52 protein-coding genes, 1 rRNA gene and 1 pseudogene are annotated in these 55,919 nt (G+C 70.1%); 20 read left to right on the top strand and 34 right to left on the bottom strand.

The genetic code is table 11. The annotated features are described in order from the left end of the window. Nucleotides 1-90: 90 nt before the first annotated feature. Complete coding sequence (locus ACWGI6_RS02525) at nt 91-1,464, top strand: sporulation protein (protein ID WP_453265786.1); 1,374 nt, start codon at nt 91-93, stop codon at nt 1,462-1,464. 6 nt (nt 1,465-1,470) lie between these two features. Here the strand turns inward: ACWGI6_RS02525 and ACWGI6_RS02520 are convergent, their stop codons facing one another. After that, nucleotides 1,471-2,391 (bottom strand): phosphotransferase enzyme family protein, encoded by a 921-nt coding sequence (locus ACWGI6_RS02520; protein ID WP_453265785.1) that lies wholly within the window; start codon nt 2,389-2,391, stop codon nt 1,471-1,473. A gap of 187 nt (nt 2,392-2,578) precedes the next feature. On the opposite strand from ACWGI6_RS02520, the gene ACWGI6_RS02515 reads away from it, so the two are divergent. From ACWGI6_RS02515 to ACWGI6_RS02505, 3 genes are all read left to right on the top strand, one after another. Continuing rightward, nucleotides 2,579-3,262, top strand: a complete 684-nt coding sequence (locus tag ACWGI6_RS02515; RefSeq protein ID WP_453265784.1) for a hypothetical protein — start codon at nt 2,579-2,581, stop codon at nt 3,260-3,262. Continuing rightward, nucleotides 3,190-3,720, top strand: coding sequence for a DUF4291 domain-containing protein (locus ACWGI6_RS02510; protein WP_453265783.1), 531 nt, complete (start codon nt 3,190-3,192; stop codon nt 3,718-3,720). The genes ACWGI6_RS02515 and ACWGI6_RS02510 overlap by 73 nt, the downstream gene beginning before the upstream one ends. A gap of 214 nt (nt 3,721-3,934) precedes the next feature. After that, entirely contained in the window at nt 3,935-5,362 is a 1,428-nt protein-coding gene (locus tag ACWGI6_RS02505; protein ID WP_453265782.1) for an alkaline phosphatase family protein, read from the top strand. A gap of 113 nt (nt 5,363-5,475) precedes the next feature. Here the strand turns inward: ACWGI6_RS02505 and ccsB are convergent, their stop codons facing one another. The 7 genes from ccsB to hemL form a co-directional block, all read right to left on the bottom strand. Further along, a complete protein-coding gene (gene ccsB / locus ACWGI6_RS02500) occupies nt 5,476-6,570 on the bottom strand; it encodes a c-type cytochrome biogenesis protein CcsB (RefSeq protein ID WP_453265781.1) in 1,095 nt (364 codons plus the stop codon). Then, nucleotides 6,567-8,369: a cytochrome c biogenesis protein ResB gene (resB, locus tag ACWGI6_RS02495; RefSeq protein ID WP_453265780.1), complete on the bottom strand. Its 1,803-nt coding sequence runs from the start codon at nt 8,367-8,369 to the stop codon at nt 6,567-6,569. The genes ccsB and resB overlap by 4 nt, the downstream gene beginning before the upstream one ends. A 3-nt stretch (nt 8,370-8,372) precedes the next feature. Next, nucleotides 8,373-9,134, bottom strand: a complete 762-nt coding sequence (locus ACWGI6_RS02490) for a cytochrome c biogenesis CcdA family protein (protein ID WP_453265779.1) — start codon at nt 9,132-9,134, stop codon at nt 8,373-8,375. Nucleotides 9,135-9,138: 4 nt separating this feature from the next. Further along, complete coding sequence (locus ACWGI6_RS02485; protein WP_393906485.1) at nt 9,139-9,753, bottom strand: TlpA family protein disulfide reductase; 615 nt, start codon at nt 9,751-9,753, stop codon at nt 9,139-9,141. Between the two features lie 77 nt (nt 9,754-9,830). Continuing rightward, nucleotides 9,831-11,060: a hypothetical protein gene (locus tag ACWGI6_RS02480; protein WP_453265778.1), complete on the bottom strand. Its 1,230-nt coding sequence runs from the start codon at nt 11,058-11,060 to the stop codon at nt 9,831-9,833. Between the two features lie 146 nt (nt 11,061-11,206). Beyond that, complete coding sequence (locus ACWGI6_RS02475) at nt 11,207-11,887, bottom strand: histidine phosphatase family protein (RefSeq protein WP_453265777.1); 681 nt, start codon at nt 11,885-11,887, stop codon at nt 11,207-11,209. 58 nt (nt 11,888-11,945) lie between these two features. Further along, entirely contained in the window at nt 11,946-13,271 is a 1,326-nt protein-coding gene (gene hemL / locus ACWGI6_RS02470; RefSeq protein ID WP_453265776.1) for a glutamate-1-semialdehyde 2,1-aminomutase, read from the bottom strand. Between the two features lie 306 nt (nt 13,272-13,577). On the opposite strand from hemL, the gene ACWGI6_RS02465 reads away from it, so the two are divergent. Continuing rightward, nucleotides 13,578-14,129 (top strand): hypothetical protein, encoded by a 552-nt coding sequence (locus tag ACWGI6_RS02465; protein ID WP_453265775.1) that lies wholly within the window; start codon nt 13,578-13,580, stop codon nt 14,127-14,129. A gap of 119 nt (nt 14,130-14,248) precedes the next feature. Here the strand turns inward: ACWGI6_RS02465 and ACWGI6_RS02460 are convergent, their stop codons facing one another. The 3 genes from ACWGI6_RS02460 to ACWGI6_RS02450 all read right to left on the bottom strand — a co-directional run bounded on the left by ACWGI6_RS02460 (nt 14,249) and on the right by ACWGI6_RS02450 (nt 16,702). After that, nucleotides 14,249-15,106: an SDR family NAD(P)-dependent oxidoreductase gene (locus ACWGI6_RS02460; protein WP_453265774.1), complete on the bottom strand. Its 858-nt coding sequence runs from the start codon at nt 15,104-15,106 to the stop codon at nt 14,249-14,251. Beyond that, nucleotides 15,103-15,714: a cupin domain-containing protein gene (locus ACWGI6_RS02455; RefSeq protein WP_453265773.1), complete on the bottom strand. Its 612-nt coding sequence runs from the start codon at nt 15,712-15,714 to the stop codon at nt 15,103-15,105. Before ACWGI6_RS02455 ends, ACWGI6_RS02460 begins: the two co-directional genes overlap by 4 nt. Before the next feature lie 301 nt (nt 15,715-16,015). Beyond that, entirely contained in the window at nt 16,016-16,702 is a 687-nt protein-coding gene (locus ACWGI6_RS02450) for a TIGR03086 family metal-binding protein (protein ID WP_453265772.1), read from the bottom strand. A 122-nt stretch (nt 16,703-16,824) separates the two neighbouring features. On the opposite strand from ACWGI6_RS02450, the gene ACWGI6_RS02445 reads away from it, so the two are divergent. After that, on the top strand, nt 16,825-17,631 hold the full coding sequence (locus tag ACWGI6_RS02445; RefSeq protein ID WP_453265771.1) for an AraC family transcriptional regulator: 807 nt from the start codon (nt 16,825-16,827) through the stop codon (nt 17,629-17,631). 21 nt (nt 17,632-17,652) lie between these two features. On the opposite strand, the gene ACWGI6_RS02440 is transcribed toward ACWGI6_RS02445, so the two are convergent. Beyond that, nucleotides 17,653-18,333: a TetR/AcrR family transcriptional regulator gene (locus ACWGI6_RS02440; RefSeq protein WP_453265770.1), complete on the bottom strand. Its 681-nt coding sequence runs from the start codon at nt 18,331-18,333 to the stop codon at nt 17,653-17,655. 133 nt (nt 18,334-18,466) lie between these two features. Between ACWGI6_RS02440 and ACWGI6_RS02435 the strand changes: the two genes are divergently transcribed. Then, entirely contained in the window at nt 18,467-20,065 is a 1,599-nt protein-coding gene (locus ACWGI6_RS02435) for an FAD-dependent monooxygenase (protein ID WP_453265769.1), read from the top strand. On the opposite strand, the gene ACWGI6_RS02430 is transcribed toward ACWGI6_RS02435, so the two are convergent. Beyond that, the gene (locus tag ACWGI6_RS02430) at nt 20,022-20,762 is read right to left on the bottom strand and encodes an AAA family ATPase (RefSeq protein ID WP_453265768.1); all 741 of its coding nucleotides are present in this window, start codon (nt 20,760-20,762) and stop codon (nt 20,022-20,024) included. The genes ACWGI6_RS02435 and ACWGI6_RS02430 overlap by 44 nt on opposite strands. A 112-nt stretch (nt 20,763-20,874) precedes the next feature. Between ACWGI6_RS02430 and ACWGI6_RS02425 the strand changes: the two genes are divergently transcribed. Next, nucleotides 20,875-21,210, top strand: a complete 336-nt coding sequence (locus ACWGI6_RS02425) for a YnfA family protein (RefSeq protein ID WP_453265767.1) — start codon at nt 20,875-20,877, stop codon at nt 21,208-21,210. Nucleotides 21,211-21,295: 85 nt separating this feature from the next. Continuing rightward, nucleotides 21,296-22,045 (top strand): SDR family oxidoreductase, encoded by a 750-nt coding sequence (locus tag ACWGI6_RS02420; RefSeq protein WP_453265766.1) that lies wholly within the window; start codon nt 21,296-21,298, stop codon nt 22,043-22,045. Nucleotides 22,046-22,115: 70 nt separating this feature from the next. On the opposite strand, the gene ACWGI6_RS02415 is transcribed toward ACWGI6_RS02420, so the two are convergent. Further along, nucleotides 22,116-23,309 (bottom strand): RtcB family protein, encoded by a 1,194-nt coding sequence (locus tag ACWGI6_RS02415; RefSeq protein ID WP_393906499.1) that lies wholly within the window; start codon nt 23,307-23,309, stop codon nt 22,116-22,118. A 162-nt stretch (nt 23,310-23,471) separates the two neighbouring features. On the opposite strand from ACWGI6_RS02415, the gene ACWGI6_RS02410 reads away from it, so the two are divergent. The 3 genes from ACWGI6_RS02410 to ACWGI6_RS02400 all read left to right on the top strand — a co-directional run bounded on the left by ACWGI6_RS02410 (nt 23,472) and on the right by ACWGI6_RS02400 (nt 26,921). Then, entirely contained in the window at nt 23,472-24,353 is an 882-nt protein-coding gene (locus tag ACWGI6_RS02410; protein ID WP_453265765.1) for a hypothetical protein, read from the top strand. 248 nt (nt 24,354-24,601) lie between these two features. Continuing rightward, on the top strand, nt 24,602-25,309 hold the full coding sequence (locus ACWGI6_RS02405) for a DUF3558 domain-containing protein (RefSeq protein WP_453265764.1): 708 nt from the start codon (nt 24,602-24,604) through the stop codon (nt 25,307-25,309). Nucleotides 25,310-25,679: 370 nt separating this feature from the next. Next, nucleotides 25,680-26,921, top strand: coding sequence for a DUF2637 domain-containing protein (locus tag ACWGI6_RS02400; RefSeq protein WP_453265763.1), 1,242 nt, complete (start codon nt 25,680-25,682; stop codon nt 26,919-26,921). Between the two features lie 179 nt (nt 26,922-27,100). Here ACWGI6_RS02400 and ACWGI6_RS02395 read toward each other — a convergent pair whose 3' ends face one another. The 4 genes from ACWGI6_RS02395 to lysS form a co-directional block, all read right to left on the bottom strand. Continuing rightward, a complete protein-coding gene (locus ACWGI6_RS02395; RefSeq protein ID WP_453265762.1) occupies nt 27,101-29,131 on the bottom strand; it encodes a hypothetical protein in 2,031 nt (676 codons plus the stop codon). Nucleotides 29,132-29,171: 40 nt separating this feature from the next. After that, the gene (locus ACWGI6_RS02390; protein ID WP_393906504.1) at nt 29,172-30,338 is read right to left on the bottom strand and encodes an ATP-grasp domain-containing protein; all 1,167 of its coding nucleotides are present in this window, start codon (nt 30,336-30,338) and stop codon (nt 29,172-29,174) included. A 400-nt stretch (nt 30,339-30,738) separates the two neighbouring features. After that, a complete protein-coding gene (locus tag ACWGI6_RS02385; RefSeq protein ID WP_453265761.1) occupies nt 30,739-30,954 on the bottom strand; it encodes a hypothetical protein in 216 nt (71 codons plus the stop codon). 124 nt (nt 30,955-31,078) lie between these two features. After that, nucleotides 31,079-32,803, bottom strand: a complete 1,725-nt coding sequence (gene lysS, locus ACWGI6_RS02380; RefSeq protein WP_453265760.1) for a lysine--tRNA ligase — start codon at nt 32,801-32,803, stop codon at nt 31,079-31,081. A gap of 174 nt (nt 32,804-32,977) precedes the next feature. Here lysS and argS point away from each other — a divergent pair, with 174 nt between their 5' ends. Together argS and bla are read left to right on the top strand one after the other, a co-directional pair. Continuing rightward, nucleotides 32,978-34,753: an arginine--tRNA ligase gene (gene argS / locus ACWGI6_RS02375; RefSeq protein ID WP_453265759.1), complete on the top strand. Its 1,776-nt coding sequence runs from the start codon at nt 32,978-32,980 to the stop codon at nt 34,751-34,753. A gap of 118 nt (nt 34,754-34,871) precedes the next feature. Then, a pseudogene (bla, locus tag ACWGI6_RS02370) lies at nt 34,872-35,808 on the top strand (class A beta-lactamase). A gap of 45 nt (nt 35,809-35,853) precedes the next feature. Here the strand turns inward: bla and ACWGI6_RS02365 are convergent. The 3 genes from ACWGI6_RS02365 to ACWGI6_RS02355 all read right to left on the bottom strand — a co-directional run bounded on the left by ACWGI6_RS02365 (nt 35,854) and on the right by ACWGI6_RS02355 (nt 38,115). Continuing rightward, entirely contained in the window at nt 35,854-35,988 is a 135-nt protein-coding gene (locus ACWGI6_RS02365) for a CsbD family protein (RefSeq protein WP_453265931.1), read from the bottom strand. 202 nt (nt 35,989-36,190) lie between these two features. Beyond that, nucleotides 36,191-37,180 (bottom strand): porphobilinogen synthase, encoded by a 990-nt coding sequence (hemB, locus tag ACWGI6_RS02360; protein ID WP_453265758.1) that lies wholly within the window; start codon nt 37,178-37,180, stop codon nt 36,191-36,193. 461 nt (nt 37,181-37,641) lie between these two features. Beyond that, on the bottom strand, nt 37,642-38,115 hold the full coding sequence (locus ACWGI6_RS02355) for an ATP-binding protein (protein ID WP_453265757.1): 474 nt from the start codon (nt 38,113-38,115) through the stop codon (nt 37,642-37,644). A gap of 158 nt (nt 38,116-38,273) precedes the next feature. Between ACWGI6_RS02355 and ACWGI6_RS02350 the strand changes: the two genes are divergently transcribed. Continuing rightward, nucleotides 38,274-39,107 carry a helix-turn-helix domain-containing protein gene (locus ACWGI6_RS02350; protein ID WP_453265756.1) on the top strand — a complete coding sequence of 278 codons (834 nt, stop codon included), beginning with the start codon at nt 38,274-38,276 and terminating at the stop codon, nt 39,105-39,107. Further along, nucleotides 39,104-39,319 (top strand): DUF397 domain-containing protein, encoded by a 216-nt coding sequence (locus ACWGI6_RS02345; RefSeq protein WP_453265755.1) that lies wholly within the window; start codon nt 39,104-39,106, stop codon nt 39,317-39,319. Before ACWGI6_RS02350 ends, ACWGI6_RS02345 begins: the two co-directional genes overlap by 4 nt. Before the next feature lie 55 nt (nt 39,320-39,374). On the opposite strand, the gene ACWGI6_RS02340 is transcribed toward ACWGI6_RS02345, so the two are convergent. From ACWGI6_RS02340 to ACWGI6_RS02325, 4 genes are read right to left on the bottom strand one after another with little or no spacing between them, the layout of a single operon-like run. Next, nucleotides 39,375-41,033 carry a uroporphyrinogen-III synthase gene (locus tag ACWGI6_RS02340; protein ID WP_453265754.1) on the bottom strand — a complete coding sequence of 553 codons (1,659 nt, stop codon included), beginning with the start codon at nt 41,031-41,033 and terminating at the stop codon, nt 39,375-39,377. Continuing rightward, nucleotides 41,030-42,046: a hydroxymethylbilane synthase gene (gene hemC, locus ACWGI6_RS02335; RefSeq protein ID WP_453265753.1), complete on the bottom strand. Its 1,017-nt coding sequence runs from the start codon at nt 42,044-42,046 to the stop codon at nt 41,030-41,032. Before hemC ends, ACWGI6_RS02340 begins: the two co-directional genes overlap by 4 nt. Further along, nucleotides 42,043-43,410 carry a glutamyl-tRNA reductase gene (locus ACWGI6_RS02330; protein WP_453265752.1) on the bottom strand — a complete coding sequence of 456 codons (1,368 nt, stop codon included), beginning with the start codon at nt 43,408-43,410 and terminating at the stop codon, nt 42,043-42,045. The genes hemC and ACWGI6_RS02330 overlap by 4 nt, the downstream gene beginning before the upstream one ends. After that, nucleotides 43,407-44,180, bottom strand: coding sequence for a redox-sensing transcriptional repressor Rex (locus ACWGI6_RS02325; RefSeq protein WP_453265751.1), 774 nt, complete (start codon nt 44,178-44,180; stop codon nt 43,407-43,409). The genes ACWGI6_RS02330 and ACWGI6_RS02325 overlap by 4 nt, the downstream gene beginning before the upstream one ends. Nucleotides 44,181-44,573: 393 nt before the next feature. Here ACWGI6_RS02325 and ACWGI6_RS02320 point away from each other — a divergent pair, with 393 nt between their 5' ends. The 4 genes from ACWGI6_RS02320 to ACWGI6_RS02305 all read left to right on the top strand — a co-directional run bounded on the left by ACWGI6_RS02320 (nt 44,574) and on the right by ACWGI6_RS02305 (nt 48,587). Then, nucleotides 44,574-44,852: a glutaredoxin family protein gene (locus ACWGI6_RS02320; RefSeq protein WP_086720225.1), complete on the top strand. Its 279-nt coding sequence runs from the start codon at nt 44,574-44,576 to the stop codon at nt 44,850-44,852. A gap of 142 nt (nt 44,853-44,994) precedes the next feature. After that, on the top strand, nt 44,995-45,978 hold the full coding sequence (locus ACWGI6_RS02315; protein ID WP_453265750.1) for an HAD family hydrolase: 984 nt from the start codon (nt 44,995-44,997) through the stop codon (nt 45,976-45,978). Between the two features lie 330 nt (nt 45,979-46,308). Further along, nucleotides 46,309-47,094: an ECF subfamily RNA polymerase sigma factor, BldN family gene (locus ACWGI6_RS02310; protein WP_393906516.1), complete on the top strand. Its 786-nt coding sequence runs from the start codon at nt 46,309-46,311 to the stop codon at nt 47,092-47,094. 278 nt (nt 47,095-47,372) lie between these two features. Then, nucleotides 47,373-48,587, top strand: a complete 1,215-nt coding sequence (locus ACWGI6_RS02305) for a DUF5667 domain-containing protein (RefSeq protein WP_453265749.1) — start codon at nt 47,373-47,375, stop codon at nt 48,585-48,587. Between the two features lie 43 nt (nt 48,588-48,630). Here the strand turns inward: ACWGI6_RS02305 and ACWGI6_RS02300 are convergent, their stop codons facing one another. The 9 genes from ACWGI6_RS02300 to rrf all read right to left on the bottom strand — a co-directional run bounded on the left by ACWGI6_RS02300 (nt 48,631) and on the right by rrf (nt 55,771). Next, nucleotides 48,631-49,626 carry a lysophospholipid acyltransferase family protein gene (locus tag ACWGI6_RS02300; RefSeq protein ID WP_453265748.1) on the bottom strand — a complete coding sequence of 332 codons (996 nt, stop codon included), beginning with the start codon at nt 49,624-49,626 and terminating at the stop codon, nt 48,631-48,633. Nucleotides 49,627-49,640: 14 nt separating this feature from the next. Beyond that, nucleotides 49,641-50,690 carry an NAD-dependent epimerase/dehydratase family protein gene (locus tag ACWGI6_RS02295; RefSeq protein WP_453265930.1) on the bottom strand — a complete coding sequence of 350 codons (1,050 nt, stop codon included), beginning with the start codon at nt 50,688-50,690 and terminating at the stop codon, nt 49,641-49,643. Nucleotides 50,691-50,887: 197 nt separating this feature from the next. Then, entirely contained in the window at nt 50,888-50,986 is a 99-nt protein-coding gene (locus ACWGI6_RS02290) for a 30S ribosomal protein bS22 (RefSeq protein ID WP_003948845.1), read from the bottom strand. Nucleotides 50,987-51,105: 119 nt separating this feature from the next. Beyond that, the gene (locus tag ACWGI6_RS02285) at nt 51,106-51,315 is read right to left on the bottom strand and encodes a helix-turn-helix domain-containing protein (RefSeq protein ID WP_006604741.1); all 210 of its coding nucleotides are present in this window, start codon (nt 51,313-51,315) and stop codon (nt 51,106-51,108) included. A 128-nt stretch (nt 51,316-51,443) separates the two neighbouring features. Continuing rightward, nucleotides 51,444-52,259, bottom strand: coding sequence for a phosphatase (locus ACWGI6_RS02280; RefSeq protein ID WP_453265747.1), 816 nt, complete (start codon nt 52,257-52,259; stop codon nt 51,444-51,446). 175 nt (nt 52,260-52,434) lie between these two features. Further along, nucleotides 52,435-53,610 carry an acetoin utilization protein AcuC gene (locus ACWGI6_RS02275; RefSeq protein WP_453265746.1) on the bottom strand — a complete coding sequence of 392 codons (1,176 nt, stop codon included), beginning with the start codon at nt 53,608-53,610 and terminating at the stop codon, nt 52,435-52,437. After that, nucleotides 53,579-54,817 (bottom strand): MFS transporter, encoded by a 1,239-nt coding sequence (locus ACWGI6_RS02270; protein WP_453265745.1) that lies wholly within the window; start codon nt 54,815-54,817, stop codon nt 53,579-53,581. The genes ACWGI6_RS02275 and ACWGI6_RS02270 overlap by 32 nt, the downstream gene beginning before the upstream one ends. Nucleotides 54,818-54,901: 84 nt before the next feature. Further along, a complete protein-coding gene (locus ACWGI6_RS02265) occupies nt 54,902-55,576 on the bottom strand; it encodes an HAD family hydrolase (protein WP_453265744.1) in 675 nt (224 codons plus the stop codon). Between the two features lie 78 nt (nt 55,577-55,654). Further along, nucleotides 55,655-55,771: ribosomal RNA gene (rrf, locus tag ACWGI6_RS02260) — 5S ribosomal RNA — on the bottom strand. Nucleotides 55,772-55,919 lie beyond the last annotated feature (148 nt).

Genomic DNA, 55,919 nt, shown 5'->3' with positions numbered 1-55,919 from the left:
GCTCAAGGGGGTTCGCGACGAACCCCCTCGGCCGCATCTGGTGTGACACGATGAACACTTGACGTGACGCCCGCGGGGTGTGCTCAGAACGTGAGCAGAGAACCGAACCGCAAGTTGGCCGCAGTCATGGCGGAGGCCGGAGCCTCGAACAAGGGACTGGCCAAACGAGTCCGGGAGGTCGCGCAGCGGCACGGCGAACACCTCGGGACAACCCACGTCGCCGTTCAGCGATGGTTGGACGGGAACGGAATCCAGCGGCAGACAGCCGGCTTCGTCGCCGAGGCACTGAGCGACAAGTTACGGCGGAGGGTCACGTCGCAAGATCTGGGATTCCCCGGTGCCGCGCCGGCCCCCACTCCCGCGGTCGGCATGGGCTACGCCGCCTCACTGGCCGAGACGCTGAATGTCCTTGACGGCCTTACGCACCAGCGTCCGGAGGACGGTCCGTCGGACGAGCCCCAGCTCCCGGACACGGACGTGCACTCCGCCGCCCTCTCCTGGCTTGTCTCCCGCCCGGACGGCGTACCTACCGATGCCCCCGCCACTCGCCGGGTCGGCATGCGTGACGTCGCCGCGATCCGGACCGCAGCGGGGTTCTTCATGCAGTTGGACTTCCAGTTCGGCGGCGGACACGCGCACAAGGCGTTCCGGCATTACTTCCGGGAAGACGTGCTGCCTCTGCTGGGAGCCAGCTACAGCGCCAAGGTGGGCGAGGCGCTGTTCCAGGCCGCAACGGAGATGTCACAGCTACTTGCCTGGACCGCATACGACAGCGGAAACCATGCCCTTGCCGACCGTTACATGCTCTCGACGCTGCGGCTGACCCAGGTGGCGGGCGACCGCATGATGGGCGCGCGCATCCTGGCCAATATGAGCCACCAGGCCAACTACCTGGGCCAGGTGCCCCGGGCTCTGACGCTGGCCCGCGCGTCGGTGGAAGGTGGCAAGGCCGCCTCCACGCCCCGTGCGATGGCGCTGTTCTCCGCCCATGAGGCGCGCGCCCTCTCGACAGCGCAGGACCACAAGGGTGCTGCCCGCGCGATGAGCGAGGCCGAGAGGTTCTTCGAGCGTGCCGACAGCGCAGACGATCCGGAATGGCTCTCGTACATGGATGAAGCCGAGCTGATCGGGGAGTTCTGCCACTGCTTCCGCGACCTCGGGCAGGGTGCCGAAGCCGTCCACTTCGCCGAACGCGCTGTCGAACTCACTGACCCTAAGTACGCCCGTACGCTCGGGTTCTGCCGCATGGTGCTCGCCCAGAGCCAGCTGCTGAACGGCGACCTTGACGCTGCTGTGACGACCGCCGGCCTCGCCGTCGATGCCGGGGATGCTCTGGAGTCCGCTCGGTTCCAGCGGTACGTGGGCGACTTCCAACGTGAGGTGACCGCGTACGGGACGCACCCTGCCATTCAGCAGTTCAGCGGGCAGGTACGGGACGCCATGAACCGACTGGGCGACGAGTAGCCGAGGTCACCCCGGGTGCCAGTCGCGCGGCGCGTCCTCGTTCCGGAGCGAGGAGATCCGACGGGCGTACTCCGCAGCCGTCTCGTCGCTCTCGGACACGTTCTGCATGAGCCATGTCGTCATGTTGAATTCCTGCACTGCGCGGAGGGTGGAGAAGCCCGACCAGGTACGGAGATCCCGCCCGTAGGCGCCGACAAAGGCGCCGTACTGTTCCTTGGTCTGCCACCCCAGGCTGTGATGCTCGGTGGCGGTGACCATCAGGTCCCACTCGGGGTGGTCGAAGCTGAACCGCTCCAGATCGATCAGGATCACCTGATCATTCCGGTCCACCATCAGGTTCTGCACGTGAGCGTCCCCGTGTACAGGCCCCTTCTCGGACTCGAACCGAAGGTCCGCCACACGGTCCCGCAGCTCACGTGCGCGCTTCCGCAGGAACGCCCGGTCATCCTCCGGTATGTCGACCGCAGCGTTGATCCGTCGGTCGGTCCGGTCCAGGACGGGGTACGGAGGCAGGTTCAGCGTGTCCGGCAGGCTGAGCGAGTGCAGATCACGGAGGACCGCGCCCAGCTCTTCGTACGTCGCCTTGCGGGCCCCCTCCTCGATCAGGTGCCAGAACGTCACCGGATGTCCGTCGACGACCATGGGCTGCTCCAGGTCATCGACCACGCGTGTCACGGGGAAGCCCTCGCGCGACAGCCAGCGCGACACCTGAACCTCGCCCCGGGCCGAGTCCAGGTATTCGGCCGACCGGGCGATCCGCACCACCACAGGGTGGGCAGCCAGCCGGAACAGCGCGTTCTCCCCCAGGCGGATCAGGCGCGCTCCGTCACCGTCGAGCCCCGCCCGTCGACACGCCGCGGCCAACACCTGTGTAGCGGCGCCCGACGTGAACCCCTCTCCTGTGCTCCGCTCAGCATCAGACGGCATGCCCGTATCCACTCCCTCAACACCGCCAACCCGGTAGCGCAGACCGCCGAGGCAGGCAGCGGCCGGCAACAGACATCAAGGCGACCGTACCCGCGGGCAGTGACGGCAGACGGGGCCGGGGCATGTCGAGCGACCGCTCTTGGGGCAACCCTCTGGGCAAGCGCGCCGAAGCGTGGATCATGAGGCCGTGACGAAGTCAACGGAGAAGATAACCCCGGTCGAGATGCCAGATCTTGAGCCAAAGCTCTCCGCCTACCAACAGGCGATGCGGGAACGGCTCCTTGCAGCCCCCGTTGTGCCCGCACCCGAACCCTGGCGATCCGTTGCCCTTGTCCCCGTCGGCGGGCTCCTCGGAATCGGCTTCGCGTCGCATCCCGAGGACCGACGCGATCTGGTGATGGTCGTCTCACGCGACGGTCACGGCCTCTTCGACGCCGTCACTGGGGAGAAGATCGCCAGGGACCGCGAACCCGACCCCGAGGACGAGACTCCCGACAGCGCGCCGGACTTGTCCTGCCCCGGCCTGGGGCCGATCACCGGAAGCCGGGTGCACATAGCAGGGCTCTTCGGCGGAGGACTCCACACCACCACCGCAGACGGTTGGTATCTGGAGGTCGTCACCCCGGCGTGGCCGAATGATCGGATCCTGCTCTCCCGTGACGGCGGGCTGCCTCACTCCGGTCCCCACGGCGAGCGATGGTGGCACATCTTCCACTCGAACTACTCCGAATTCCGGGCAGCCGGCTTCTCACCCTCCGGGCAGACCATCGCCGTCGCGACGAGCAGCGACATTTCACTGTGGACACGCAGGACGGGCCAAGGTCACTCGCAGTGCGCACCGGATCCAGAAAGGACTACGAACAATGCTTGACATGGATCAAGCCGTCCTTCCTATGGATGATGTACCGCTGCGGCTGGGGCGCCAAGGCCGACCAGGAGACCGTGCTGGCGATCGAGATCGAGCGGGCCGGGTTCGACTGGGCGTTGGGGCATGCCTGTCTGTCGCACTACGACCGGGACGAGCACCCCGACCGCGACGCCTGGCAGCGGCAGTTGAAGGGGGCGCCGGCGCGGGTGCAGTGGGACCCGGAGCGGGATCTGGGGCTGCGGCCGCTGGCGTACCGGTCGCTGCAGCTGGGCCTGTCGGGTGAGGCGTCGCGGCGGTACGCGGACGAGTGGACGGTGGCCATCACGGACGTCACCCCGCTGGCCCATGAGATCCGTGCGCTGGTGCGCTCCGGGGACACCGCGGCGGCCGCCGCGCTGCTGCCCGAGGAGCGGCCCTACCCGGCACCCGGGGGAACTCCTGGGCTCGGCCGCGTGTCCTGAGGTGCCTTCACAAACGCGTAATTCCGGCCGCCGCGCGGTCCGCCGGGCACTGGTTCGTGTGGCGTACGGGACGTAGCGTCCCCCGGCCAACTCTCGATCGTTCACAGCCAATTGATGCATCGTTCAGCAACCTCCCCCTGCCCGGGAAACTCAGCCGCCGCCACAGTCAAGTCGGCCCACTGAGGGCTCACGCGACTCAGGGAGAGTGGCACATATGCCCGACATGACCCGACGCAGACTTCTCGGCTCCGCGGCCGGCGCGGTCGGCGGCGCCGCCGCGCTGTCGCTGCTGCCGCCCAGCGTGCAAAAGGCCGTCGCCGCCGGACCCGCGCGGCACGGCTCGCTGCACGACGTCGAGCACGTCGTGATGCTGATGCAGGAGAACCGGTCGTTCGACCACTACTTCGGCACTCTGCGCGGCGTCCGGGGCTTCGCCGACCCGGACGCGCTGACGCTGCCGGACGGCCGGTCCGTCTTCCACCAGCCGGACGCGCAGAACCCGGACGGCTATCTGCTGCCGTTCCGCCTCAACACGCACACCACCAGCGCCCAGGCCATCCCCTCCACCAGCCATGCCTGGTCCGTGCAGCACGAGGCGTGGAACGGCGGCAAGATGGACCGCTGGCTGCCCGCGCACCGCAAGGCCGACGGCATCAACGGTCCGTACGTCATGGGCTATCACACCCGCGCGGACATCCCCTTCCAGTTCGCCCTCGCCGAGGCCTTCACCCTCTGCGACAACTACTTCTGCTCGGTCTTCGGCCCGACCTGGCCCAACCGGCTGTACTGGATGACCGGCACCCTCGACCCGGGCGGCACACAGGGCGGTCCGGTGCTGAACAACACCGCGCCCAAGCCGTACCGCTGGACGACCTACGCCGAGCGGCTGGAGGCGGCCGGCATCAGCTGGAAGGTCTACCAGGAGGAGGACGACTACGGCTGCAACCTCCTGGAGCAGTTCCAGACGTTCCGGGACGCCCAGCCCGGCCAGTCGCTCTACGAGCGCGGGATGCGGCCGCAGCCGGCCGGCACCTTCGAGGACGACGCCCGGGGCGACCGGCTGCCGGCCGTCTCCTGGCTGATCCCCACCAGTCACCAGTCCGAGCACCCGGACTATCTGCCGGCCGCGGGCGCCGACTACGTCGCCCAGAAGATCGAGGCGATCGCGTCCAACCCGAGGGTGTGGGCCAAGACCGTCTTCATCCTCAATTACGACGAGAACGACGGCCTCTTCGACCATGTGCCGCCGCCGGTGCCGCCCCCGGGGACGAAGGACGAGTTCGTCCAGGGCCTGCCGATCGGCGGCGGCTTCCGGGTGCCGTGTCTGATCATCTCGCCGTGGACGGTGGGCGGCTGGGCCGCCGGCGACCCCTTCGACCACACCTCGGTGCTGCAGTTCCTGGAGTGCTGGACGGGTGTGGCGGAGCCCAACATCAGCGACTGGCGACGGGACGCCTTCGGCGATCTGACCTCCGCGTTCGGCTTCGGCCACCGGGCGCACCGCCCGCCGCGGCTGCCCCGCGACACCGCCGAGCAGCTGGTCGAGGCGCAGTGGGAGGTGGCGCATCTGCCGAAGCCGACGCTGCCGGGCGCGGGGCAGCAGCCGCCGCGTCAGGAGCGCGGCCGGCGCAGGCGGCGGTAGGACAGACTGTGCGGACCCGCCCCGGGGCCTGCCGCCTCTCCCCCTGAAACGACGGTGCCGTACGGGCCGGCCTCGCGAGGAGGCGTCCCGTACGGCACCGCGGGGTGTGCGGGTCAGACTCCCGCGTAGGAGTGCAGACCCGTCACGAAGATGTTCACGCCGTAGTAGTTGAACAGGTAGCAGGCGAACCCGATCAGGCCCAGGTAGGCGGCCTTGCGGCCCTTCCAGCCGGCCGTGGCGCGGGCGTGCAGATAGCAGGCGTAGGCGACCCAGGTGATGAAGGCCCAGACCTCCTTGGGGTCCCAGCCCCAGTAGCGGCCCCACGCGGCCTCGGCCCAGATGGCGCCGGCGATGATGGTGAACGTCCACAGCGGGAAGACGGTGGCGTTGACGCGGTAGGCGAACTTGTCCAGCGAGGCGGCCGAGGGCAGCCGGTCCAGTACGGACGAGGCGAACGCGCCGGGCTGCTTGCCCGCCGGGTCGGCGAGCTTGGCCTCGTAGGAGTCTCGGAAGAGGAAGAGCAGCGTGGAGACGGCGCCGAGGTAGAGGGCCGCGCCGGAGATGATCGCGCAGCTGACGTGGATCCACAGCCAGTACGAGTGCAGCGCGGGCACCAGCTGGTCACTGGCGGTGTAGAGCACCGAGACGGCCAGCCCGAGGTCGAGCAGGACGGTGGTGACCAGGGGCAGCCCGATCCAGCGGACCTTCTTCTTGCATGCGAGCAGCAGCAGGTAGAGGCCGACCGCGACCGCGGCGAAGGTCGTGGAGAACTCGTACATGTTGCCCCAGGGGGCACGCTGGACGGACAGGGCGCGGGTGAGGACGCCGCCCACGTGCAGCGCCCAGGCCAGGACGGTCAGCGAGATGGCGATCCGCCCGTAGAGGTCGCCCTTCTCGGTGTCGCCGGCGGCGCCCGGCCCGTCGGGGACATCGCGGCTGCCGGTGACGGACTTGGTGACGACCGTGGGCCGTTCCAGCACGGCCGTCCCGGTGGCTCCTGCGCCTGCTCCGGACTGCACGGACACCGTCACGGGCGCCTTGGCCCGGGCGGTCAGGGCGGCGGCGGTGCGGCCGACCTTGCTGCGGCTGCCGAACACCCACTCGGCCATGTGCGCGAGGAAGGCGAGCGTATAGACCGCCATCGCGGAATAGACCAGCAGGTTGCTGTTGTGCGCCAGTGTCTCGTTGGCTGCGGCCGCGATGTTCACGCGCGCGCTCCTTCGGAGGGGTCAGCAGGTCCGTCAGAGTCGGTGGGCTCCGCGGGGTCTTCGGTGTCGGGGGCGGTGGCCGGGGCGGGCGGGGCATCGGGGCACAGCTCCCCGGCGAGACCGGCGAGTTCCTCCGGCAGCCGGGCCGACTCGCTGCGGCCGAGAGCGGCCATCTCGACGACGGTGACGCCATCGGCACCCGGCTCCGCCCGGACCCACACCCGGCGGCGCTGGATGAACAGCGACCCGGCCAGGCCCAGCAGCGCGGTGACCGCGCCGGTCAGCGCCAGGCCGTTGCCGGGCTGGTGGGAGACCTTGAAGCTGGCCCAGCCCTTGACGCCGTCGAAGGTGATCGAGCCCTCGCCGTTCGGCAGCTTCATCGTCGTCTGCTCTTCGGCGGCGCGTACGGCCGCCTTGTTCTTGGAGCCCGCGTGCCGCTCCACGCGGTCCTTGGGCAGCAGCATCTTCTTGAGGATGCCGCCCTTGCCGTCCTGGTACTTCTTGAGGCGCTTGGTGTCGAGCTTGTAGACGCTCTGGGGCAGGCCGGAGTCCAGGCCCAGATCACCGTGGTACGCGTTCACCGAGAGCACGGGGAAGTCCAGCGCCGGGAACTGCGAGAACATCGAGCCGGTGCCGCGGCCGCCGAACGTCGGGACGAACATGGCCTGGAAGCCGAGCTGGTTGCGCTTGCCGTCCTTGGTCTGCGCCCCGGGTACCTTCACCACGCCGGTCGAGGTGAGGTTCTTCGGGTCCGCGGGCAGGAAGGCCGTCGCGCCGTGGTAGACGGTCTTGCCGCGGCCGTCCTTGACGGTGACGACGGGCGAGTAGCCGTGCGAGAGCAGGTAGACCCTGTTGCCGGCGATGTCGAGGGGCTTGTTCACCTCGATCGCGGTCTTGTGCTGCTTGCCGTCCGCGCCCAGGTAGTAGGAGATCTGCGCCCGGTAGGTGCGCGGGGTGCCCCGCTGGGGCCCGGTCCGCTCGTACGTCGCGTCGAAACGGTCGAGCTTGAAGCCGAACGGCTCCATGTCGTCGGTGTCGTAGAACGGTCCCGACTTGAACTCGTCGTACTGCGTGAGGCTGTTGGCGAAGCCGTCGCCCTCGGTGACGAGCTTGTTGCCCTCGGACTTCCACAGGCCGCCGACGGCGAACGCCACCAGCATCACGATCAGCGCGACATGGAAGGCGAGGTTGCCGACCTCGCGCAGATAGCCCTTCTCGGCGGCGACCGCGCTGCCGGACCGGTGGGCGCGGAAGCGCCGCTTCTTCAGCAGCCGCCCCGCCGCGACGAGGACCTCTTCGGGTGCCGCGTCCGTGCGCCAGGTGGTGTACGCGGGCAGCCGGGTCAGCCGGCGCGGGGCGGCCGGCGGGCGGCCGCGGAGCTGTCCGACGAACTGCCAGCTGCGCGGCACGATGCAGCCGATCAGCGAGATGAACAGCAGCAGATAGATCGCCGAGAACCACACCGAGCTGTAGACGTGGAACATCCCGAGCTTGTCGTAGATGCCCGCGAGGGTGGAGTGGTCGGCCTTGAACTGGTCGACCTTGGTCGGGTCGACGCTGGTCTGCGGGATCAGCGAGCCGGGGATCGCGCCGATCGACAGCAGGAAGAGCAGCAGCAGCGCCACCCGCATCGAGGTCAGCTGCCGCCAGAACCAGCGCACCCAGCCGAGGGGGCCGAGCGAGGGGAAGGTGATGTCTTCCGTGGGCGCGGTGGAGAGCTGGGATCCGGCCGCGCCGAGATCGCTGCCCGCGTCGGCCGCGGGGCCCGGGTCGCGGGGGGTGTCGGTCTTGGTGGACATCAATCAGATCCCAACGGTGGAGCTTTGCGTCCAGCTCTGGAGCTCGGACATCAGGCTGTCCCAGATGCCGGTGACGAGGAGGATGCCGAGGGCGACCATCATCCCGCCGCCGATCCGCATCACCCACAGATAGTGCCGTTTGACCCAGCCGAACGCGCCGAGCGCCCGGCGGAAGGCCAGCGCGACGACGATGAACGGCAGGCCCAGGCCCAGGCAGTACGCCACGGTGAGCAGGGCGCCGCGGCCGGCGCTGGCGTCGTAGTAGGCGAGGGTGCTGACGGCGGCGAAGGTGGGGCTCAGGCACGGCGTCCAGCCGACGCCGAAGAGCACCCCGAGCACCGGCGCGCCGGCCAGGCCCATGGCGGGCTTCATGTGGAAGCGCAGTTCGCGCTGTCCGAAGCGCTTCAGGACACCGGCGAACGCCAGCCCGAGCAGGATCATCAGTACGCCGAGGACGCGCGAGATGACGTCCTTGTACTCCTGAAGGTTCTTGCCGAAGAACCCGAAGAGCGCACCACCGGAGACGAAGACGGCGGTGAAGCCGAGGACGAAGAGCGTGGCGCCGGCCAGCATCCGGCCGCGCCTGGCCTCGCCGAGGTCGCTGCCGGTGACGCCGGTGACGTACGACATATAGCCCGGTACCAGGGGCAGGACGCAGGGCGAGAAGAACGACAGGAGTCCGGCGACGAGCGCGATGGGGACGGCGGCGAGCAGGGTGCCGTTGAGGACGGTCTGGTTTTCCGCGGCGGCGGCGAGCGTGATCACGTGATCACTTCTCGGCGATCAGCGGGGCGACCATCTTGCGCAGATCGTCCTCGGCGAGCGGTCCGATCGAGCGGGCGGCGATCTTGCCGTGCCGGTCGATGGCGATCGTGGAGGGGATGGACTGCGGGTTGAGGCTGCCCTTGGGGAAGCGCAGCATCAGCCGTCCGGTCGGGTCGAACAGGCTCGGGTAGGGCACCTTGTGCTCTTCCTCGAAGCTGGTGGCCTGCGACTTCTCGGAGTCGCGGGTGTTGATCCCGACGAACTGGACGCCCTTGGCCTTGGTCTCGTTCGCGACCTTGGCGAAGTTCGGTGCCTCGGCGATGCAGGGGCCGCACCATGATCCCCAGACGTTGAGGATGACGACCTTGCCCTTGTAGTCGGCGACGTCCAGCTTCTTGCCGGTGGTGGTCTCACCGGCAAGATCGGGTGCCGGCTGCCGCTCGTCCTTCTTGACGGTGTCGATGCCGTTCTTGCCCTGGACGAACCGGGTCTGGGACGAGCCGCCGGAGGCGCCGTCGCCGCAGGCGCTGAGCGTCAGCGACGCGACCGCCGCCCCTGCGGCGAGCAGGGTGATGCGGCGGCGGCTCGTGAGGCGGCGTGGGGCGCGGCAGGCACTCATGTGAAAAGTTTCGCATGGGCCAATTCCGGATCTTCCGCGCCCCCCTCCGACGGCCCGGCGCGGCCCGGCAGTACATGTCAGGCGGCTGCCAAATACGACTTCCAGCCGTCGTTCGGCCGCTCTCCGACGGGAAGCTGCTGGAGCTTGCTCACCACCTGCGGATCCTGTGCGTCGAGCCAGTCGGTGAACTGCCGGAACGACACCAGGCGGACATCTCTGTTCTGCTCGTTGGCAATGTGCTTGAGCGCTTCCTCGACGGCATCCATGTAGATGCCGCCATTCCACTGCTCGAAGTGGTTGCCGATAAAGAACGGCGCGCGATTGGTCTCGTACGCCCGGCGGAAACCGGAAATGTATGCGTCGGTGGCCTGCTGCCGCCAGCCCGGGTAGTTGACCGGCGGAGCCGTCGTGGAGTGCTTCGACTGATTGAAGAGGATGTTGTAGTCCATCGAGAGCACCTGGAATCGGTGGCCCGGGAACGGAATCAGCTGGAGCGGGAAGTCCCAGAGGCCCATCTTCTTCCTCGGCCACATCTGCATACCGCCGGGCGAGCTGGCGTCATAACGCCAGCCGAGGTTCCTGGCGGTGGGCAGCAGGTTTTCCTGGCCCAGCAGGCAGGGGGTGCGGCTGCCGACCAATTCCTTGCGGTAGTCGAACGGCAGCGGTTCGAGGTCGGTGAAGCCGGTGTTCGTGCGCCACGTCGTGACGAAGTCCATCGCCTGGTCGATTTCGGACTGCCACTGCTGGGGCGTCCAGTGCTTGACCGAGGTCGAGGCTTCGCCGCAGAAGTGCCCGTTGAAGTGGGTGCCGACCTCGTGGCCGTCCAGCCAGGCCTCCCGCACGCACTTCAGCGTCTCCTTGATGTGGTCGTCGCTGAGGTAGGGGATGTCGGAGGCGCCCCGCTTGTTGTTCGGCGGGTTGTAGAGATGCTTCTGGGATTCGGGCAGGAGATACAGGCCGGAGAGGAAGAAGGTCATCGCCGCGCCGTGGTCCCTGGCGAGCTTGAGGAAACGGGGGAAGAGGCCGTTGCCGACCTCTCCGGCCCCGTCCCAGGAAAAGACCACGAACTGCGGCGGGGTCTGGCCGGGTTCGAGCCGTTCGGGTGCCTTGGGCTGATGGGGCTGCGTGCCGGAATTCGCTGTCGAACCGTCACCGATGAGTTTCGCCCGCGCCTGGACCGAGCCCTTGACGCGCTGCTTGTCCGCCCCCGCGTTATCCGAGTCCGTCGACGAGCAGCCGGCGACGCCCAGCGCCGCGGCTGCCCCAACTCCCATACCCAGCAGGTTTCGCCGACTGATCGCGCGCATACCCTCGACCCCATCCGTGCTCGCCGAACTCAATATCCATATAAACGGACAATGGAGAGGAGGGCATGTCGAGCGTCGGGGTTCCGAGTTATTCGCTTGGATATTTCATTTTGCTTTGACTTGACGTTCCGCCAAGTGATGCGCCGTCAGGCCCCGAAAGCCTTGGCCTTTCCTTTGACGGGTTTGGCGCCCGCCAGAAGATGGGAGGGAACCAGGTCGCGCGCAGGCTCGCTGTACCCCACCGAAATGATCTTGTCGCCGTGGAAGGTGAACGACGTCAGCGAGGCCAGCGTGCACTGCCGCTTCCGCGGGTCGTGCCACAGCCGCCGCCGCTCCGCGAAGCTGCGCACGATCCAGATCGGCAGCTGATGGCTGACCGCCACCGCCTCGCGCCCGCGCGCCGCGTCCCGCGCCGCACCCAGCGCCGCCATCATCCGCACGACCTGCTCCAGGTACGGCTCGCCCCAGGACGGCCGGAACGGGTTCGTGAGGTACTTCCAGTTCCCCGGCTTCTTCAGCGCGCCGTCACCGACCCCGAAGGTCTTCCCCTCGAAGACGTTGGCCGCCTCGATCAGCCGCTCGTCGGTGGCCAGCTCCAGACCGTGCGCACCGGCGATCGGCGTCGCGGTCTCCTGCGCACGCTCCAGCGGCGAGGCGACGACATGCGTGATGTCCCGCTCCGCGAGATGCTCCGCCACCCGGTCGGCCATCTCCCGCCCCAGATCGGAGAGGTGATAGCCGGGCCTGCGCCCGTAGAGGACGCCGTCGGGGTTGTGCACCTCGCCGTGCCGCATCAGATGCACGACGGTGATGTCTTCGCTGCTCATGTCACCCATTCATTCAGTCGTCGGCAAGCAGTCGCCGGCCCGTGCGCCGGAGGTGTCCTCAGGCCGTCGCCAGGGCCGCGGCCCGTGCGGCGGCCGGCAGTGCGGCGGCGATCCGCTCGACGGCCGCCGTGTCGTGCGCGGTCGAGAGGAACCACGACTCGAAGGCGGACGGCGGGAGGTAGACGCCCTGCGACAGCATCGAGTGGAAGAAGGCGGTGAAGCGGAACGACTCCTGCGCCTTGGCGCCGTCGTAGTCGGTCACGTCGGCATCCGTGAAGAAGACCGAGAACATGTTCCCCGCGACCTGGAGCCGGTGCGCCACGCCCTCCTTCGCCAGCGCGGCGGTGACCAGGCTCCGCACCTCCGCCGAGACCGCGTCGACCGCGCCGTACGCGGCATCGTCCAGCAGCCGCAGCTGCGCGACGCCCGCGGCGGTGGCGACCGGGTTCCCGGACAGGGTGCCTGCCTGGTAGACCGGGCCGGCCGGGGCGAGATGCGCCATGACGTCCGCGCGGCCGCCGAAGGCCGCGGCCGGGAAGCCGCCGCCCATGACCTTGCCGAAGGTCATCAGATCCGGACGTACCCCATCAATCCCGTACCAACCGGCCTTGCTGACGCGGAAGCCGGTCATCACCTCGTCGGAGATGTAGAGCGCACCGTTGCCGGCGCACAGATCCTTCAGGCCCTGGTTGAAGCCCGGCAGCGGCGGCACCACGCCCATGTTGCCCGGCGACGCCTCCGTGATCACACAGGCGATCTCGCCCGGGTGCGCGGCGAATGCGGCCCGCACCGCCTCGATGTCGTTGTACGGGAGCACGATCGTGTCGCCGGCCTGCGCCCCCGTCACCCCCGGCGTGTCGGGCAGCCCGAAGGTCGCCACGCCCGAACCGGCCGCGGCCAGCAGCGCGTCCACGTGCCCGTGGTAGCAGCCCGCGAACTTGATCACCTTCGGCCGGCCGGTGAAGCCGCGCGCCAGCCGGATCGCCGACATCGTCGCCTCGGTGCCGCTGGAGACCAGCCGGACCTGCTCGACCGGCTCGATCCGGGCCACGATCTCCTCGGCCAGCTCGACCTCGCCCGCGCCGGGCGTACCGAAGGACGTACCGCGAGCGACCGCCTCCTGGACCGCGGCGATCACCTCGGGGTGCGAGTGGCCGAGGATCATCGGCCCCCATGAGCACACGAGGTCGACATACTCACGGCCGTCGGCGTCGGTGAGGTACGGACCGGTGCCGGACACCATGAACCGGGGCGTACCGCCCACGGCCCGGAAGGCCCGCACCGGAGAATTGACGCCGCCCGGCGTCACGGCGGACGCACGGTCGAACAGCGACTGCGAAACAGGGGCTTCATACGGAAAAGACACTGTGATCCTGACCTGCATAAACGGCGGGTGGGCGGCGCACGGACGCGGCCCGGCTGACTAGGGGTGCGGGGAGCTTCCTCGCGATACGCCTGTGGGCGCCGCTCGGTTCACTCTCGCTCCTTTTTTGATTCCTCTCGCTTTCGACCGGGCGTCAGCCCCCACTCGTCTGCGAAACTGGGCCGACGTACGAGTAAGTCACGCAAGCAATGGTCTCAGAGGCGCACGGGGGCGTGCGGCCGGGCGTTTCACGCGCCGGTGACGGGGGAGGTCTCTGAGACGATGATCGGGTTGCGCGGCTGGGGCTGCGAGTGGTCGGGTGGAGATATGCATCGCGGTGGCGAACTGGGCGAGGGAACCAATGACCGGGGTCCCGAGCGCGCCCAGCGCGGCCGTCACCGGCGCGAGGAATCCACGGGCGGGGAAGTCAGAGGCGGCCGCATGGGGGTGACATACAAGTACTTCGGCGCGCCGAACGGCGCGACCGCGGCCCGGGTACCGATCTCCATGCGCCCCGAGGAACTCGGCGGCGACGAGCTCGGTATGGGCGGTATGTTCTCCAAGATCAAGCCGGAGACGATGGCCGCCATGGTCCTCACCGGTATCGAGGGCATACCCCTCCATAAGGTCCCGCCGCTCGAACTGGTCGTCCTCCACCCCGACTACGCCGTCGTCAAGCTCCCGATGACCGTGGTCGACCCGCTGCGCGGCGTCGGCGAGGAGTCGGTCGGCGCGGCCGCCTTCATCTGGTCCACCGTTCCCGACCGCGGCGGTCCGCGCGACGCCTTCACCGTCTACCAGCTGCTGCACGAATGGCAGGACTTCAGCCACCGGCTGCACGAGGCGGGGCACCAGGCGTACTGCCTGGTCTGGCCGTAACGGTTCAGCGCGACGGCGCCGGGCGCGGCGCGGGCCCGCGCCGATCCGAGAGACCCGGCCCGAGCCGCTCTCCAGCGAGCCGGGACCCGCCGGTCACCGCATCGGGCGGGCCGTGCCCGTCACCACGTGGGCCGGGCCGAGACACCGCCGTCCACGACCAGATCGTGCCCGGTGATCCAGGACGCCATCGGCGAGGCGAGGAAGACACAGGCATCGCCCACGTCCTCCGGCGTGCCCAACCGCCCGGCGGGCGCCGCCGCTTGCCAGCGGCGCACCCCCTCCGGCCAGTCCTCGGCCAGGCCGGGACGGTCGATCAGGCCCGGCGAGACGCTGTTGACGCGGATGCCGTACGCGCCGTACTCCAGCGCCGCCGCGCGTGCATGCATCACCACCGCCGCCTTGGACGCGCAGTAGTGGGCATGCTGCGGCGCCGGCCGGTCCGCCTCGATCGAGGCGATATGGGTCACCGACCCTCCTGCGCCCGCCCGCATCACGGCCGCAGCGGCCTGCGTGCAGGCGAAGACGCTGTGCACATTCACGTCCGCCACCGCCCGCCAGTCGGCGAGCGACATCGCCGCCAGCTCCTGCGTCGGCTGCACCCCCGCGTTGTTCACCAGCGCGGTCAGCCGCCCGCGCCAGCCGGCCGCCTCGGTCACCAGACGGTGGCACTCCTCCTCGACGGCCAGATCGGCGCACAGCGCCAGCGCGCTCCCGCCGTCCGCCTCGATCCGCTCGACCAGGGCCAGCGCCGCCTCGGCGCCCGTACGGTAGTGCGCCACGACGGCGGCTCCCGCGGCGGCGAACCGCAGCGCGATCCCGCGGCCGATGCCGCCGGCGGCGCCGGTCACGAGGGCGACCTGGCCGTGGAGGTCGGGGAGAGGGGGGCGGCCGGTGGCCTCGGACACGGTCTCGGTCGTGGTCGGGTCGGTCGTGGTCGGGTCGGTCGTGGTCGGGTCGGTCGTGGTCGGCTCGGTCATGGTCGGCTCAGGGCGGTGATCCGCGCTGCCTCCTGGGGGAAGCGCGCGGCCAGTTCGGCGGCGTCCCCGTGCTCGTAGTCCTCGAAGGTGAATCCGGGCGCCATCGTGCAGCCGAAGAGTGTCCAGGAGCCGCCGTCGGCCACTTCGGCGGCCATCCACGTACCGGCCGGCACCGTGAACTGGACGTGCTGCCCGCCGAGGACGTCCGGTCCGAGGACGACCGTACGGGCCGGGCCGCCGCCTTCCGTGAGGCCGCCGGTGTCCGGTGCGCCGCCCTCGGGGAGACCGCCGGTGTCCGAGGCGCCGCCGCCCTCCGGACCGCTGCCGTCCGGGGCGCCGCCGCCCTCCGGGAGGAGGAACAGGGTGAGCGGATCGCCGCGGTAGAAGTGCCAGATCTCGTCGGTGGGCAGCCGGTGCAGGGCGGAGAAGTCGCCCGGCTCGTCGGTCAGCAGCATCACGATCGCCGAGCCCTCGGGCCGCCCGTCGGCGCGCTCGGGCCCCGCCCATGTGGGCCGGAACCGCCCGCCCTCACGGGGCAGCGGCGCCAGCCCGTAGAAATCGATCAGCGCCTCGGGGAGCCGGTCGCGGGACCTCCGCTGCTCGTCCATCTGCGGGCTGCCTCCCCCTCGTCCGCCGACTGCCGGTGGGTATCCAGCGTAGGGCGTGTCTTGGGGATCAGGGTCGAACGGCGGCGCGGTGCGGGCACCATCAGGCCAACTGTCCGAGCCGACGGCCGACGGCCCGTCAGACGTCGTGCCCGCACGGCTCCCCGTCAGCCGTCTCGCCCGGCGCCTCGCCCACGGACCGCCCACGGACCGCCCAGCTCCCCGTCAGCCGCTTCGCCCCGGCGCCTTGCCCACGTCCCGCCCGGCGCGCCGGCGTCCCCGCGCCCCGGCCGTCCGCTGTCCGTCAGCCGGTCGTCCAGTGCGGGTCGCGGCCCGTCTCCGCCAGCAGCGCATCGAGGCCGGAGGCGCCGGGCGGAACGGGGACCGGCTCGGCGAAGACGTTCATCTTCCGGGCCGTCGGGGCCATCTGTGCGACCAGTGTCCGCAGCTCGGCCACGCACCCGGCGGCCGGCGCGTACGGCAGGCCGGTCGCCCGCGCCACGTCCCAGGCGTGCACCGTCAGATCCAGCAGCACCATCGCGCCGACGGTCCGGGCCGGCAGATTCATTCCGCCGGTCAGGCCGTCCTCCGCGCCCGGCACCGCCCACGCCTCGACCAGCCGCGCCGTCTCCTCAGCGAACCGGTCGGGCCAGCGCACCCCGTACTCGCCGAGCCGGTCGGGAGTGGTGCGGAAGTCCGTGTCCTTCTTGGCGGCCAGTGTCTGAAAGGCGACGACCACGTGGAAGAGGTGGTTGAGCAGCCCCCTTACGTCGTACTCGGCGCACGGCGTCGGCAGCCCCAGCTGGCCGTCGCGCACCCCGCGCAGTACGGGGAGCGCTGCCTCGGCCGCCGCGTCGAGCAGTGCGCTGATCGACGGGGGCGCGGTGGCCGGTTCGGTCGGGTCGGTGGGTGGGGCCACAGGGGACGGTTCGGTCACCCGGGCCGGCTCACTCGCGAGTGTTTCATCCGGAATGTCTTGCTTGTCGGTCATAGCGATGACGCTACGGGCCACTGCCGGGGGCGGCTTGAAGAAATGCGACAGGCCCGGCGCGGCCGGTGAGGCCTGTCCGCACGAGCCGGGCGGGAGGTGCGGACACGCCCTAAAATCCCGGCATGGCCGCTCCACGGCGCGACACCCGGGGCATCGTCGACGCCCCCGGACTCTTCACGCGGGTGCAGTTCCGCCGCCGCACCCCCGCCGCACCGCTGCGCCCCTATGTCGAGCATTACTGGCTGATCGACTGGGATCTCTCCGAGCCGTATGCCACCCATGTCGTGCCGCACCCGTGCGTGAACCTCGTCTTCCAGCGGTACGCCGGCCGACCCGGCTTCGGTGAGGTCGCGGGCGTCGGGCTGGAGCTGTTCGCACAGAAGCTGGCGGGGCGCGGGCGGGTGTGCGGGGTGCAGTTCCGGCCCGGCGGCTTCCGGCCGTTCACCCCGGAGCGGCCCGCCACGGACTGGACGGACCGCCGGCTGCCGCTGGCGACGGCGTTCGACGACTCCGACGCCGCGGCCACCGTGCTGGAGCCGGACGAGGAGGACGCCCGGGTGGCCGCGCTCGACGCCTTTCTGATCCCTCGCCTACGGGCCGGGCCACGGATCCTCGCGCAGACCGACCTCGCCATGGGGCTGGCGGACCGGATCCGCACGGACCGCTCGATCCGGCGGGTCGCGGACTTCGCGCGGGCCGAGGGCATGTCCGTACGGGCCCTGCAGCGGCTGTTCGCCGGATACGTCGGGGTCAGCCCCAAGTGGGTGCTGCTGCGCTACCGGGTGCACGAGGCCCTGGAGCGCGCCGCGTCCGGTGCGGAGGTCGACTGGGCCGCGCTCGCCGCCGACCTGGGCTACAGCGATCAGGCGCATCTGATCCGCGATGTCACCGCCACCGTCGGGGTCCCGCCGACCGCGTACGGGCGCTGACGCCGACCGGGCCGGGAGCCGTCAGGGCTGTTCGGCCGTCAGATAGCGCTGGATGGTGGGGGCCAGCCAGGCGACGACCTCGTCGTGGCCGAGGTTCACGGCCGGCGGGATGTGCAGCACATAGCGGCACAGCGCCATGCCGAGTATCTGGGAGGCGATCAGCGCGGCACGGGTCGGCGCCTCGTCGGGCACCGGGCAGACCGCGGCCAGGACCGGCTTGATCTGTTCGGCGAACACGCCGCGCATCCGCTGGGCGCCCGCCTCGTTGGTGACGCCGACACGCATCATGCCGGTCAGCGTCTCGTCGCACTCCCAGCGCTCCAGGAAGTGGCGTACGAGCCGGGCGCCGGCCTCGTCGGCCGGCACGTGGGTGAGGTCGGGGGCGTGCACCTCGATCTCGGAGGCGGCCGCGAAGAGACCGGCCTTGTTGCCGTAGTAGCGCATCACCATCGACGGGTCGATGTCCGCGTCCCTGGCGATGGCACGGATGGTGGCGCGCTCGTAGCCGTCCGCGGCGAAGCGGTCCCGGGCGGCGGCCAGGATCGCGGCGCGCGTCGCGGCGGAGCGGCGGGGGCGGACGGGGTCCGCCGCGTCGGGCGCAGCCTCGGCGGCCGCGGTGACCTCGGGCGGCACGGCGGATGCGGCGGGCGCGGCGGGCGCGGCGGGCGCGGTTTCGGCGGCGGAGCGAGCGTGTTCGGCCATGTCAACAACTGTAGGCCAACAGCTGTTGACACGCCAGATCCGATCGCCTTACGCTTGCCAACAAGCGTTGACCAACACGCGTTGGCATAGGTGCAGGCAGAGCACAGGCACAGGCACACAGGAGGCGGAAGCCATGGATGCCAGGAACCGCAAGACCGGCAACAGCGGCCCCGAGGCCGGCAAGGCGCAGGCGGCCCGGGATACGGACGTCATCGTCGTAGGCGCCGGCCCGACCGGCCTGCTGCTCGCCGGAGACCTCGCCGAGGCAGGGCTGGGCGTCACGCTCCTGGAGCGCCGCCCCGCCACGATCAGCAACCTCACCCGCGCCCTGGCCGTCCATGCCCGCACCCTTGAGCAGCTGGACGCCCGGGGTCTCGCCGATGAGCTGGCCGCCGGCGGCCATCGGCTCCCCGCCATCCGCCTCTTCGGGGAAGCCACCTTCGACGCGACCCGGCTCCGCACCCGCTTCCCGTTCGTGCTGATCACCCCGCAGTTCGAGGTCGAGCGGCTGCTGGAGCGGCGGGCCCGCCAGGCCGGTGTCGTCTTCCGTTACGAATCCGAGGTGCTCGGCCTCGATCAGGACGCCGACGGCGTGACGGTGCGCTTCCGCACCGCCGAGGGCCTCGGCGGCCTTCGCGCCGCCTACACCGTCGGCACCGACGGCGTCCACAGCGCCATCCGCGAGGCCATCGGCCTGCCGTTCCCCGGCAAGTCGGTGATCCGCTCCCTGGTCCTCGCCGATGTCCGGCTGGCCCAGGAGCCCGAGTCCCCCTTCACCGTCAACGCCAACGACGACGCCTTCGCCCTGATCGGCTCGTTCGGCGACGGCTGGTACCGCGCCATCGGCTGGAACCGCCACCGCCAGGCCGACGACGACGCGCCCGCCGATCTCGACGAGGTCCGCGAATGCACCCGGCTCGCCCTCGGCAGTGATTACGGCATGTACGACGCCCGCTGGATCTCCCGCTTCCACAGCGACGAGCGCCAGGCCCCCGAGTACCGCGTGGGCCGCGTCTTCCTCGCCGGCGACGCCGCGCATGTGCACTCCCCCGCCGGCGGCCAGGGCATGAACACCGGCCTCCAGGACGCCGCGAACCTCAGCTGGAAACTGGCCGCGGTGCTCCGGGGCCACTCCCCCGACAGCCTGCTGGACAGCTATCAGGCCGAGCGCCACCCGGTGGGCAGGCAGGTGCTGTACAGCAGCGGCGCCCTCATCCGGCTCGCCCTCCTGCACACCGCCCCCGGACGCGCCGTCCGCGCGCTCGCCGCCCGGCTCTTCAACCACCTGGGGCCGCTGTCCGGCCGCGCGATCCGCACCGTCTCCGGCATCGGCATCGCCTACGCCGCCGGGCCCGGCGCCCACCCCCTCGCCGGCCGGCGCGCCCCCGACATCCGGCTGGCCGGCGGCAACCGCCTCTACGCACTCCTCCGCCAGGGCAAGTTCGTCCTTCTCACCCCCGCCGACGAGCCCAGCGGCCTCCGGCCCGCCGCCGACCGTGTCGTGAGCGCCTCCTGGCGAAGCGACCGCCGCACGGCGCTTCTGGTACGCCCCGACGGCTATATCGCCTGGGCCACCGATGCCACGGCCCCCGCCGAGCGCGCCACCGCACTACGGGCCGCTCTCCTCCACTGGACCGGCGCCGCGTCCGAGGACGGCGACTCCATAGCCACCGCCCGGCCCGGCGCCCTCACCCCTCCAGCACATGCCGCAGATACGCCCGGGGGTCGTTGAGATAGCGCCGCCAGTGGTCGACAAGCCCCAGCTCCGCCCACTCCACGCTCCGCATCCCGTGCTCGCCGACCTCCACGATCGCCGCTCCGGGCAGCGCCGTCAGCAGTGGGGAGTGGGTGGCGCAGATGATCTGTGCGCCACCCCTCCCCAACGCGTCCATCAGCCCCACCAGTTCCAGGCAGGAGGAGAAGGACAGTGCCGCCTCCGGCTCGTCCAGCACATAGAGGCCGCGCTGCGAGAACCGCTCACGAAAGGCCAGCAGAAAGCCCTCTCCGTGGCTCATCTCGTCCGGGGACCGGGACAGCCGCATCGACCTCCGCTCCCCGTTCAGCGCCTCCATCGCCGTCTCGGCCCGCAGGAAGAACCCCCGCCGGCGGACCCGCGGCCCACGCACCATCGTGCGCCCCTCCCGCGTGGGATCGAACCGCATCAGGCCGCCGAGCAGCGAGGCCTCCCGTGAACTCGCGTACTTGTATCCCGCCGAGCCGCCGTACGAATCCAGCCCGAAGCCCTCCGCCAGCGCCTCGGCCAGCGTCGACTTGCCCGAACCGTTCTCCCCCACGAGAAAGGTGACCGGAGCGGGGAAGGCCAGCCCCTCCTCGGCCAGCTGGCGCACACACGGCACCGTCCAGGGCCAGCCGTTCTCGGCCGTCCCCTCGCCCTCCGGAACGTCCACGTAAGCCCGTTCGATCAGCATGCCCTCGAAGCTCTCACACCCCACTGACAACCACCGGCCCACAGCGCCCTGAACGCCCCTGCCGGGACCCCGCCCACGCCGGAACCGGGCCCTGGTTCCGTAGGCTTCCCCCATGCTGTTCGCCCGCTCCGCCGCTCTCTTCGTCCTCGCCGGCCTCTTCGAAATCGGCGGCGCCTGGCTGGTCTGGCAGGGCATCCGCGAACACAAGGGCTGGGTCTGGATCGGTGCCGGAGTGATCGCGCTCGGGGTGTACGGCTGGGTCGCCACGCTCCAGCCGGACGCCGAATTCGGCCGCATCCTCGCCGCGTACGGCGGTGTCTTCGTCGCCGGATCGCTGGCGTGGGGCGCGCTCGTCGACGGCTACCGCCCCGACCGCTGGGATGTGACCGGCGCACTGATCTGTCTGGCCGGAATGGCCGTGATCATGTACGCCCCCAGGGGCCGCTGACCCCGCCTGCATATCCTGGCCGCGGACCACCCTCCCCCAAGCCCTTGCGGCGCAGGGGGACCCCCACCGCCCCGAGGAGAGTGTCATGACCGCCGAGGCCCGTACCGCCGTCGTCACCGGAGCGAGCAGCGGCATCGGCGCCGCCACCGCGCGAGCGCTGGCCGCGGCCGGCTACCGCGTGGTGCTCACCGCGCGCCGCAAGGACCGCATCGAGGCCCTCGCCGCCGAGCTGCCGAACGCCGAGGCCTACGCCCTGGACGTCACCGACCGCGCCGCCGTCGACGCCTTCGCGGACCGCTACCCCTCCATCGACGTCCTGGTCAACAACGCCGGCGGTGCCTACGGCGCGGAACCGGTCGCCACCGGCGACCCCGCCGACTGGCGCGCCATGTACGAGGTCAATGTGCTGGGCGTGCTCCATATGACCCAGGCGCTGCTGCCCGCGCTCATCGCCTCCGGCGAGGGCACCGTCGTCGTGCTCTCCTCCACCGCCGGCCACGGCACCTACGAGGGCGGCGGCGGTTATGTCGCCGCCAAGCACGGTGCACATGTCATCGCCGAGACGCTCCGTCTGGAGCTGTGCGGCGAGCCGGTACGCATCATCGAGGTCGCCCCGGGCATGGTCAAGACCGACGAGTTCGCCGCCACCCGCTTCCGGGGCGACACCGACAAGGCCGCCAAGGTCTATGAGGGCGTCGACCAGCCGCTGAGCGCGGAGGACGTCGCCGACACCGTCGCCTGGGCGATCACCCGCCCCGCCCACGTCAACATCGATCTGCTGGTGGTCCGCCCCCGCGCCCAGGCCTCCAACTCCAAGGTCCACCGCACCGGTTGAGAGGCCCGACGGGCCACACCGGCCGGTCCCGAGAGCGGCCCTGCGCACACCGCGCCGGGCCGCCCCGGACTCAGCCCTTCACACACACCACCTGCTTGAGCTTGGCGACGACCTCCACCAGGTCCCGCTGCTGATCGATGACCTTCTCGATCGGCTTGTAGGCACCCGGGATCTCGTCCACCACACCGGAGTCCTTACGGCACTCCACACCCTGGGTCTGGTCCTCCAGGTCCCGGGTGGAGAACCGCTTCTTCGCGGCGTTCCGGCTCATCTTGCGGCCGGCACCGTGGGAGGCGGAGTTGAAGGACGCGGCATTGCCCAGTCCCTTGACGATGTACGACCCGGTGCCCATCGAGCCCGGGATGATGCCGTACTCGCCGCTGCCCGCCCGGATCGCGCCCTTACGGGTCACCAGCAGGTCCATGCCGTCGTACCGCTCCTCCGCCACATAGTTGTGGTGGCAGGAGATCACCGGCTCGAACGTCGGCCTGGCCTTCTTGAACTCCTTGCGCACGACGTCCTGGAAGAGCGCCATCATCACGGCCCGGTTGTGCTTGGCGTACTCCTGCGCCCAGAACAGATCGTTGCGGTACGCCGCCATCTGCGGGGTGTCCGCGATGAAGACGGCGAGATCGCGGTCGACCAGGCCCTGGTTGTGCGGCAGCTTCTGCGCCTGCCCCATGTGGAACTCGGCCAGTTCCTTGCCGATGTTCCGGGAGCCGGAGTGCAGCATCAGCCACACCGCGCCGGTGTCATCGAGGCAGAACTCGATGAAGTGGTTGCCGCTTCCCAGCGAACCCATCTGCTTCGTCGCGCGTTCCTGACGGAACTTGACCGCGTCGGCCACCCCGTCGAACCGCGACCAGAAGTCCCCCCAGCCCGCCGTCGGGTAGCCGTGCAGCTGTCCGGGGTCGACCGGATCACCGTGCATCCCGCGCCCCACCGGAATCGCCTGCTCGATCTTCGAGCGGAGCCGGGAGAGATCGCCGGGCAGGTCATTGGCGGTGAGCGAGGTCCGCACCGCGCTCATCCCGCAGCCGATGTCCACACCGACCGCCGCCGGGCAGACCGCGCCGTGCATGGCGATCACCGAGCCGACCGTGGCGCCCTTTCCGTAGTGGACATCCGGCATCACGGCCAGACCCTTGATCCACGGGAGGGTGGCGACATTGCGCAGCTGCTGCATCGCGACGCCCTCGACCGTGGCCGGGTCCGTCCACATCCGGATCGGTACCTGGGCACCGGGCACCTCGACGTACGACATAACTTCCCCATTCCCCCTAATTTATGAAAAACGCAAAAGCCGGACAATTTATCCGATCTTGGACGGCGGACCGGCGTTTGCGGCAAGACGTGCGATAGACATTGTGTCCATCGGCCGCCGCCCGGCGGCAACCACATTTCGTAGGGGAAGGAGCCGCGAACGATGCCACGGAAGCCGTTCGTACCCGGTGCCGCACTGGTGGTGGCCGCGGCCCTGGCTGCGGGCCTCACCGGCTGCACCGGCAGCTCCAGCCCTCAAGGCGGCGCCGGTGACGCCAAGGGCGGCGACACCGCCACGTCGAGCCCGGCCGTCGAGCCCGGCCGCTACCAGACCCTCCCGGAGGCCTGCGGACTGCCCTCGCGCAGCGCCCTCCGCGGCATGCTCCCCGGCGACGGCCAGGCCCTGTCGCACTCCGAGGCCCAGAAGATCTACGACGGCCAGGCCGACATCACCTATGACACCGACCGCCGTGTCGGCTGCCGCTGGACCCGCGAGACCACCGCGGGCACCCGCCATCTGGGCCTGGACATCCAGCGCGTGGTCTCGTACGACTCCGCCGTCAGCGATGACGACAAGGCGCAGGGGATCTACGACAAGAAGGAGCTGGCCGCGCAGATACCGTCCGGCGGCGCCGGCTCCCCCTCGCCCGCCGCCCCGTCCCCGTCCGCCTCCAAGAACAAGGACAAGGGCGAAGGAACCGTCACGAACGGCACGAAGGACAAGAGCGCGACGGACAAGGCGGAGTCCGGGAGCCCCTCGCAGACGTCCGACCCGAATACGGACCCGAGCGCGGACCCGAGCGGCTCCACCGCCCCGCGCGTCCTGGACGACCTCGGGGACGCGGCCTTCCTCAATGACAAATTGGTCACAGCGGACTCCGGCGTACACCGCGATGTCACTGTGGTCTTTCGCACGTCGAACGTCATCGTGCAGCTCACGTACGACCAGTGGTCCACGGACAAGACGATGTTGCCGGACAGCCAGGAACTGCAGGACAAGGCCCGTTCGCTGGCCACCGAGCTGTCCGACAGCCTGAGCGAATAGTCCGGATCAGGCACATTGGCCGAGTCGACGGACAAGAAGAGAAAAAGCCCGATTTGAGCGTTGCGCTCATCGACATGAATCGGTCACCCACCTCGCCGCGCCGCGTACCGTGCCGTCTAGGCCGTGTCGGGCCGGTCCGCGCTGACCCGAAGACACGGTCCGGCCCCGCCCCGTACGCGAGGCGGGCGGGCCCCACGGCCACCGCCACGGCCGTGCCCGCCGACCCGACGACGAACAGCGAAGGAACCATGCACCGTTCAGCCAAGCGACTTGCCAGCCTCCTCACCTGCGCAGCAGTACCGGCGCTGCTCGTCGCCGGCTGCTCCGGCTCGGACAGCGACAGCTCCGGTGGCGCCTCCTCCTCCACCTCCAGCAGCGCGGGCAAGCCCTCGCCGACCGTCGCGCCCGCCAAGTTCAAGAAGCTGCCGAACCCGTGCGAAGCGTTCTCCAAGGGCACCATCAAGAAGATGCTGCCCAAGGCGAAGGACGCCTCCGGGGACCGGGGCGAGTCCACGGACAACGCCTCCCACGGCACCTGCTCGTGGACCAGCGCGGATGAGAAGGGCGTCGACGGCACCCAGTGGCGCTGGCTGGACGTCGGCTACCAGCGCTACGACTCCGACCCGGGCGTCGGCAGCGGCGACAAGCGCGCCGCGGACTTCGCCACCAAGCAGATATCCGAGGCGAAGGCCACCAAGGGCGCCACGAAGGTCTCGACCGTCAAGACCTCCGGCACCGGCGACGAGGCCACCGCGATCACCTACGACGTGAAGCGGGACGGCACCAGCTTCAAGAACACCACGGTCATCGCGCGGACCTCCAACGTCGTCGTGACGATCAACTACAACGGCGCGGGCCTGGCGGGCGCGGACGGCCCCAAGAGTGCCGACCTGCTCAAGCAGACCCAGGCCGCCGCCAAGGAGGCGGTCACCGCCACCGCCAAGGCCAACGGCTGACCGCACCGGCATCCGGGCCCTCGTCGGCCCGGGCCGGGGCGCCTCCCGGCGGAGGCCGGGGAAGGGCGTGCCGCGCCGGGCGAGACCGCGCGGCCGCCGACCGCGGCCACGCTCGCGTTCAACGGCCCGGCGCCGTGCAGGCGGTTCAGGTTGTCCGTCGTCCACCTGGCAGCGCCCCTCCCCGCCCGGCCACCTCGGCCACAGAGGGCCCGCACCGATGTACGGTGCGGGCCCTCTTGTCCGTCTCGCCCGTGTGAGGGGCACGGTGGGACCACCCGGTTCAACGGGCTCCCTCCGTACCGGCACACGCACGCCCGCAGGCATGTGCCAGGCTGTCGCTCGCAACAGACCGACTGGGAGGGGTCCTCGGGTGGCCGCGCCACTGAAGCTGACACGCACACACCGGATACTCATCGGAGTTGTCATCACCGGCGCGGTGGTCATCGCCGGCATCGGCTTCGCCGGCTCCTACGCGGCCGTGCGTGAACTCGCCATCAAGAAGGGCTTCGGCAGCTTCGCCTACTTCTTCCCCATCGGCATCGACGCGGGCATCTGCGTCCTGCTCGCGCTGGATCTGCTGCTGACCTGGATCCGCATGCCCTTCCCGCTGTTGCGACAGGCGGCGTGGCTGCTGACTGTCGCGACGGTGGCGTTCAATGCCGCGGCGGCGTCCGATCCACTGGGCATGGGCATGCATGCCGTCATCCCGGTGCTGTTCGTCGTCACCGTCGAGGCCGCCCGGCACGCCGTCGGGCGGATCGCCGACATCACGGCGGACAAGCACATGGAGGGTGTGCGCATCACGCGCTGGCTGCTGGCGCCGCTGCCGACCTTCCTGTTGTGGCGGCGGATGAAGCTGTGGGAGCTGCGGTCGTACGACGCGGTGATCAAGCTGGAGCAGGAACGGCTCGTCTACCAGGCACGCCTGCGTTCGCGATTCGGGCGGGGCTGGCGCCGTAAGGCTCCCGTGGAGTCCCTGATGCCACTGCGGCTCGCCCGCTACGGGGTGCCGCTGGCAGAGACCGCCCCCGCGGGGCTCGCCGCGGCGGGCATCGAACCGCAGCTGCTGCCGGCGCCACGGCAGTTGGCGACACCCGCCGTGGCGCCGGAGAACCAGGAGCCGGCCGAGGCCGAGGAGTTGCCGAGCCAGTGGTTCGCGGCGCCGCAGCAGATGACGTACCGGGGTGACTACGACCCGGCGTACCTCCCCGAACAGGAGCATCGGGCCTCGTACGACGAGTATCAGCAGGTGCCGACGCGCGAGCAGATGCCGACGCGCGAGCAGGTCCCGGTACCGGCGCCGCGCGCGCCGGAGCCCGAGCCCCAGGTCCCGGTGCCGAACGGTGCGGGTGGGACGCGTCCGCTCGGCAAGGGAACCCCGGACACGGGCCCGCAGCCTGTGCAGGCACCGGCCGCGGCCCCGACCGACGAGGACCTGTACCAGGTGTTCCGCCACTCGATAGAGGGCGAGGGCATGCCGACCCCGGGCGCGTTCGCGGCGAACCTGGAGGCGCAGTACGGGATCCGCCTGCAGTCGCGGGACCTCAACCGCTACGTGGACCAGTTCAGCGACCGCCTCAACGCGGAGCTGATGGACGAGCACATTGCGTGACGCACCCGCCGGGTGCCGTACGGCAACGGATGGGAAGCCGGCCGGTGGCCACCGCCGCATCCGCTCCACGCACCTGAGCCCCTGGCGCCCGTCTTCAAACTCCCGCCTGCGCCTCGACGCCTGGCACGCGCTCGGCGGCGTTGTCGGGCTCTGCAGGATCTACCTCTGGAGTACTGGGCTCACAGGCTCGTGGGCCTCTCGGCGGCTTGCAGCGTCCCCGCGGGGAGCCGGTCGTTGCCCCAGCTGCGCTCGATGTAACCGATGATCCGTGCGACGTCCTCGGCGGGCACCCGCTCCGGTTCGCCGTGTTCGAGCGGGTCGGTGTGGAAGATGTAGAGCCGCGAGGCGAACTGGTCGAACGGCAGTGAGGCCTCGCCGAACCGCTCGCCGTTGCCCGCGGTGGAGACGACGACGCCGTCGCCCCAGTCCTGGCCGCTGTCGTTGTTCGGGTTGAAGAAATACACCCGCATGACGTCCTGTGGGTCCGGCGCGGCCCGCAGGATCGTGATCGCGTGCCAGCCGACGTAGCGGCCCGCGCTGTCGGTGACGGCGACGCCGGCCGGCTGTGGATGGATCAGCGGCTGCTCGCCGTTGTACGTCGGGTGATAGCTGGCGTGGAACTGCCGCAGGAACTCGTCCAGGTCGATCAGGTTTCCGGTCGCGACGTCGACGTTGATGTGGAACCCACGGGCCGCCCACCAGCCGTGAAACTCGGGGTTGACCCACCGGTGCGGGTCCTCTGGCCGCGCGGCGCAGCGCCGCCCCATCTCGGCGTAGATCCGGTCCAAGTGGGGCACCACGAGCAGCGACACGGGGTCCAGGTCCATCGGCAGCGTGCTCGCGACTCCGGTCGCGCTGTCCTTCGACGAGATCGGCTGACCCTCGAAGTGCATGAGGATCTCGTCGTCGCGGGCCGCACAGACCACCACTTGCAGCAGGTAGTCCGGGTCGTTGTAGGCCCACATCGACAGCGCGCGGGCCGACTGGCAGGTGGGGTTGTCGCCCTGACCGACGCCGAGCGGCTGGCCCAGCATCGAGAGCACCCCCGCGACCAGCCGCGCCTGCGGCCCCGGCACCTCGCCGAAAACCGTCGTCAACCGTTCCCGCGCGACCGGGGCGAGCTCAAGCGCCAACTGGCGCCACAGCGCGGGCACCACCGGCGGCTCGTAAAGAATGCCGCGGTCGAGCAGCAGCGCCAGCCCGTAGATGCTTTGCGCGGTCTGCGGGTGCACGGCCACCTCGATCAGCCGGTGCACCAGTTGGCTGTAGCGCAGCAGGCAGTTCCGGCCGGTGTCGGACAGCCCGAGCGCCTCCCCGACGAGGTAGTCGCTCTCGCGCAGGAGGAACCGGAGCAGTTCCGCGTGGTACGGCGACACCAGGCCGGTGTCGTGCATCGCCCGCGCGAACCCCGCCGCCTCGTACTGCAGGCCGCCGGCGTCCATCGCCTCGAGCCGGGAGCGGAAGACGTCGATGCCCGGGTCCTCCCGGCACGCCTCGGTGGTCCCGAACAGGCTCGTGATGAGCCGGTCGATGCCCTGCCCTGACGACACGCCGAGAGCGACGTCGGGGTCGTTGCGGTAGATCGCGATCCGGGTGATCAGGGACTGCACCGCCTCGACCTGGATCGGACGCTGGCGCAGGATCCGCCAGATCTCGTCGACCAGGTTGTCCAGGACGCTGTCGTAACCGATCTCGTCGGCGAGGTGGCGGAACAGGTCCCGGATGAGCTGTGCGGTCCGGCCCTGCTGGGTCCGCTCCGCCTCACTGGGCGGGGTGAACAACAGCTCCAGGTTCGTTGCCAGTACCTGGGACAGGAACTGGCGGGCGTCCTCGGCGGGCAACGTCGGGTGCGCGAAGTCGCCGCGGGCGACGGCGAGCATCCGCAGCTCGCTGGTCGCCTCCATGACAACAGTGTCCGTGTCTGCGCTGTGCAGGGTCCCGCTGACCAGCGCCGGGACAAGGACCTTGGGTGACGCCCAGTCCGTCCCCTGGAAAAGTCCGGCCTCCTCAATTGCCTGCGCCCTGGCCTGGACCGCCGCGGCGCCGCCCGGCTGCATGAGCACCCGCCGCAAGGCTTCCAGGACCCGCCGCAGCTTCGTGTGCTTGCCGAAGTCGCGGGTTTCGGTCATGGCCTGGATGGCGTCGTCGAGTGAGGTCACGCGCTTGTCCAGCGTCGTGGCCGCACCGCTGACGTCGACGGTCGGTTTCAAAGGCTTTCCCTCGGGTTGGTCTCCTGCGTCCACGGGGTCGTCAGACGTAGAAGTCGAGCTCTTCCTGCTTCTTCAACAGGTCGCGCATCCGGTAGGGGTCATCACCGAAGAAGTACACCAGGCCCCAGTGGGTGCCGAACGCGGTCCTCTTGGTGACAGTCTCCTCGAGCGGCGTCGAGAGGTCGTGCGACTCGTAGTAGTCGTCGTCCTCGGTCTCCTCCGGGATCTCCAGGTCGCTGACGACGCGGCGGCGCGGGTAGACACCGAAGCAGCCGGCGACCCCGGACGCGTCGACGACCTCGCGCGGGAAGAAGGCGTCGATCTCCTCCTCGGTCGTCTTCGGGTCGAAGGCCAGTACCAGCGCTTGGTAGGCGCTGAACCCGTATGCCCGCTCCAGCAGCTCGAACACCTTGAAGCCCGGCGGCCGGTAGGCGACCTCGCCGAAGTACATCTCGCCGTCACTGGTGACGAAATACTCTGGGTGCACGAAGCCGAACTCGATGTCGAACGTCTTGATGAGCTTCTCGATCTGCGCCGTGATCTGCGGGCGGTACTGCTCCAGTTGCGGAGTTGCCGGCACGAACACCGAATACCCCAGCGTGACGTATTCGGAGATATTGAGGAACTTGATCTTCCCGTTGTGTACCCACGCCTCGACCGCGAACTCCCAGCCATCGAGGTGGGATTCCATGAGAACCGGGAACTCCTCTTCCGGAATCATGTCGACCTCGTCCGGGGTGCGGATGACGCGGTGCCCGAGGCATCCTGCTTTGTCGAACGCCTTGAGATGGATCGGGTCGTTCGGGTCGCCGTCCAGCTTGAGCAGGGTCTGATTGACGCGCTTGAGGAAGCGGATCACGTCGTCCCGGTCGTGGGCTTCCTCGAATATTCCGACCCGGATGCCGCCGAGTTGCGCGCGGCGCTTCATCAGCGCCTTGTCCCGCAGCAGCATGGCCTGACCGTACAAACGCGGGTTGTCCAGCAGAACGGAGTTGATCGCCCCTGCCCATTCAACCGTTTCCTCGAACAGTGGGATCGCGACGTCGACACCCTCGCTCTGAAGAGTTTCGGCGATCTCCAAGGAGCGGTCGTTGAGCCGTTCGAAATTCCACGGCACGTAGGGGATGTCGTGGTCGACGCAGTACTCCTCGGCCCACTCCGGCGCCACGACGACGTATCGCCGATCGAACCGATCGAGGGCTTCCACTGCATTGAGGCTCCAACCAAGAAGCGCTACATAGCCTTTGTCCGGATTCTTGGTGGCCGGTTCGCCTTTTGTCATAGACCGTTTCTCCTCCGACGCGTGCGCTCATCGACGGCGTGGCTGGCACGACCGTGCCCGGCGATCTGCCTCGCAAGCACCGCATGCCCGCGCGCAAGCACCTCATTCCTGCGCGCAGGGACGGAGACGGCATGTGCGCGCGGGTACGCCTCCCGCTCGGAGTGACGGGGGAAACGGGACAGGCGGGAGCCGGCCCGGCCCACTAACTCCTTGACCACGGAGTTGTCTTGACCACGGGGTTGACTCGACCACGCAGCATCCGGCAATTCACGGCGACGTATCACCCGACCGTGATCCACCACCCGAGATCATGTGAAGACAACTCCTAGAGCGCCCCGGCGTCCGCCTGCCTCTGCTTGCGCTTCCTGTCCATGTCTCCCCATACGGCCAGCGCCGCACCGGCCGCGAAGAGGCCGGCATAGGCGGCCGACGGCAGGTCGAACCAGTGGGGCAGCAGCCCCCAGGCGTGGTCGAAGAAGACCTGCCCGATGAATCCCATGACGCCCTGGATCATGATGATGAAACCCAAGAATCCCCTCATGGCTCCAGCGTGAAGGGTCCGGCCCCGGGAATCCTCGTTCCCGGGGCCGAACCCTTCTCGTCCCTCGGTCGGAGACCCCGCCGGGGTGTCTACGACTCCACGGCAAGGGCGCTCCGACGGCCCGTCATCCGCCGAGCAGCTTGCGCACCCGGTCGGCGCCGACGGCCAGCAGCAGGGTGGGCAGCCGCGGCCCGGTGTCCCGGCCGACCAGCAGCCGGTAGAGCAGGGCGAAGAAGGCACGCTGCGCGGCCTTCAGCTCCGGGGTCGGCTTGGCATCCGGCTCCAGGCCCGCCTGGATCTTCGGGACGCCGTAGACCAGGGTGGTCAGGCCGTCCAGCGACCAGTGCTCGTCGAGGCCGTCGAGCAGCAGCCGCAGCGAACCGCGGGACTGCTCGTCGAGGGTGCCGAGCAGCTCCTCGTCGGGCTCGTCGCGGACAATGGTGCGCTGCTCGGCCGGAACCTGGGTGTTGATCCAGTACTCGGCCTTGCCGAGCCGCGGCCGGGTCTCGTCCAGCGAGGTGACCGGGTTCTCCGGGTCCAGTTCGCCGAGGATCCGGAGCGTCTGCTCGTCATGGCCCGCGGTGATGTCCGCGACCGAGGCGAGCGTGCGGTACGGCAGCGGGCGCGGCGTCCGGGGCAGCTCGCCGGCGGCGGTACGGGCCGCGCGGGCGTACGCGGCGGCGTCGGCCGGCAGCGCACTGCCGGCCGCGACCTTGGCCTCCAGCTTGTCCCACTCGTCGTAGAGCCGCTGGATCTCCTGGTCGAAGGCGATCTTGAAGGACTGGTTGGGCTTGCGGCGGGCGTACAGCCAGCGCAGCAGCGGCGCCTCCATGATCTTCAGTGCGTCGCCCGGGGTCGGCACCCCGCCGCGCGACGACGACATCTTGGCCATGCCGCTGATGCCGACGAAGGCGTACATGGGGCCGATGGGCTGGTCGCCGTCGAAGATCTGGCGAACGATCTGGCCGCCGACGACAAAGGACGAGCCCGGCGAGGAGTGGTCGACACCGGACGGCTCGAAGATCACGCCCTCGTAGGCCCACCGCATCGGCCAGTCGACCTTCCAGACCAGCTTGCCGCGGTTGAACTCGCTCAGCCGGACCGTTTCGCCGAAGCCGCACTCCGTGCAGGTGTAGGCCAGCTCGGTGCTCTCGTCGTCGTACGAGGTGACCGTGGTCAGGTCCTTCTCGCACTGCCCGCAGTAGGGCTTGTACGGGAAGTAGCCCGCCGAGCCGCCGCTGCCGTCGTCCTCGGCGGCCGCGCCCGAGCCCTCGGCGGCCTCCAGCTCGGCCTCGTCGACCGGCTTCTGCGACTTCTTGGCCGGCGCCTTCTTCGTGCGGTACTGGCCGAGGATCGCGTCGATCTCCGTGCGGTGCTTCATCGCGTGCAGGATCTGCTCGCGGTAGACGCCGGAGGTGTACTGCTCGGTCTGGCTGATGCCGTCGTACTCGACGCCCATTTCGGCGAGCGCCTCGGCCATGGCGGCCTTGAAGTGCTCCGCCCAGTTCGGGTACGCCGAACCGGCCGGGGCCGGCACCGCGGTCAGCGGCTTGCCGATGTGCTCGGCCCAGGAGCCGTCGACGCCCTGCACGTCGTTCGGGACCTTGCGGTAGCGGTCGTAGTCGTCCCAGGAGATGAGGTGGCGGACCTCGTACCCGCGGCGGCGGATCTCGTCGGCGACCAGGTGCGGGGTCATGACCTCACGGAGGTTGCCGAGGTGGATCGGGCCGGACGGGCTCAGGCCCGAGGCGCAGACGACGGGTTTGCCCGGGGCGCGGCGCTCCGCCTCGGCAATGACCTCGTCCGCAAACCTGGAGACCCAGTCGGTCTCGGTGCTCTGCTGAGCCACGATCGGCCCTTCCTCTTCCTGATGCTTCCTGATTGCGCCGTCCTGCGCGCGGACGCACAAAAACCTGACGGTGCCCATTGTCCCAGACGAAAAATCAGTGGTAGTGCCGTGGGATACTCGTTGGCAAACCCATTCCGCTCCGACGACACCTCCCTCTGGAAGAGAGCTCTTTCCATGGCCTCGGTCACTTCCCTCGCAGCTTCGGTCCACCAGCGCGTCGCGGACGCCCTCTCGGCAGCCCTGCCGGAGGCCGGCGCCGCGGACCCGCTGCTGCGCCGAAGCGACCGGGCCGACTTCCAGGCCAACGGCATGCTGGCGCTGGCCAAGAAGCTCAAGGGCAATCCGCGGGAGCTGGCCACCCAGGTCGTCGCCGGTATCCCGACCGGTGGGAGCGGCGCGGTGATCAAGGAGATCGAGGTCTCGGGCCCCGGCTTCCTCAACATCACCATCGCCGACGAGGCGATCATCAAGACCCTCGCCGAGCGCGCCGCCGACGACCGCCTGGGCGTGCCGTACGCCGACGGTGCCGGGACGACCGTCATCGACTACGCCCAGCCGAATGTGGCGAAGGAGATGCACGTCGGCCATCTGCGGTCGGCGGTGATCGGCGCGGCGATGGTCGAGATCCTGGAGTTCACCGGCGAGAAGGTGATCCGCAGGCATCACATCGGCGACTGGGGCACCCAGTTCGGCATGCTCATCCAGTACCTCATCGAGCACCCGCACGAGCTGGACCACAAGAGCGGCGAGGTCTCCGGCGAGGAGGCCATGTCGAACCTCAACCGGCTCTACAAGGCCTCGCGTGCGCTCTTCGACTCCGACGAGGAGTTCAAGGAGCGGGCCCGGCGCCGGGTCGTCGAGCTCCAGGCCGGGGACGAGGAGACGCTCGCCCTGTGGCGGCGGTTCGTGGACGAGTCGAAGATCTACTTCTACTCGGTCTTCAACAAGCTGGACATGGACGTCCAGGACCCCGATGTCGTCGGCGAGTCCGGCTACAACGACATGCTGGAGGAGACCTGCCGGCTGCTGGAGGACTCCGGTGTGGCGGTGCGCTCCGAGGGCGCCCTCTGCGTGTTCTTCGACGACGTCAAGGGCCCGGACGGCAACCCCGTCCCGCTGATCGTCAAGAAGACCAACGGCGGCTACGGCTACGCCGCCACGGACCTCTCGGCGATCCGCGACCGGGTGCAGAACCTGGGCGCCGACACCCTCCTCTACGTCGTCGACGCCCGGCAGTCCCTGCACTTCAAGATGGTCTTCGAGACCGCCCGCCGGGCCGGCTGGCTGAACGACAAGACGCACGCCGTCCAGCTGGCCTTCGGCACGGTCCTGGGCAAGGACGGCAAGCCGTTCAAGACCCGTGAGGGCGAGACGGTGCGGCTGGTGGACCTGCTGGACGAGGCGATCGACCGGGCGACCGCGGTGGTGCGGGAGAAGGGCGAGCCGATCGGCCTGACCGAGGAGGAGATCACCGGCAACGGCGCGCAGGTCGGCATCGGCGCGGTGAAGTACGCGGACCTGTCGACCTCGGCCAGCCGGGACTACAAGTTCGACCTGGACCAGATGGTGTCGCTGAACGGCGACACCTCGGTGTACCTCCAGTACGCCTACGCCCGTATCCGGTCGATCTTCCGCAAGGCCGGTGACGCGGCCCCCGCGGCGCACCCGGAGCTGCCGCTGGCCCCGGCGGAGCGGGCGCTGGGCCTGCACCTCGACCAGTTCGGCGAGACCCTCGCCGAGGCCGCCGCGTCGTACGAGCCGCACAAGCTCGCCGCGTACCTCTACGGCCTCGCCTCGCTGTTCACGACCTTCTACGACCAGTGCCCGGTCCTGAAGGCCGAGGGCGGCCCGGACCAGATCGCGAACCGGCTGTTCCTCTGCGACCTCACCGCCCGCACCCTCCACCAGGGCATGGCGCTGCTCGGCATCCGTACGCCCGAGCGCCTCTGACCCGGTCGCGTCGTCCGGCCGTCCGTACGGCCTGCCGTCGCTTACGCTCCTGCCACAACGGCCCCGTACACCACAGGTGTTGTACGGGGCCGCTCAGGTCTCATGGGGAGGGGCAGCGATGCACCGAGCACCACACCGAAGCGATCAGCGGGCCACACACACCGCCGGTTCGACCCGGCGCGCCGCGCTGGGCACCGGAGCCGGACTGCTGGCGGCAGGTTTCCTGGCGTCCGCCACCACGTCCGCGGCCGCCCAGGCCCCCACCACCGGTGATCCGTACGCGGCGCTGCGCCGGCTGGAGCACGAACACCGGGCCCGGGTCGGGGCCTTCGCCCACAACACCGCCACCGGCGCGACGGTCGCCTACCGGGCGCACACCCGCGTCCCCCTCTGCTCGGTCTTCAAGACCCTCGCCGTCGCGGCGGTGCTCCGCGACCTCGACCGCAACGGCGAGACGCTGGCCCGCCGCATCCACTACACCGACGCCGACCTCGTCGAGAACTCGCCCGTCACCGAAAAGCACGTCGCCACCGGCATGACGATCGCCGAACTGTGCGCCGCCGCCCTCCAGCGCAGCGACAACACCGCCGGCAACCTCCTGCTGCGCGAGCTCGGCGGCCCGACCGCCGTCACCGACTTCGCCCGCTCCCTCGGCGACCGCACCACCCGCCTCGACCGCTGGGAGACGGAACTGAACTCGGCCGAGCCCTGGCGCAGGACGGACACCACCAGCCCCGCCGCCATCGGCCACACCTACACCCGGCTGCTCGTGGGTGACGCGCTCACGCCATCGGACCGGGGCCGGCTGACGGCATGGATGAAGACCAACGAAACCAACACGGAACGCTTCCGCGCCGCCCTGCCCAAGGACTGGGCCATCGCCGACAAGACGGGCTCCGGCTCGTACGGCACCGGCAACGACGTGGGGGTGGCCTGGCCCCCGGACCCCGATCGTGCTGGCCGTGCTGACGGGCAAGGCGGAGCAGGCCGCGTCCTACGACAATCCGCTGGTCGTGGACGTGACGAGGGTGCTCGCGCGGGCCGTGGCGGGCTGAGCGGCCACGAGGTCCCGGCGCGGGGTTCCGGCGCGGACGGCGCCGTCAGTGCTGCCAGGGCCTGCGTACCGCGTCCTTGGTCTTCTCGCTCGCGTCCAGCCCGTGCCCGGCGGTCTTCTCGGCCTTGCCCTCGGCCTCCAGCTTGCGGTTGTGCGTGGCCCGGCCGACGACTTCCTTCATGGCGCCGATGACCTGCGCACCCTTGGCCTGCATCTTGCGCTTGGCAGTCATGGTTACCCGCTCCTCGGTCGGTCGGGGTGTTCCTTGACAATCGGTCCCGTGCCCGGCGTACGGCGGACAAAACGTGGTGCCCACGACAAAGCTCCCGCCCCCGGAACCCGGGGACGGGAGCTTCGGCAACGGCACGGCCGGCCGGGGCGCCTCACAGCCCCTGCGCGACCTCCGTCGCCCAGTACGTCAGGATCATCTGGGCACCGGCCCGCTTGATGCCGGTCAGCGCCTCCAGGATCGCCTTGTCCCGGTCGATCCAGCCCTTCTCCGCGGCAGCCTCGATCATCGCGTACTCACCGGAGATCTGGTACGCGGCGACGGGCACGTCCACCGTGTCCGCGACCTTCGCCAGCACGTCGAGGTACGGCAGCGCCGGCTTGACCATCACCATGTCGGCGCCCTCCTCCAGGTCGAGCGCCAGCTCGCGCAGCGACTCACGGAGGTTGGCCGGGTCCTGCTGGTAGGTCTTGCGGTCGCCCTTCAGCGACGAGCCGACGGCCTCCCGGAAGGGCCCGTAGAAGGCCGAGGAGTACTTCGCGGTGTAGGCGAGGACCGACACGTCCTCGTGCCCGGTCTGGTCGAGCGCGTCACGGATGACGCCGACCTGGCCGTCCATCATGCCGCTGGGAGCCACGACATGGACACCCGCGTCGGCCTGGACCTGCGCCATCTCGGCGTAGCGCTCCAGCGTCGCGTCGTTGTCGACCCGCCCCTCGGCGTCCAGCACGCCGCAGTGACCATGATCGGTGTACTCGTCCAGGCACAGGTCCGACATGATGACGAGGTCGTCGCCGACCTCGGCCTTCACGTCTCGGATGGCGACCTGGAGGATCCCGTCCGGGTCGGTGCCCACCGTGCCGAGGCCGTCCTTCGTGGCGTCGTCGGGCACCCCGTACAGCATGATCCCGGCGACCCCGGCCTCGACCGCCTCGACGGCGGCCTTCCGCAGCGTGTCGCGGGTGTGCTGGACGACGCCCGGCATCGCGGAGATCGGCACCGGCTCGCTGATGCCCTCCCGTACGAACGCGGGAAGGATCAGGTCGGCGGGGTGCAGCCGGTGTTCGGCCACCATCCGCCGCATGGCGGGGGTGGTACGCAGCCGCCGGGGCCGCGCACCGGGGAAGCTTCCGTACTTCGTCATACCGCCCACGCTACGCCCGCTTCGCCCCTGCCTTTGCCGACGTGTCGTCGGCAGTCGAGGCCGCATCCGCCGCCCGCTCAGGCCGCCACTGCGGGATCGCCGGCCGCCGGCTCGCCGCGGCCCGGCAGCACCCCGGCCGCCGGGCACGGAAGGCGCGGTCGCAGCCGTCGCAGGTCTGGAACGGGTGCGGCGGCGGCCGGCGACGATCGTCCGTGCCGAGGCCCGGCGGGCCCTCGCCGTCTGCGGGAAGCGGTGGCGGCGGCAGCTCCCGGAGGCGGTGGGCGAGCAGCCCGGCCGGGTTCTTCGGGTCGGACGGGGGTTCCTCAGGCGCGGGCGGCAGGGGTGCGGACCGTACAGGCCCCGCGCCTCGTACGAGCACCGCGGACCGTACGGGGCGTTGCTCTTGACCGCCCGCCGCGCCGTCGACCGGGCCACCGGGTCCCGCCCTTCCGGGCTCCGGCTCAACGCTCAGCTTCAGCGGCCCGGACGACCTCGATTTCCGCCCAGACGGTCTTGCACGGCACCGGCCCTTCCTCGACGCCCCAGCGGTCCGCCAACTCCCCCACCAGCAGCAGCCCACGCCCGGACTCCGCCAGAGCCCCACCGACGCCCGGCGTACGGGCGGGCAGCCGGTCACCGCGGGTGTCGGTCACTTCGATACGGAGCGTGGCGGGCCGCGTGACGGCGAGGACCAGACGGAAGCTCCGCCCGGGGACCCGGCCGTGCAGCACGGCATTCGCCGCCAGCTCGGCCACGATCAGCCTCGCCGGGTCCAACGGCAGCTCCCACGAGCGCAGTTGCTCGGTGGCCAGAAGCCGCGCCAGTCGCGCTCCGCGGCGGGTGGCGGAGAGCGGTACGGAGAACCGGAGCGCCGGGGCGGGGCCCGCCGCGAGACCGATAACGGAACTGCTGATTCGGGTGATTCGCTGATTCACGTCACACAGCGTGGTCGCGCGTATCTAGCCTGAGAAGGGCCGGAGGCCGGGCGGGCGGCGACTGTCCGGGGCGATACGGCTCTTGTCCGGGCCGTGCGGCGTAGCGGTCACGGACGACGGGCGTTGAACAGGGTCACCGTGACGGAGGGACGGCGGACATGAGCGAATGGGACACGGGTCCGGAGGACGAGGAAGCCGGGGCCGTGATGAAAATCGTCGGGCGGCAGCTCAAGCTGTGGCGCGAGTCGGCCGAGCTCACCCAGGCCGAGTTCGGGACAGCAATCGGGTACGGCGAGGAGTCGGTGTCCTCGGTGGAGCGCGGACGCCGGGTTCCCCGACCGGAGTACCTGGACCAGGCGGACGAGGTACTGGGAGCCGGTGGCCGTCTCGCCGCGCTGAAGGAGGACGTGGCGCTCGTCCGCTACCCGAAGAAGGTACGGGACCTGAAGAAGCTGGAGGCAGCGGCGGTCGAGCTGTGCCACTACGAAAACTCCGTCCTCAACGGCCTGCTGCAAACTGAGGAGTACGCACAAGCACTCATCGGCAACCGCCGCCCGCTCTTCCCGCCACGCGAAATCGAGGAGCGGGTGGCGGCCCGCATGGCCCGCCAGGAGATCCTGGACAGCTCAGCGACTCCGCCCATCTTCAGCTTTGTTCAGTGCGAGTCGACGCTGCGCCGCCCCATCGGGGGCAGACTGGTGATGCGCAGGCAACTCGAACGGTTGCTGGAGGTCGGCCAGTTCCGGAACGTGGACCTCCAAGTGCTCCCGCTGGGACGGGAAGTGAACTCAGGCCTCAGCGGTTCGTTCAGCCTGCTCCGGCTGAAGGGGGGCGATACGGTGGCACTCGCCGAGGTCCAGCACCTCAGCCGGGTGATCTCCGAACCCCCACAGGTACAGATGCTCGACATGCGTTATGGCAACATCCGGGCGCAAGCTTTCACACCACGTGAGTCACTGGCCTTTATCGAGAAAGCGCGGGAAGAGACATGACCCTCAAGCCTTCCTCCGGGACCGAGCGCGAACCGAACTGGGCGAAGAGCAGCTACAGCACCGACGAGGGGGCCCAGTGCGTTGAGGTCGCCACCACCCCCGACACCCACACCATCCTCATCCGCGACTCCAAGAACCCCCACGGCCCCCGCCTCACCTTCACCCCCACCACCTGGGCCGACTTCCTCCCGTACGCCGCCGAGCGGCAGTAACGCAGAAGGGCGCCCCAAAAGAGGCGCCCTTCAAGCCGTTCTACTGCCGCTCCGCTCAGCTACGAACCCGTCGCCGCGACCCGGGCCGCCGCTCGCTCGGCCGGGTGACCGGGTCCCCGGCCTCCAGCGCGGCATCGCGCCGCGCCGCACCGAAGTCCGCGAGCGCCTCGGCCAGCTTGTGCACCGACGGCTCGGGCGACATGACGTCCACCCGCAGCCCGTGCTCCTCGGCGGTCTTGGCGGTGGCCGGGCCGATACAGGCGATCACCGTCACGTTGTGCGGCTTGCCCGCGATACCGACCAGGTTCCGCACGGTCGACGAGGACGTGAAGAGCACGGCGTCGAAACCGCCGCCCTTGATCGCCTCACGGGTCTCGGCCGGCGGCGGCGAGGCGCGCACCGTCCGGTAGGCGGTGACGTCGTCGACCTCCCAGCCCAGCTCGATCAGCCCGGCGACCAGGGTCTCGGTGGCGATGTCGGCGCGCGGCAGGAAGACGCGGTCGATCGGGTCGAAGACCGCGTCGTAGGGCGGCCAGTCCTCCAGCAGACCGGCGGCCGACTGCTCCCCGCTCGGCACCAGGTCGGGCTTCACACCGAAGGCGACCAGCGCCTTGGCGGTCTGCTCGCCGACCGCGGCGACCTTGATCCCGGCGAAGGCGCGGGCGTCCAGGCCGTACTCCTCGAACTTCTCCCGGACGGCCTTGACGGCGTTGACCGAGGTGAAGGCGATCCACTCGTAGCGACCGGTGACCAGGCCCTTGACCGCGCGCTCCATCTGCTGCGGGGTGCGCGGCGGTTCGACGGCGATGGTCGGGACCTCGTGCGGCACCGCGCCGTACGAGACGAGCTGGTCGGAGAGCGAAGCGGCCTGCTCCTTCGTGCGCGGCACGAGCACCCGCCAGCCGAAGAGCGGCTTGGACTCGAACCACGACAGACGGTCGCGCTGGGCCGCCGCACTGCGCTCACCGACCACGGCTATGACCGGCTGGCCCCCGTCCGGCGACGGCAGCACCTTGGCGGCCTTGAGCACCTGGGCGACCGACCCCAGGGTGGCGGTCCAGGTGCGCTGGCGCGTGGTGGTACCGGCGACGGTGACGGTCAGCGGGGTGTCGGGCTTGCGGCCCGCGGACACCAGCTCACCGGCGGCCGCGGCCACCGAGTCGAGGGTGGTCGAGACGACGGCGGTGGCGTCACTGGCACCCACCTCGGACCAGCAGCGCGCGTCGGCGCTGCGGGCGTCGATGAAGCGCACGTCGGTGCCCTCGGCGTCACGTAGCGGCACACCGGCGTACGCGGGCACGCCGACCGCCGCGGCGATGCCGGGCACCACCTCGAAGACGATCCCCTCGGCGGCGCACGCCAGCATCTCCTCGGCGACATCACCGTCGAGCCCGGGGTCCCCGGTGACGGCTCGTACGACCCGCTTGCCCGCACGGGCGGCCGTCATGACAAGATTGGCGGTGTCCCGAAGGGTGGAAACGCCGTTGGGGGTGACGGGGATTGACGCCTCGTCAGCTGTTGCCTGCAGTGGTGTGTCCACTTGTGCGCGGGCATGCACGCGCACGACGTCCAGCACCTGCGGGTCGGCGATCAGTACGTCCGCGGAGGCCAGCGCCTCCACGGCACGCAGCGTCAGCAGACCCGGGTCTCCCGGCCCGGCACCCAGGAAGGTGACCTGACCGGAGGCGGAGTGGTTTGGGGCGGTGGGGTTCAAAGTGCTCGCTCCCCCATAAGACCGGCCGCACCCTTTGCGAGCATCTCGGCGGCGAGTTCACGACCCAGGTTCAGCGGGGTCGACACGTCGTCGGGAGAGGCGGGTACGTGCCCGGTGGTGGACAGTTGCACCAGCGTGCTGCCGTCGGTCGTGCCGACGACACCCCGCAGATGCAAATCGGTGACAGCCTGCTCGTCAGCCTTGGGGTCTCCCCTGCTCGAGCGAAGTCGAGAGCTTGGGGAAAGGTCGGCCAGTGCTCCGACGGGTGCGGAACAGCCGGCCTCCAGGGCGGCGAGCAGGGAACGCTCGGCGGTCACGGCGGCCCGGGTGTCCGGGTCGTCGAGCTCGGCAAGCAGGGCGATGAGGTCCACGTTGACCGCAGCGCACTCGATCGCCAGTGCCCCCTGGCCGGGGGCGGGCAAAATCACGTCGGGCGACAGCAGCTGCGTCGCCTCGTCGATCCGGCCGATCCGGGTGAGTCCGGCGGCGGCCAGTACGACCGCGTCCAGTTCCCCCTTCTCGACGAAGCCGATGCGGGTGTCGATGTTCCCGCGTATCGGCACGGTCTCCACACGCCGGCCCAGCGACCTGGCCCAGGCGTTGAGCTGCGCCATCCTCCTGGGGGACCCGGTCCCCACCCGGGCGCCGTCGGGCAGCTGCTCGAAGGTGAGCCCGTCCCTGGCGATCAGCGCGTCACGGGGGTCTTCCCGTACGGGGATCGCGGCCAGGGTGAGGGTCTCGGGCTGCGTGGTGGGCAGGTCCTTGAGGGAGTGGACGGCGAAGTCGATCTCCCCGGCGAGCAGCGCGTCGCGCAGCGCGGAGACGAAGACGCCGGTGCCGCCGATCTGCGCGAGGTGCTCACGGGAGGTGTCGCCGTAGGTGGTGATCTCCACCAGCTCGACGGGACGGCCCGTCAGCTCGCGTACCACCTCGGCGACGCGTCCGGACTGGGCCATGGCGAGCTTGCTGCGCCGCGTGCCCAGCCGCAGTGCTCTCGTAGTGCTGTCGGTCATGCCCGCTCCCGTGCATCGTGCCTGTCGGCGCGCGTGTCGGCCCGGCTGACGGCGGCGACCGTCTGGGGGTCGATGTCGAAGAGTTCCCGCAGGGCGTCCGCATACCCGGCGCCGCCGGGCTCGCTGGCGAGCTGCTTGACCCGGACGGTGGGCGCGTGCAGGAGTTTGTCGACGACGCGGCGCACCGTCTGGGTGATCTCGGCGCGCTGCTTGTCGTCCAGGTCGGGAAGGCGGCCGTCGAGCCGGGCGATCTCACCGGCGACGACATCCGCTGCCATGGTGCGCAGGGCGACCACGGTGGGGGTGATGTGCGCGGCCCGCTGGGCCGCGCCGAACGCGGCGACCTCGTCGGAGACGATGCCGCGCACCTTGTCCACGTCGGCCGCCATCGGCGCGTCCGCGGACGCGTCGGCCAGCGACTCGATGTCGACGAGATGCGCGCCCTCGACCCGGTGTGCCGCGGCGTCTATGTCCCGCGGCATCGCGAGGTCGAGCAGCGCCAGCGGCGCCGCGTTCCCCTCGCGCGCGGCCGCGACCATCTCGCCGGCCAGGACCAGACCGGTCGCGCCGGTACAGGAGACCACGATGTCGGCGAGCGCCAGCTCGTCCGGGACGGAGGTCATGGCGGCCGCACGGGCGGTGAGCCGGTGCGTGGCGCCGGGTCCGCCCGGCTCGGTGAGGATCCGGACGAGCCGCTCGGCGCGCTCGACGGTGCGGTTGGCGACGGCCAGTTCGCCGACCCCGGCCCGTACGAGGGTGGTGGCGGCCAGCGACGACATCGATCCGGCACCGATGACCAGCGCCCGCTTGCCGCGCGCCCAGTCCGCGACGTCCTGGCCGGCCGCGAGCTGCTCCAGCCCGAAGGTGACCAGCGACTGGCCGGCCTTGTCGATGCCGGTCTCGCTGTGGGCGCGCTTGCCGACCCGCAGAGCCTGCTGGAACAGGTCGTTCAGCAGCCGCCCGGCGGTGTGCAGTTCCTGGGCGACGGCCAGCGCGTCCTTGATCTGCCCGAGGATCTGGCCCTCGCCGACGACCATCGAGTCCAGGCCGCAGGCCACCGAGAAGAGGTGGTGTACGGCGCGGTCCTCGTAGTGGACATAGAGATAAGGGGTGAGCTCCTCCAGGCCGGCGCCGCTGTGGCGGGCCAGGAGGGTGGAGAGTTCGGCGACACCGGCGTGGAACTTGTCCACATCGGCGTAGAGCTCGATGCGGTTGCAGGTGGAGAGCACCGCGGACTCGGTGACCGGTTCGGCCGACACCGCGTCCTGCAGCAGCTTGCCGCGCGCCTCCGGGGCGAGTGCGGCCCGCTCCAGCACGCTCACCGGCGCGCTGCGATGGCTCAGTCCGACGACCAGGAGGGTCATGCCGGCATCACGGCGGGCATGTCCCCGTCAGGTCCCTTACGATCGCCCGCCACGGCGGCAGCGGCGCGGGCGGCCGGAGCCGGGGCATCACTGTCGGGCCCGGCCTCCTCGCCCGCCTTGCGCTGCTCGTGGAAGGCGAGAATCTGCAGCTCTATCGACAGGTCGACCTTGCGCACGTCCACCCCGTCGGGGACGGTCAGCACGGTCGGCGCAAAGTTGAGGATCGAGGTGACACCGGCGGCGACCAGACGCTCACAGACCTGCTGGGCGGCCCCGGCCGGCGTGGCGATGACGCCGATCGAGACGCCGTTGCTCTCGATGATGTGCTCCAGCTCGTCGGTGTGCTGGACACCGATGCCCGCGACGGGCTTGCCGGCCATGGCCGGATCGGCGTCGATCAGCGCGGCGACGCGGAAGCCACGCGAGGCGAAGCCGCCGTAGTTGGCGAGCGCGGCGCCGAGGTTACCGATACCGACGATGACAACCGGCCAATCCTGCGTCAGCCCCAGCTCGCGCGAGATCTGGTAGACGAGGTACTCCACGTCGTAGCCGACGCCGCGGGTTCCGTACGAGCCGAGGTAGGAGAAGTCCTTGCGCAGCTTGGCGGAGTTGACCCCGGCCGCGGCGGCGAGCTCCTCGGAGGACACCGTGGGGACCGAACGCTCGGAGAGCGCGGTCAGTGCACGCAGATACAGCGGGAGACGGGCGACGGTGGCCTCGGGAATGCCTCGGCTGCGGGTCGCCGGTCGGTGAGTTCGGCCAGTTGCCACGGTGCTCCTGCGGGTAGAGCGGGGCTGCGGGCGACCACATGGAACCCGACCGCCCTGTCTTCTGCAGGCTATGTCTTTGTGAACGCGTGCACAAAGATGGTGTCCGGTTTGTCCGCCCAAAGTGACCGGGGTCACGCGCCTATTACAGGCCTCCGCGGAACCAACTCCCACGTCACACCGTTCACTCGCGCCGCCCGTGAAACACGGCAGCACCCACGGGAGCACGTGCCCTCACTCCTCATCGCCATACCCCCGGAAACCTACAAATCGCCCACCGATGGTAATCGACCCGGACCGCCGCGGGCGCGCCCCGAATCCGTGCCCGGCGGTGCGGGGCCCGGCCCGGCCCCCGCGACACGCCCTCCCGCCGACCCGACCCGGCACAATGTCTCCATGGCCCCCTTGTTCAGCCGCAGCCCCCGCAAGAACCCCGCCGACCGGATGGTCACCCTCGTCGGCAAGCCGGGCTGCCACCTCTGCGATGACGCCCAGGCCGTGATCGAGAAAGTGTGCGCGGAGACCGGCGCGTCCTGGGAGAAGAAAGACATCACCGAGGACGCCGAGCTGCACCGCAAGTACTGGGAGCAGATTCCGGTCATCCTCGTCGACGGCGCCCAGCACGACTTCTGGCGGGTCGACCCGAAGCGGCTGCGTACGGCTCTGGGCGCCTGAGCCGTACCCGCTCCGCGAGGCCGCGAGGAACGCTCTCGTGGACGCCGCCACGGATGGCCGTAACGCAACCGTCCACCGCCCCAGGCCTTCCGGACACGCGCCCGTAACCGGCTGCACCGAACAAACTGGCTACGCTAGCGCCATGGCCCGCCCGTCGCCCGCTCATCGCCTCCGCTGGAGTCCCTCCGGGGCACTCTTCTCCCTGGGTTGGCTCACCCGCCGCAGACGACCCGCCACGGCCCGCAGTGTGCTGGCCGGCGAGGCCGCAGCCGAGGCCGCCCGGAAGTCCTCCCAGGAGGCGCCGCCCGTCGAAGAGACCGAGACCGCGGCGGAACCCGATTTCCCGGTCGTCGGGGACACGGCGGCCGCCGCCTTCTTCGACCTGGACAACACCGTCATGCAGGGCGCCGCCCTGTTCCACTTCGGCCGCGGCCTGTACAAGCGGCACTTCTTCCACAAGCGCGATCTGGCCCGGTTCGCCTGGCAGCAGATCTACTTCCGGCTGGCCGGCTCGGAGAACCCCGAGCACATGGCGGACGTCCGCAACAGCGCGCTGTCCATCGTCCAGGGCCACCGCGTCGCCGAATTGATGTCCATCGGCGAGGAGATCTACGACGAGTACATGGCCGAGCGGGTCTGGCCCGGCACCCGCGCCCTGGCCCAGGCCCACCTCGACGCAGGTCAGAAGGTCTGGCTGGTGACCGCGGCCCCCGTCGAGACCGCGACGATCATCGCCCGCCGGCTCGGCCTGACCGGCGCGCTGGGCACCGTCGCCGAGTCCGTCGGCGGGGTCTACACGGGCAAACTGGTCGGCGAGCCGCTGCACGGCCCGGCCAAGGCCGAGGCGGTCCGCGCCCTGGCGTCCGCTGAGGGCCTGGACCTGTCGCACTGCGCCGCCTACAGCGACTCCGCCAACGACATCCCGATGCTCTCGCTCGTCGGGCACCCCTATGCGATCAACCCGGACAGCCGACTGCGCAAGCACGCCCGGGAGCAGGGGTGGCGGCTGCGCGACTACCGGACCGGACGCAAGGCCGCCAAGATCGGCATCCCCGCGGCGGCCGGTGTGGGCGCCCTCGCAGGCGGTGCCGCAGCCGCGGTCGCACTGCAGCGCCGACGCCGCTGACCAGGCCTGATACCCGTACGGGACGGCGGTCCATCCCCTCTTCCTACCCCCTCCGCCGTCCCCTCAGTCCCGTAGCCGCCGGGTAACCACAACACGCCCTCCAACCAGGCAGATTGCGTTTCCTTCCGATCAAAAGTTGCTCAGTATTCGATACTTGATCTGCCACCAACCCGGCACGGACCGTAAGTAATCGATGATTTGAGCAACTGGGTGTAGCGCTGCCTGTACGAAGCGTTATTCTCCTCAGACGCAATCCGGAACCCACACGTCCCTACGACGAGTGAACGGTCCCGCACTGCACGTGATGGAAGCTCTGCCTCTGGGAGTCCCGTGTACCCACACGTCGGGGTTGACGCCTCGGGCCTGGCTACGCTGCGTACGACACTCGTCGACCACCTGCGCAGTTTTGTCCCCACCGCGTACGCCGTCCCCGCATTCGCCTCAGCCGTCCCCGCCGCCGGACCCTGCTACGCCCTGGCCGACGGGAGTGCTGCGGTCGGCAAGGCCGCCGGCAGAACCCGCCGCTCCGGCTCCGGCACGACCACCGCCCGTCGCCCCGCCGACAGCGACAGCCGTCGCATGATGGACCTCGTCGAACGAGCCCAGGCGGGCGAGGCCGACGCCTTCGGCCGCCTCTACGACCAGTACGCCGACACGGTCTACCGCTACATCTACTACCGCGTGGGCGGCCGCGCCACGGCCGAGGACCTCACCAGTGAGACCTTTCTGCGCGCCCTGCGCCGCATCGGCACCTTCACCTGGCAGGGCCGTGACTTCGGCGCCTGGCTCGTGACCATCGCCCGCAACCTCGTCGCCGACCACTTCAAGTCCTCACGCTTCCGCCTGGAAGTCACCACGGGCGAGATGCTCGACGCCAACGAGGTCGAGCGCAGCCCCGAGGACTCGGTCCTCGAATCCCTCTCCAACGCCGCCCTGCTGGAGGCGGTACGCAAGCTCAACCCCCAACAGCAGGAGTGCGTCACGCTGCGCTTTCTGCAGGGCCTCTCGGTCGCCGAGACCGCCCGCGTCATGGGCAAGAACGAGGGCGCGATCAAGACCCTCCAGTACCGCGCCGTACGCACCCTGGCGCGGCTGCTCCCCGAAGACGCCCGCTGACCCGACCCCCCTGTCCGCAGATGCCGATGACCAGTCCCATGCCGTATCTGCTCACTCTTGGTGACCTTCCATACCCGGTCGGTCAGATCATCGTGAGTGCGTAACCCGAGTGCCGCGCCGCTCGTTGTGCGGGATGCAGGCTCCATGCGGTCATGCCTTGCCCGCCGCCTCTCACTCGATCGAGTGGCTGCGGACAACGGCTTGCAACCGTCCGGTCCGTCTGGACAGTCAAAGCCAGTCCGGGGAGTCGAGCGGGATGACGAGAGGAGGTGCCGCCCGTGATCGCGAATGTCTCGGTGCACCGGCGGGCCAACGCCTTCGCCCAGGCCCTTGAGGAGCAGGTCCTCGAGGGCACGGCGGCCGAGGACCAGGTCGACAATCCGGCGCAAGCGCCGGGCGAAGCACGGCTGTTGGCGGCCGCCGACGGCCTCGGGAAACTCCCGAGGCCGGAGATGGCAGCCGAGGTCAAGACTGTCCAGCGCGCCCAGCTCATCGCCGCGATGGAGTCCGCCTTCGCCGAAGGCGCTCCGTCCGACGGTGCCAGGGTGCCCGAGCAGCGCGAACACAAGGGCGCGCACCGCGCCACAAAATCGATCGGCAGGCTGCGTCCGCGCTCCCGCCTCACCAAGGGACTGGCGGCGGGCGGGCTGACGGTCGGCGTCGCCGCCGGTGCGTTCACCGGCGTCGCCGCGGCCAGCTCCGACGCCCTTCCCGGCGACTCCCTCTACGGCCTCAAGCGCGGCATGGAGGATCTCAAGCTCGGCATGGCCGACGACGACTCGGACCGCGGGCAGCTCTATCTCGACCAGGCCGCCATCCGCATGCTGGAGGCGCGCCGCCTGATGGAGCGCGCCCGGGTCGCCGACCTCGACCATGAAGCGCTCGGCGAGGTCCGCAAGGCGCTCGCCGGCGTCACACACGACGCGGGTGAGGGCCACCGCCTGCTGCACCAGGCGTATGAGCGCGATGGCTCACTCGGCCCCATCCAGGCGCTGAACTCCTTCACCAAGTCCCACCGCCGCACCTGGTCGCAGTTGCGCGACAGGCTCCCGGTGCAGCTCATGGACGTCCGTGACCGGGTCAGCTCGGTCTTCGACGCCATAGACAAAGAGGTCGGTCCGCTCCGCCCGCTGCTGCCGCCCACCCCGGACGGCCGAGGCCACCACCGCAACACGCCCGCCTCCGGGGGCACCGGCTCCGGCTCCGACGGGCGTCCGGCCCCGTCGGGCAGCAAGTCCGCCTCCGGCAAACACGCCCGCGGCTCGCACGCCCCCCGCCCGTCGGCCTCGCCGTCCCAGGAGGACGGCCTGCTCGGCGGCAATACGGGCGGCCTGCTCGACCCGCCGTCCAAGGGCGGCAGCCCGTCCCCGCACGGCCGGGGCCACCACCACAGTGGCCGGGACACCGGCGGCCAGCCCGACGTCACCCTCCCACCGCTGATCCCGGGGCTGCTTCCCGGCCTGGGCATCGACGGGGAGGATCTTCCCAAGTAGCGAAGCGGTCCCTCCGGCGCTCGGTGTTCTTCCGGTCCTTCCCTCAGAAGAACACCGAGCGTCGCTGTACCAGCAGCTTGTAGAGGGTGTGCTGAATCGTTTCCCGTACCTGATCGGTCAGGTTGAACATCAGCATCGGATCGTCCGCCGCCTCCGGCGGATAGCCGGCCGTCGGGATCGGCTCACCGAACTGGATCGTCCACTTCGTCGGCAGCGGCACCGCCCCCAGCGGCCCCAGCCACGGGAAGGTCGGCGTGACCGGGAAGTACGGCAGCCCCAGCACCCGCGCCAGCGTCTTTGCGTTCCCGATCATCGGGTAGATCTCCTCCGCGCCCACGATCGAGCACGGCACGATCGGCGCCCCGGCCTTCAGCGCCGTCGAGACGAAGCCGCCGCGCCCGAACCGCTGCAGCTTGTAGCGGTCGGCGAAGGGCTTGCCGATGCCCTTGAAGCCCTCCGGCATCACCCCGACGATCTCGCCGCGCTCCAGCAGCCGCTGGGCGTCCTCCGCACAGGCGAGGGTGTGCCCGGCCTTGCGCGCCAGCTCGTTTATCACCGGCAGGACGAACACCAAATCGGCCGCCAGCAGCCGCAGATGACGCTGCGCCGGGTGGTTGTCGTGCACCCCGACCTGCAGCATCAGGCCGTCCAGCGGCAGCGTCCCGGAGTGGTTGGCGACGATCAGCGCCCCGCCGTCGGAGGGGATGTTCTCGACACCCTTCACCTCGACCCGGAAGTACTTCTCGTAGAAGGGCCGCAGCAGCGACATCAGGACCTGGTCGGTCAGTTCCTCGTCGTACCCGAAGTCGTCGACCTCGTAGTCGCCGGTGATCCGCCGGCGCAGAAAGGCCAGCCCGCCCGCGATCCGCTCGTCCAGGGACCGCCCGGGGCTCGGCCGCGGGGGCACCGCCGGCGGGTGCTCGGTCCGTGCCTCGGGTACGGGCGCCAGCGCCGTACCGCGCCCCGTGCGCCCGGCCCTCCTGGCCTTCCTGCGCGCCCGGGGCTCCTCGCCGAAGGGGATGACCTTGGCGTCCGCCATCGTGGGTGAACTCCTCACTGGGTCTGGCCGCCGCGTGCCGTCAGCACGCCGGCGAGCCGGTCGACGGTGCGGGCGACGGACTCGGGCGGCAGCAGCCCGGGTCCACGGCTGCGGGCGAATTCCGCGAAGGTCTCCGCCGTCGTGTACTTCGGATGGAACCCCAGTGTCTCGCGCATCTGCGTCGTTTCCACGACCCTGCCGTGCGTGAGCAGCCGGATCTGTTCCGGTGAGAAGTCCGTGATGCCGATGGACCGCAGCGCCGTACCGGCCCAGGTCACGGTCGGCAGGAGGAGCGGCAGGGTGGGCCGCCCCAGCCGCCGGGAGGTCTGTGACAGCAGCAGCACGCCGTCCCCGGCGATGTTGAAGGTGCCGCTGTTGAGCGTGCCGCGGCGCGGCGCGGCGGCGGCGATCCGCAGCACCTCGATGGCGTCGCCCTCATGGACGAACTGCAGCCGCGGGTCGTAGCCGAGGACGGTGGGCAGCACGGGCAGCGAGAAGTACTCGGCGAGCGGCGAATCCGCACACGGCCCGAGGATGTTGGCGAAGCGCAGCACGCACACCGCCACATCGGGCCGGCGCCGGGCGAAGCCTCGTACATACCCCTCGACCTCGACGACGTCCTTGGCGAAGCCGCCACTGGGCAGCGACTTCGGCGTGGTGGTCTCGGTGAAGACGGCGGGGTCCCGGGGCGCGGAGCCGTAAACGCTGGTGCTGGACTTGATGACCAGCCGCTGCACATTCGGGGCCTTCTGACAGGCGCCGAGCAGCTGCATCGTCCCGATGACGTTGGTTTCCTTCACCGAGGTGCGGCCGCCGCGCTTGCCCAACGGCGTGCCGTTGATGTCCATATGGATGACCGTGTCGACGCCCGTCTCGGCCAGGACCCTGGCAATGGCCGGATGCCGGATATCGGCCTTGAGGAATTCGGCGCCGCCCAGATGATGTTCCGGCGCCACGGCATCGACCCCGATCACCCGGTCGACGTCGGGATCGCGCTGGATACGGCGGACGAACCGGCCGCCCAGCTGCCGTGCGACTCCCGTGACGAGCACGACCTTGCCCAAGATCAGCCCTTCCTTCCCGCCGCGACCGCCGTGGCCGAGCTGTCCGGGCCACGCTATCGGGTAGGTGTTGCGCTGTGATGACCACAGGATGCCCGTGGCCACATTTCCGTCCGACCACCGTCCGTACGGCCCACAACGCGCCGCAGCCCCCGATCGCACAGGGCGATGGGGGGCTGCGAAATCGCGGTCAGCGTCGCTTACTTCTTGTTACGACGCTGAACACGGGTGCGCTTGAGCAGCTTGCGGTGCTTCTTCTTAGCCATCCGCTTGCGCCGCTTCTTGATAACAGAGCCCACGACTACCCTCGCTTACTTCGAATCACTCGGTGCGGGGCGTCCGAGCCCACACTACCTACATCGGGCCAGCCTACCCGGCCACGGGCGAACGGCGTAATCCGAGGGTCGGCGAAGAACTGTCAGGCCGATTCCACCCCCACAAAGGACTCACGGAGGTAGTCGTGAACCGCTTGCTCCGGAACCCGGAAAGACCTCCCCACGCGAATCGCGGGCAGATGACCGCTGTGCACCAAGCGGTACACGGTCATCTTCGATACTCGCATCACCGTGGCGACCTCCGCCACTGTCAGGAACACGACCTCGTTCAGAGGCCTCTGGTCTGCAGCCATGCCACACCTGCACCTTCCGCATAAGACGGACACCGGCTTCCCCTCCGGTGACTCTTCGTCGCTATGCGCTCACTCCCCAGATTAGGGGCGGGTGATGCGAGTGGGGAAGAGGAGCAGCGAACAGCCCACTATCGGGACAGATATGCCCGATTAAGGACATAGCGCGCCAGCGGCTGATAGTTCGCGGCCGGCACCGCATCGTCGAGCGGCACCGCCACCGACACCCGCCCCTCCGCCTGACCGACGAACAGCGCCGGGTCGTCCGAGTCCGCCAGCCCGATCGCCTCGATGCCCAGCTGACCTGCCCCGCAGACCCAGCCATGGTCCCCGATCACCAGTCCCGGCAGCGGCCCGGCGGAGCCCCCCACGGCCGCCAGAGCGGTGCGTACCGGGAGCGGCGAATGGGTGTGTACGCCCCCCGTCCCGGGCGCGCCCCGCACGCCGGTTTCTCGCATCAGCGCGACTCCCCGTACGTAGTCGAGTGTGCAGGTACGTACCCCGAACCGGGTCGCTATGTCGACACGGTCGCCATACGCCGGGGTGAGAACGGGGCAGCCCGCCGACGAGAGAGCGTCTGCGAGGGCGGCGTAGAACTCCACCAGCCGGTGCGGATGGCCGGTGCCGATCAGCACCGGCGCCCGGCGGCCGGCCGCCTCACCGACCCGTTCGGCGAACCGGTCGAGCGCCGCGATGGTGCGGTCCGGATCGATCACATCCAGGCCGGAAGTATGTGCGGGATCGGCCGAAACTCCGCACTCCTGCCCCATCAGTCGCAGTACTTCACCGACCGGCCAGTCCCCTTCGGGATCCAGCCCCAGCAGCGCCCGGGGATCGCGCGCCGCGAAGAGCCGGTAGCGCGCCAGACTCTTCTCCCGCGTGGTCGCGATCGTCCCCGCGAGCCGCGTCTCGATCAGGTGCGCCCGCAGCGCCCCGGTACCCAACACGCGTCCCATACTGTCCGGTTGGTCGGCCTACGGTTGCCCTGACCGCCGGGTAGTCACACCTTCGGGGCACGGCGCCGGATACGGCCGTACGGGGGCGGCGGGCGGCGCTACGGAGCACGCGGCGCCCCTCGGCCCCTGAAGCCCGTGCCAGCGTTACATGGGCCGCTGCGGGGCCCTACGGCAGCAGCCCATGCGCCGGGAACACCGCCCGGCGGGTGGCCAGCACCGCCTGGTCCAGCCGGTCGGCCGGGTCATAGCCGTCGTCGACGAAGTCCCGCCACTGCGGCGTACGGCCGTCCGTCATCCGCAGCGGCGCCAACTGCCGCGTCCTGCGGAACACTTCGTGCCGCCACGCCTCCGGCACCATGGAGGTCGGATCGATCGGCCGGCCCGCCGCGATCGCGACCAGATGCGTCCAGCTGCGCGGCACCACGTCCACCACCGCATAGCCGCCTCCGCCGAGCGCGACCCAGCGGCCGTCCGCGTACTGATGCGCCAGGTCATGACAGGCCTCCGCCACCGCACGCTGAGCGTCCAGGCTCACCGCGAGGTGCGCCAGCGGATCCTCGAAGTGGGTGTCGGCGCCGTGCTGCGTCACGATCACCTGCGGCCGGAAGGCCCCCAGCAGCTCCGGCACCACCGCATGAAAGGCCCGCAGCCAGCCCTCGTCCCCGGTCCCGGCCGGCAGCGCCACATTCGCCGCGCTGCCCTCCGCACCCTCGCCGCCCGTCTCCTCCGGCCAGCCGGTCTGCGGAAAGAGCGTCCGCGGATGCTCGTGCAGCGAGATCGTCAGTACCCGCGGGTCCTCCCAGAACGCCGCCTGCACCCCGTCGCCGTGGTGGACGTCCACATCGACGTACGCGACCCGCTCGGCGCCCAGCTCCAGCAGCCGGGCGACCGCCAGCGACGCGTCGTTGTAGATACAGAATCCGGCCGCCCCGCCCGGCATCGCATGGTGCAGCCCGCCGGCGAAGTTCACCGCATGCGCCGCATCGCCACGCCAGACGGCCTCCGCCGCGCCCACCGACTGCCCGGCGATCAGCGCGGACGCCTCATGCATCCCCACGAACGCCGGATCGTCCGCCGTCCCCAGCCCGTACGACAGATCCGCGGCAGCGGGGTCCGCCGAGGCTCTGCGGACCGCGCCGATGTAATCCTCGCGATGCACCAGCCGCAGGGTGGAGTGCCCGGCCGGCTTGGCCGCGACCACCTCCAGCGGCCCGCGATCCAGCTCGTACGCCTCCACCAAACGCATGGTCAGCGCGAGCCGGACCGGGTCCATCGGATGCCCGGACCCGAAGTCGTAGCCCGTTACTGCCTCATCCCACATCAGCTGTGCGCGGCCGCTCATGCCCGTCACCGTATCGGGCCTCCGGCGCCCCGAACGATCGGGCATACACCAGCGTCACCAGCACCAGGGCCATCGGTACGAGCATCGCCCCCCGATAGCTCCAGGCATCACCGAGCGCACCGACCAGCGGAGAGCCGATCAAAAAGCCCACATAGTTGAAAATGTTCAGCCGTGCGACGGCCATGTCCGACGCCCCGGCACCGTGGTGTTCAAAGGCGTACCGCCCCGCCGCCGCGAACGTCTGGGGCACGATCACACACAGCCCGAGCCCCAGCAGCGTGAACCCCGCCATTCCGGCCCAGGCCCCCGGCGCCGCCGCCACCACCGCGAACCCGCCCGCCGCGACCACCGTCCCGGTCCGCACCACCGCGACCGCCCCGAAGCGCCGCACGCCCAGATCGCCGACCGCCCTCCCGAGCAGCGTGGTGACCATGTAGACGTTGTACGGGACGGTGGCGAGCTGCTCCGAGCTCCCCAGGACGTCCTGCAGATACTTGGCGCTCCAATTGGAGACGGTCGAGTCCCCGATATACGCAAACGCCATCACCAGACACAGCGGCAACAACAGCCGCATCGCGAGGGGCGCAACGGCCGCCGCCGGCCCCTCCTCGCCCCCCACCGGGTCCCGATGGTCCCGGTCCACGAACCATCGGCCCGCGATCAGCGCCAGCGGCACCAGGGCCGCCACCACCGGCCCGTACAGCAGCACCAGCGACAGCTTCCAGTGCGCGCCCGCCCAAGCCAGCGAGGCACCCACGATGCCGCCCAGGCTGTACGCCGCATGGAACCCGAGCATGATGCTCCGCCCGTACGCCCGCTGCAGACGCACCCCGAGCATGTTCATCGAGGCATCCAGGGCCCCCACCGACAGCCCGAAGACCGCCAGCGCCACCCCGACCTGCGCCATCGACCCGACCGACCCGACCGCCAGCAGCGCCAGACACACCACGGGCTGCACGCACCGCAGGACCCGGCTGGGCCGTACCCGCTTCACCAGCTGCTCGGTACCGACGCTGCCGACCCCCGCGAGGAGGGGCACCGCCGCGAGGAAGGCCGGCAACAGCCCGTCCGAAATCCCGTAGCGCTCCTGGATCGCGGGTATTCGGGTCACGAGGAGGGCGAAGACCGCCCCTTGGACGAAGAAGCTGAGGGCGAGCGACACCCGGCCGTGCCGTAGCTGCGCTCCTGGTACCCGAGGGGCCGTCATGGCCGCTCAGCCTAGGACTCCCCGCTACCGCTGGGTAGATGGATCTCTCCGCCAATTCCGACCTATGTCCGACCGGCGACACCTCTACTGCAACAGCGCCGGCAGCTCCGCCATATGGACGAACAGCGCGGTGGCCCCGGCCTCCGTCAGCTTCGCCGCCGACGTCATCGCCGTGAAGCCGTAGACGTCCATCCCCGCGGCGACCGCGGCCCGCACCCCCAGCGGACTGTCCTCGACCACCGCACACCGCCCCGGTGCCACACCCATCTCCCGCGCCGCATGCAGAAAGAGATCCGGCGCCGGCTTCCCCCGCCCCACGTCCTGCGAGGAGAAGATGCGCTCAGCGGCACCGTCACCGGTCCGCCCCCCGGCAAAGCGCTCGATCAGCCCGGTCTTCGTCAACGCCACCCGGATCCGCTCATGGCTCCCCGACGACCCGACGCAATACGGCACCCCGTCGGCGGCCAGCTTCTCCAGCACCTCCACCACACCCGCCACGGGCTCCAACCGCCTGCGGAATTCCTCGAAGACCCGCGTGTGAAAGGTCTCGTCGAACCCGGCCGGCAGCCGCTTCCCCGACCGCTCCAGCACCCGCCCGTGAATACGGTGCATCGCGCCGCCCATGTAGTCGCGCAGCGACTCTTCATAGGTGGTCGGATGCCCCAGCTCGGTGAGGTACGCGGCAAGGATCCGATTGGAGATCGGTTCGCTGTCCACCAGGACGCCATCATTATCGAAAATGACCAAGTCGTAGCGCATGCTCATGAGCGTACCGAGCGGCCCGAAACGCAAAAAAGCTCCGGTCCCTGAGGGTTCAGGGACCGGAGCTGAATGATTGTTCGGCGGCGTCCTACTCTCCCACAGGGTCCCCCCTGCAGTACCATCGGCGCTGAAAGGCTTAGCTTCCGGGTTCGAAATGTAACCGGGCGTTTCCCTAACGCAATGACCACCGAAACACTATGAAGTTGACCAACCCGGCAATGACACAGGTCGTTACTTCAGAACCTACACAGTGGACGCGAGCAACTGAGGACAAGCCCTCGGCCTATTAGTACCAGTCAACTCCACCCGTTACCAGGCTTCCATATCTGGCCTATCAACC

Source organism: Streptomyces sp. NPDC054786 (assembly GCF_053611685.1).
This window is presented reverse-complemented; position numbering and strand designations above follow the sequence as displayed.

Excerpts from the sequence above, each read along its gene's own strand:
- ACWGI6_RS02415 (WP_393906499.1), bottom strand. The coding sequence starts at position 23,309 with ATGTCGTACGTCGAGGTGCCCGGTGCCCAGGTACCGATCCGGATGTGG.
- ACWGI6_RS02475 (WP_453265777.1), bottom strand. The coding sequence starts at position 11,887 with ATGAGCAGCGAAGACATCACCGTCGTGCATCTGATGCGGCACGGCGAG.
- ACWGI6_RS02350 (WP_453265756.1), top strand. The coding sequence starts at position 38,274 with ATGAGCGAATGGGACACGGGTCCGGAGGACGAGGAAGCCGGGGCCGTG.
- ACWGI6_RS02285 (WP_006604741.1), bottom strand. The coding sequence starts at position 51,315 with ATGGCTGCAGACCAGAGGCCTCTGAACGAGGTCGTGTTCCTGACAGTG.
- ACWGI6_RS02300 (WP_453265748.1), bottom strand. The coding sequence starts at position 49,626 with ATGGCGGACGCCAAGGTCATCCCCTTCGGCGAGGAGCCCCGGGCGCGC.
- ACWGI6_RS02450 (WP_453265772.1), bottom strand. The coding sequence starts at position 16,702 with ATGACCGACAAGCAAGACATTCCGGATGAAACACTCGCGAGTGAGCCG.
- ACWGI6_RS02520 (WP_453265785.1), bottom strand. The coding sequence starts at position 2,391 with ATGCCGTCTGATGCTGAGCGGAGCACAGGAGAGGGGTTCACGTCGGGC.
- ACWGI6_RS02455 (WP_453265773.1), bottom strand. The coding sequence starts at position 15,714 with ATGGACGAGCAGCGGAGGTCCCGCGACCGGCTCCCCGAGGCGCTGATC.
- hemL (WP_453265776.1), bottom strand. The coding sequence starts at position 13,271 with ATGCAGGTCAGGATCACAGTGTCTTTTCCGTATGAAGCCCCTGTTTCG.
- ACWGI6_RS02320 (WP_086720225.1), top strand. The coding sequence starts at position 44,574 with ATGGCCCCCTTGTTCAGCCGCAGCCCCCGCAAGAACCCCGCCGACCGG.
- ACWGI6_RS02445 (WP_453265771.1), top strand. The coding sequence starts at position 16,825 with ATGGCCGCTCCACGGCGCGACACCCGGGGCATCGTCGACGCCCCCGGA.
- ACWGI6_RS02270 (WP_453265745.1), bottom strand. The coding sequence starts at position 54,817 with ATGACGGCCCCTCGGGTACCAGGAGCGCAGCTACGGCACGGCCGGGTG.
- ACWGI6_RS02440 (WP_453265770.1), bottom strand. The coding sequence starts at position 18,333 with ATGGCCGAACACGCTCGCTCCGCCGCCGAAACCGCGCCCGCCGCGCCC.
- ACWGI6_RS02460 (WP_453265774.1), bottom strand. The coding sequence starts at position 15,106 with ATGACCGAGCCGACCACGACCGACCCGACCACGACCGACCCGACCACG.
- ACWGI6_RS02430 (WP_453265768.1), bottom strand. The coding sequence starts at position 20,762 with ATGCTGATCGAACGGGCTTACGTGGACGTTCCGGAGGGCGAGGGGACG.
- ACWGI6_RS02275 (WP_453265746.1), bottom strand. The coding sequence starts at position 53,610 with ATGAGCGGCCGCGCACAGCTGATGTGGGATGAGGCAGTAACGGGCTAC.
- ACWGI6_RS02345 (WP_453265755.1), top strand. The coding sequence starts at position 39,104 with ATGACCCTCAAGCCTTCCTCCGGGACCGAGCGCGAACCGAACTGGGCG.
- ACWGI6_RS02465 (WP_453265775.1), top strand. The coding sequence starts at position 13,578 with ATGCATCGCGGTGGCGAACTGGGCGAGGGAACCAATGACCGGGGTCCC.
- ACWGI6_RS02405 (WP_453265764.1), top strand. The coding sequence starts at position 24,602 with ATGCACCGTTCAGCCAAGCGACTTGCCAGCCTCCTCACCTGCGCAGCA.
- ACWGI6_RS02480 (WP_453265778.1), bottom strand. The coding sequence starts at position 11,060 with ATGCGCGCGATCAGTCGGCGAAACCTGCTGGGTATGGGAGTTGGGGCA.
- ACWGI6_RS02425 (WP_453265767.1), top strand. The coding sequence starts at position 20,875 with ATGCTGTTCGCCCGCTCCGCCGCTCTCTTCGTCCTCGCCGGCCTCTTC.
- ACWGI6_RS02410 (WP_453265765.1), top strand. The coding sequence starts at position 23,472 with ATGCCACGGAAGCCGTTCGTACCCGGTGCCGCACTGGTGGTGGCCGCG.
- ACWGI6_RS02265 (WP_453265744.1), bottom strand. The coding sequence starts at position 55,576 with ATGCGCTACGACTTGGTCATTTTCGATAATGATGGCGTCCTGGTGGAC.
- ACWGI6_RS02330 (WP_453265752.1), bottom strand. The coding sequence starts at position 43,410 with ATGACCCTCCTGGTCGTCGGACTGAGCCATCGCAGCGCGCCGGTGAGC.
- resB (WP_453265780.1), bottom strand. The coding sequence starts at position 8,369 with ATGTCCACCAAGACCGACACCCCCCGCGACCCGGGCCCCGCGGCCGAC.
- ACWGI6_RS02435 (WP_453265769.1), top strand. The coding sequence starts at position 18,467 with ATGGATGCCAGGAACCGCAAGACCGGCAACAGCGGCCCCGAGGCCGGC.
- ACWGI6_RS02315 (WP_453265750.1), top strand. The coding sequence starts at position 44,995 with ATGGCCCGCCCGTCGCCCGCTCATCGCCTCCGCTGGAGTCCCTCCGGG.
- hemB (WP_453265758.1), bottom strand. The coding sequence starts at position 37,180 with ATGACGAAGTACGGAAGCTTCCCCGGTGCGCGGCCCCGGCGGCTGCGT.
- ACWGI6_RS02505 (WP_453265782.1), top strand. The coding sequence starts at position 3,935 with ATGCCCGACATGACCCGACGCAGACTTCTCGGCTCCGCGGCCGGCGCG.
- argS (WP_453265759.1), top strand. The coding sequence starts at position 32,978 with ATGGCCTCGGTCACTTCCCTCGCAGCTTCGGTCCACCAGCGCGTCGCG.
- ACWGI6_RS02365 (WP_453265931.1), bottom strand. The coding sequence starts at position 35,988 with ATGAAGGAAGTCGTCGGCCGGGCCACGCACAACCGCAAGCTGGAGGCC.
- hemC (WP_453265753.1), bottom strand. The coding sequence starts at position 42,046 with ATGACCGACAGCACTACGAGAGCACTGCGGCTGGGCACGCGGCGCAGC.
- ACWGI6_RS02485 (WP_393906485.1), bottom strand. The coding sequence starts at position 9,753 with ATGAGTGCCTGCCGCGCCCCACGCCGCCTCACGAGCCGCCGCCGCATC.
- ACWGI6_RS02420 (WP_453265766.1), top strand. The coding sequence starts at position 21,296 with ATGACCGCCGAGGCCCGTACCGCCGTCGTCACCGGAGCGAGCAGCGGC.
- ACWGI6_RS02385 (WP_453265761.1), bottom strand. The coding sequence starts at position 30,954 with ATGAGGGGATTCTTGGGTTTCATCATCATGATCCAGGGCGTCATGGGA.